55 protein-coding genes (2 of these 55 running past the window's edge) are annotated in these 56,590 nt (G+C 66.2%); 23 read left to right on the forward strand and 32 right to left on the reverse strand.

Translation table 11 applies throughout. From position 1 onward, the window contains the following. The 3 genes in view from IC40_RS0123360 to kstR are tightly spaced (at most 48 nt apart) and all read right to left on the reverse strand, a layout consistent with a single transcriptional unit that may run on beyond the window. Positions 1-580 carry the 5' portion of a class I SAM-dependent methyltransferase gene (locus tag IC40_RS0123360; protein ID WP_030137085.1) on the reverse strand. 77 nt of this gene lie to the left of the window's left edge, so only the first 580 of its 657 coding nucleotides appear in the window; its start codon is at positions 578-580; its stop codon lies off the left edge, out of view. 48 nt (positions 581-628) lie between these two features. Further along, complete coding sequence (gene otsB, locus IC40_RS0123365; protein ID WP_030137086.1) at positions 629-1,381, reverse strand: trehalose-phosphatase; 753 nt, start codon at positions 1,379-1,381, stop codon at positions 629-631. 3 nt (positions 1,382-1,384) lie between these two features. Next, a complete protein-coding gene (gene kstR, locus IC40_RS0123370) occupies positions 1,385-2,047 on the reverse strand; it encodes a cholesterol catabolism transcriptional regulator KstR (RefSeq protein ID WP_030137087.1) in 663 nt (220 codons plus the stop codon). Between the two features lie 194 nt (positions 2,048-2,241). On the opposite strand from kstR, the gene IC40_RS0123375 reads away from it, so the two are divergent. Continuing rightward, positions 2,242-4,371 carry an acyl-CoA dehydrogenase family protein gene (locus tag IC40_RS0123375; RefSeq protein ID WP_030137088.1) on the forward strand — a complete coding sequence of 710 codons (2,130 nt, stop codon included), beginning with the start codon at positions 2,242-2,244 and terminating at the stop codon, positions 4,369-4,371. Here the strand turns inward: IC40_RS0123375 and IC40_RS0123380 are convergent. Further along, on the reverse strand, positions 4,331-4,972 hold the full coding sequence (locus IC40_RS0123380) for a TetR/AcrR family transcriptional regulator (RefSeq protein ID WP_030137089.1): 642 nt from the start codon (positions 4,970-4,972) through the stop codon (positions 4,331-4,333). The two genes, IC40_RS0123375 and IC40_RS0123380, sit on opposite strands and share 41 nt — an antisense overlap. 61 nt (positions 4,973-5,033) lie before the next feature. Here IC40_RS0123380 and IC40_RS0123385 point away from each other — a divergent pair, with 61 nt between their 5' ends. Beyond that, positions 5,034-5,483, forward strand: a complete 450-nt coding sequence (locus tag IC40_RS0123385; protein ID WP_030137090.1) for an Rv1443c family protein — start codon at positions 5,034-5,036, stop codon at positions 5,481-5,483. Between the two features lie 21 nt (positions 5,484-5,504). On the opposite strand, the gene IC40_RS0123390 is transcribed toward IC40_RS0123385, so the two are convergent. Together IC40_RS0123390 and IC40_RS0123395 are read right to left on the reverse strand one after the other, a co-directional pair. After that, positions 5,505-6,086, reverse strand: a complete 582-nt coding sequence (locus IC40_RS0123390; protein WP_030137091.1) for a hypothetical protein — start codon at positions 6,084-6,086, stop codon at positions 5,505-5,507. Positions 6,087-6,123: 37 nt separating this feature from the next. Continuing rightward, positions 6,124-7,179, reverse strand: a complete 1,056-nt coding sequence (locus IC40_RS0123395; protein WP_030137092.1) for a ferredoxin--NADP reductase — start codon at positions 7,177-7,179, stop codon at positions 6,124-6,126. A gap of 149 nt (positions 7,180-7,328) precedes the next feature. Here IC40_RS0123395 and hsaA point away from each other — a divergent pair, with 149 nt between their 5' ends. From hsaA to hsaB, 4 genes are read left to right on the forward strand one after another with little or no spacing between them, the layout of a single operon-like run. After that, positions 7,329-8,513, forward strand: coding sequence for a 3-hydroxy-9,10-secoandrosta-1,3,5(10)-triene-9,17-dione monooxygenase oxygenase subunit (gene hsaA / locus IC40_RS0123400; RefSeq protein WP_030137093.1), 1,185 nt, complete (start codon positions 7,329-7,331; stop codon positions 8,511-8,513). Beyond that, positions 8,513-9,385, forward strand: a complete 873-nt coding sequence (gene hsaD, locus IC40_RS0123405; RefSeq protein ID WP_030137094.1) for a 4,5:9,10-diseco-3-hydroxy-5,9,17-trioxoandrosta-1(10),2-diene-4-oate hydrolase — start codon at positions 8,513-8,515, stop codon at positions 9,383-9,385. The genes hsaA and hsaD overlap by 1 nt, the downstream gene beginning before the upstream one ends. A 12-nt stretch (positions 9,386-9,397) precedes the next feature. After that, complete coding sequence (gene hsaC / locus IC40_RS0123410) at positions 9,398-10,297, forward strand: iron-dependent extradiol dioxygenase HsaC (protein ID WP_030137095.1); 900 nt, start codon at positions 9,398-9,400, stop codon at positions 10,295-10,297. Between the two features lie 7 nt (positions 10,298-10,304). Further along, positions 10,305-10,871, forward strand: coding sequence for a 3-hydroxy-9,10-secoandrosta-1,3,5(10)-triene-9,17-dione monooxygenase reductase subunit (hsaB, locus tag IC40_RS0123415; RefSeq protein ID WP_030137096.1), 567 nt, complete (start codon positions 10,305-10,307; stop codon positions 10,869-10,871). Positions 10,872-10,927: 56 nt separating this feature from the next. Here hsaB and IC40_RS0123420 read toward each other — a convergent pair whose 3' ends face one another. Further along, positions 10,928-11,917 (reverse strand): hypothetical protein, encoded by a 990-nt coding sequence (locus IC40_RS0123420; protein ID WP_030137097.1) that lies wholly within the window; start codon positions 11,915-11,917, stop codon positions 10,928-10,930. Positions 11,918-11,984: 67 nt separating this feature from the next. Beyond that, the gene (locus tag IC40_RS0123425; RefSeq protein WP_042510102.1) at positions 11,985-12,923 is read right to left on the reverse strand and encodes a LysR family transcriptional regulator; all 939 of its coding nucleotides are present in this window, start codon (positions 12,921-12,923) and stop codon (positions 11,985-11,987) included. Between the two features lie 35 nt (positions 12,924-12,958). Here IC40_RS0123425 and IC40_RS0123430 point away from each other — a divergent pair, with 35 nt between their 5' ends. Genes IC40_RS0123430 through IC40_RS0123440 form a run of 3 tightly spaced genes read left to right on the forward strand, consistent with a single transcriptional unit; the run spans position 12,959 to position 16,997 of the window. Continuing rightward, the gene (locus IC40_RS0123430; protein ID WP_030137099.1) at positions 12,959-14,314 is read left to right on the forward strand and encodes an MFS transporter; all 1,356 of its coding nucleotides are present in this window, start codon (positions 12,959-12,961) and stop codon (positions 14,312-14,314) included. Beyond that, positions 14,311-15,084 carry a 3-hydroxybutyrate dehydrogenase gene (locus tag IC40_RS0123435; protein ID WP_042510087.1) on the forward strand — a complete coding sequence of 258 codons (774 nt, stop codon included), beginning with the start codon at positions 14,311-14,313 and terminating at the stop codon, positions 15,082-15,084. The genes IC40_RS0123430 and IC40_RS0123435 overlap by 4 nt, the downstream gene beginning before the upstream one ends. Then, positions 15,081-16,997: an acetoacetate--CoA ligase gene (locus IC40_RS0123440; RefSeq protein ID WP_036470695.1), complete on the forward strand. Its 1,917-nt coding sequence runs from the start codon at positions 15,081-15,083 to the stop codon at positions 16,995-16,997. The genes IC40_RS0123435 and IC40_RS0123440 overlap by 4 nt, the downstream gene beginning before the upstream one ends. Here IC40_RS0123440 and xylB read toward each other — a convergent pair. Beyond that, positions 16,994-18,403, reverse strand: coding sequence for a xylulokinase (xylB, locus tag IC40_RS0123445; protein WP_030137102.1), 1,410 nt, complete (start codon positions 18,401-18,403; stop codon positions 16,994-16,996). The genes IC40_RS0123440 and xylB overlap by 4 nt on opposite strands. A 1-nt stretch (position 18,404) precedes the next feature. After that, positions 18,405-19,592: an ROK family transcriptional regulator gene (locus IC40_RS0123450; protein WP_042510086.1), complete on the reverse strand. Its 1,188-nt coding sequence runs from the start codon at positions 19,590-19,592 to the stop codon at positions 18,405-18,407. A gap of 99 nt (positions 19,593-19,691) precedes the next feature. On the opposite strand from IC40_RS0123450, the gene xylA reads away from it, so the two are divergent. From xylA to IC40_RS0123480, 6 genes are all read left to right on the forward strand, one after another. Next, a complete protein-coding gene (gene xylA, locus IC40_RS0123455) occupies positions 19,692-20,909 on the forward strand; it encodes a xylose isomerase (RefSeq protein WP_030137104.1) in 1,218 nt (405 codons plus the stop codon). A gap of 77 nt (positions 20,910-20,986) precedes the next feature. After that, positions 20,987-22,057 carry a sugar ABC transporter substrate-binding protein gene (locus IC40_RS0123460; protein WP_030137105.1) on the forward strand — a complete coding sequence of 357 codons (1,071 nt, stop codon included), beginning with the start codon at positions 20,987-20,989 and terminating at the stop codon, positions 22,055-22,057. Between the two features lie 7 nt (positions 22,058-22,064). Beyond that, positions 22,065-22,850, forward strand: a complete 786-nt coding sequence (locus tag IC40_RS0123465) for an ATP-binding cassette domain-containing protein (protein WP_030137106.1) — start codon at positions 22,065-22,067, stop codon at positions 22,848-22,850. 16 nt (positions 22,851-22,866) lie between these two features. Beyond that, positions 22,867-24,144 carry a sugar ABC transporter permease gene (locus IC40_RS0123470; protein WP_030137107.1) on the forward strand — a complete coding sequence of 426 codons (1,278 nt, stop codon included), beginning with the start codon at positions 22,867-22,869 and terminating at the stop codon, positions 24,142-24,144. An 85-nt stretch (positions 24,145-24,229) separates the two neighbouring features. Next, positions 24,230-25,054: an alpha/beta fold hydrolase gene (locus IC40_RS0123475; RefSeq protein WP_030137108.1), complete on the forward strand. Its 825-nt coding sequence runs from the start codon at positions 24,230-24,232 to the stop codon at positions 25,052-25,054. A 159-nt stretch (positions 25,055-25,213) separates the two neighbouring features. After that, the gene (locus IC40_RS0123480) at positions 25,214-26,824 is read left to right on the forward strand and encodes an HNH endonuclease signature motif containing protein (RefSeq protein WP_051644425.1); all 1,611 of its coding nucleotides are present in this window, start codon (positions 25,214-25,216) and stop codon (positions 26,822-26,824) included. Here the strand turns inward: IC40_RS0123480 and IC40_RS0123485 are convergent, their stop codons facing one another. After that, complete coding sequence (locus tag IC40_RS0123485) at positions 26,825-27,997, reverse strand: pyridoxal phosphate-dependent aminotransferase (protein ID WP_030137110.1); 1,173 nt, start codon at positions 27,995-27,997, stop codon at positions 26,825-26,827. A gap of 26 nt (positions 27,998-28,023) precedes the next feature. Between IC40_RS0123485 and IC40_RS0123490 the strand changes: the two genes are divergently transcribed. Then, positions 28,024-28,575 (forward strand): isochorismatase family protein, encoded by a 552-nt coding sequence (locus IC40_RS0123490; protein WP_030137111.1) that lies wholly within the window; start codon positions 28,024-28,026, stop codon positions 28,573-28,575. Between the two features lie 14 nt (positions 28,576-28,589). On the opposite strand, the gene ipdE2 is transcribed toward IC40_RS0123490, so the two are convergent. The 4 genes from ipdE2 to fadD3 are packed head-to-tail and all read right to left on the reverse strand — an operon-like array spanning position 28,590 to position 33,199. Then, a complete protein-coding gene (gene ipdE2, locus IC40_RS0123495; RefSeq protein WP_030137112.1) occupies positions 28,590-29,525 on the reverse strand; it encodes an acyl-CoA dehydrogenase IpdE2 in 936 nt (311 codons plus the stop codon). After that, complete coding sequence (locus IC40_RS0123500) at positions 29,522-30,478, reverse strand: acyl-CoA dehydrogenase family protein (RefSeq protein ID WP_030137113.1); 957 nt, start codon at positions 30,476-30,478, stop codon at positions 29,522-29,524. The genes ipdE2 and IC40_RS0123500 overlap by 4 nt, the downstream gene beginning before the upstream one ends. Then, positions 30,475-31,623: an acyl-CoA dehydrogenase family protein gene (locus IC40_RS0123505; RefSeq protein WP_030137114.1), complete on the reverse strand. Its 1,149-nt coding sequence runs from the start codon at positions 31,621-31,623 to the stop codon at positions 30,475-30,477. The genes IC40_RS0123500 and IC40_RS0123505 overlap by 4 nt, the downstream gene beginning before the upstream one ends. Before the next feature lies 1 nt (position 31,624). Beyond that, positions 31,625-33,199, reverse strand: coding sequence for a 3-((3aS,4S,7aS)-7a-methyl-1,5-dioxo-octahydro-1H-inden-4-yl)propanoate--CoA ligase FadD3 (fadD3, locus tag IC40_RS0123510; protein ID WP_042510084.1), 1,575 nt, complete (start codon positions 33,197-33,199; stop codon positions 31,625-31,627). Positions 33,200-33,246: 47 nt separating this feature from the next. On the opposite strand from fadD3, the gene ipdE1 reads away from it, so the two are divergent. Together ipdE1 and ipdF are read left to right on the forward strand one after the other, a co-directional pair. Then, a complete protein-coding gene (gene ipdE1, locus IC40_RS0123515; RefSeq protein ID WP_030137116.1) occupies positions 33,247-34,395 on the forward strand; it encodes an acyl-CoA dehydrogenase IpdE1 in 1,149 nt (382 codons plus the stop codon). Then, positions 34,395-35,183 (forward strand): (5R,7aS)-5-hydroxy-7a-methyl-1-oxo-2,3,5,6,7,7a-hexahydro-1H-indene-carboxyl-CoA reductase, encoded by a 789-nt coding sequence (gene ipdF, locus IC40_RS0123520; RefSeq protein WP_030137117.1) that lies wholly within the window; start codon positions 34,395-34,397, stop codon positions 35,181-35,183. Before ipdE1 ends, ipdF begins: the two co-directional genes overlap by 1 nt. Positions 35,184-35,265: 82 nt before the next feature. Here the strand turns inward: ipdF and IC40_RS0123525 are convergent, their stop codons facing one another. Continuing rightward, positions 35,266-37,131, reverse strand: coding sequence for a hypothetical protein (locus IC40_RS0123525; RefSeq protein ID WP_042510083.1), 1,866 nt, complete (start codon positions 37,129-37,131; stop codon positions 35,266-35,268). 448 nt (positions 37,132-37,579) lie between these two features. Here IC40_RS0123525 and IC40_RS0123530 point away from each other — a divergent pair, with 448 nt between their 5' ends. Together IC40_RS0123530 and fadA6 are read left to right on the forward strand one after the other, a co-directional pair. Continuing rightward, positions 37,580-38,173, forward strand: a complete 594-nt coding sequence (locus IC40_RS0123530; protein ID WP_030137119.1) for a TetR/AcrR family transcriptional regulator — start codon at positions 37,580-37,582, stop codon at positions 38,171-38,173. After that, complete coding sequence (fadA6, locus tag IC40_RS0123535; protein WP_030137120.1) at positions 38,173-39,357, forward strand: steroid 3-ketoacyl-CoA thiolase FadA6; 1,185 nt, start codon at positions 38,173-38,175, stop codon at positions 39,355-39,357. Before IC40_RS0123530 ends, fadA6 begins: the two co-directional genes overlap by 1 nt. Here the strand turns inward: fadA6 and IC40_RS0123540 are convergent. Next, positions 39,354-42,056 (reverse strand): molybdopterin-dependent oxidoreductase, encoded by a 2,703-nt coding sequence (locus IC40_RS0123540; protein ID WP_030137121.1) that lies wholly within the window; start codon positions 42,054-42,056, stop codon positions 39,354-39,356. The genes fadA6 and IC40_RS0123540 overlap by 4 nt on opposite strands. Then, a complete protein-coding gene (locus IC40_RS0123545; protein WP_030137122.1) occupies positions 42,053-42,877 on the reverse strand; it encodes an FAD binding domain-containing protein in 825 nt (274 codons plus the stop codon). Before IC40_RS0123545 ends, IC40_RS0123540 begins: the two co-directional genes overlap by 4 nt. Before the next feature lie 85 nt (positions 42,878-42,962). On the opposite strand from IC40_RS0123545, the gene IC40_RS0123550 reads away from it, so the two are divergent. After that, on the forward strand, positions 42,963-44,309 hold the full coding sequence (locus IC40_RS0123550) for a guanine deaminase (RefSeq protein ID WP_030137123.1): 1,347 nt from the start codon (positions 42,963-42,965) through the stop codon (positions 44,307-44,309). Here IC40_RS0123550 and hpxO read toward each other — a convergent pair whose 3' ends face one another. The 9 genes from hpxO to echA20 all read right to left on the reverse strand — a co-directional run bounded on the left by hpxO (position 44,310) and on the right by echA20 (position 52,897). Beyond that, complete coding sequence (hpxO, locus tag IC40_RS0123555) at positions 44,310-45,479, reverse strand: FAD-dependent urate hydroxylase HpxO (protein ID WP_030137124.1); 1,170 nt, start codon at positions 45,477-45,479, stop codon at positions 44,310-44,312. Between the two features lie 4 nt (positions 45,480-45,483). Beyond that, positions 45,484-45,801 (reverse strand): hydroxyisourate hydrolase, encoded by a 318-nt coding sequence (gene uraH / locus IC40_RS0123560; RefSeq protein WP_030137125.1) that lies wholly within the window; start codon positions 45,799-45,801, stop codon positions 45,484-45,486. Positions 45,802-45,809: 8 nt separating this feature from the next. Next, positions 45,810-46,307 (reverse strand): 2-oxo-4-hydroxy-4-carboxy-5-ureidoimidazoline decarboxylase, encoded by a 498-nt coding sequence (uraD, locus tag IC40_RS0123565; RefSeq protein WP_030137126.1) that lies wholly within the window; start codon positions 46,305-46,307, stop codon positions 45,810-45,812. Next, positions 46,304-48,205, reverse strand: a complete 1,902-nt coding sequence (locus IC40_RS0123570; RefSeq protein WP_030137127.1) for a PbuX/PucJ/PucK family nucleobase permease — start codon at positions 48,203-48,205, stop codon at positions 46,304-46,306. The genes uraD and IC40_RS0123570 overlap by 4 nt, the downstream gene beginning before the upstream one ends. 82 nt (positions 48,206-48,287) lie before the next feature. Further along, positions 48,288-49,400 (reverse strand): NDMA-dependent alcohol dehydrogenase, encoded by a 1,113-nt coding sequence (locus tag IC40_RS0123575; RefSeq protein WP_030137128.1) that lies wholly within the window; start codon positions 49,398-49,400, stop codon positions 48,288-48,290. A gap of 56 nt (positions 49,401-49,456) precedes the next feature. Beyond that, complete coding sequence (gene ipdC / locus IC40_RS0123580; RefSeq protein WP_030137129.1) at positions 49,457-50,530, reverse strand: (3aS,4S,5R,7aS)-5-hydroxy-7a-methyl-1-oxo-octahydro-1H-indene-4-carboxyl-CoA dehydrogenase; 1,074 nt, start codon at positions 50,528-50,530, stop codon at positions 49,457-49,459. A 2-nt stretch (positions 50,531-50,532) separates the two neighbouring features. Further along, a complete protein-coding gene (gene ipdB, locus IC40_RS0123585) occupies positions 50,533-51,282 on the reverse strand; it encodes a cholesterol ring-cleaving hydrolase subunit IpdB (protein ID WP_030137130.1) in 750 nt (249 codons plus the stop codon). Then, a complete protein-coding gene (gene ipdA, locus IC40_RS0123590) occupies positions 51,279-52,148 on the reverse strand; it encodes a cholesterol ring-cleaving hydrolase subunit IpdA (protein WP_030137131.1) in 870 nt (289 codons plus the stop codon). Before ipdA ends, ipdB begins: the two co-directional genes overlap by 4 nt. Beyond that, complete coding sequence (gene echA20, locus IC40_RS0123595; protein ID WP_372494015.1) at positions 52,145-52,897, reverse strand: (7aS)-7a-methyl-1,5-dioxo-2,3,5,6,7,7a-hexahydro-1H-indene-carboxyl-CoA hydrolase; 753 nt, start codon at positions 52,895-52,897, stop codon at positions 52,145-52,147. Before echA20 ends, ipdA begins: the two co-directional genes overlap by 4 nt. Positions 52,898-52,955: 58 nt before the next feature. Here echA20 and IC40_RS0123600 point away from each other — a divergent pair, with 58 nt between their 5' ends. Further along, positions 52,956-53,732: an SDR family oxidoreductase gene (locus tag IC40_RS0123600; RefSeq protein WP_030137133.1), complete on the forward strand. Its 777-nt coding sequence runs from the start codon at positions 52,956-52,958 to the stop codon at positions 53,730-53,732. 14 nt (positions 53,733-53,746) lie between these two features. Beyond that, positions 53,747-54,652, forward strand: a complete 906-nt coding sequence (locus IC40_RS0123605) for an SDR family oxidoreductase (RefSeq protein ID WP_030137134.1) — start codon at positions 53,747-53,749, stop codon at positions 54,650-54,652. A 65-nt stretch (positions 54,653-54,717) separates the two neighbouring features. Here IC40_RS0123605 and IC40_RS0123610 read toward each other — a convergent pair whose 3' ends face one another. The 5 genes in view from IC40_RS0123610 to IC40_RS0123630 are tightly spaced (at most 40 nt apart) and all read right to left on the reverse strand, a layout consistent with a single transcriptional unit that may run on beyond the window. Continuing rightward, positions 54,718-55,161 (reverse strand): nitroreductase family deazaflavin-dependent oxidoreductase, encoded by a 444-nt coding sequence (locus tag IC40_RS0123610; protein WP_036463858.1) that lies wholly within the window; start codon positions 55,159-55,161, stop codon positions 54,718-54,720. A 40-nt stretch (positions 55,162-55,201) separates the two neighbouring features. After that, the gene (locus tag IC40_RS0123615; protein ID WP_030137136.1) at positions 55,202-55,498 is read right to left on the reverse strand and encodes a hypothetical protein; all 297 of its coding nucleotides are present in this window, start codon (positions 55,496-55,498) and stop codon (positions 55,202-55,204) included. After that, entirely contained in the window at positions 55,495-55,980 is a 486-nt protein-coding gene (locus IC40_RS0123620; protein WP_030137137.1) for a nitroreductase family deazaflavin-dependent oxidoreductase, read from the reverse strand. The genes IC40_RS0123615 and IC40_RS0123620 overlap by 4 nt, the downstream gene beginning before the upstream one ends. A gap of 9 nt (positions 55,981-55,989) precedes the next feature. Continuing rightward, the gene (locus tag IC40_RS0123625) at positions 55,990-56,364 is read right to left on the reverse strand and encodes a DUF8021 domain-containing protein (protein ID WP_030137138.1); all 375 of its coding nucleotides are present in this window, start codon (positions 56,362-56,364) and stop codon (positions 55,990-55,992) included. Between the two features lies 1 nt (position 56,365). Beyond that, positions 56,366-56,590 carry the end of a steroid 3-ketoacyl-CoA thiolase gene (locus tag IC40_RS0123630; RefSeq protein WP_030137139.1) on the reverse strand. Its footprint extends 939 nt past the window's final position, so 225 of the gene's 1,164 nt are visible here — the last part of the coding sequence; its start codon lies off the right edge, out of view; its stop codon occupies positions 56,366-56,368.

The raw sequence follows: 56,590 nt of genomic DNA on the forward strand, positions 1-56,590 counted from the left end.
CCGCGCCGGCCGGCACGTCACGACGTCGGCCACGCTCGACCCGCACCTCCCACCGGTCGTCGAGCAATGCGCGGACATCGTCGTGAAGCAGATACATCGCCGGATCGAACCCATGCGATTTGGCCAACTCGACGTCGATATCGGCGTGGTGGACCACTAGCAGCGTTCCTCCTGGGGCCACGGCCGAGAGTAAAGCCGTTCCGGCCGCGCCGTCCGGTGTGCGCAACAGCGCCGGATAGTGCGCTGTCACCAGATCGAAACCTTCGGCGGGTATCTCCATGTCTTCCAGTCGGTTTCGTAACCACTGAACATGTACCCCGGCGGCCGCGGCAGCCGCGGCCGCCTGCTCTAGTGCCACCTGGGAGACGTCCAGTGCGGTCACCTGCCAGCCGCGGCCGGCCAGCCACACCGCATCGGCGCCGAGTCCGCAGCCGATGTCCAAGGCCGTGCCTGCCGGGAGCCCGGCGGCCTCGTCGATGACGACGGGGTTGGGGCGACGTGCGGGCAGCCTGTCCAGGAAGGCTGTGTAGCGCTCGTCCCATTCGTCGAAAACCTGCGCAGAATGTGGTGTTTCGGTCATTCCACCAGGCTGTCCGCCGAACACCGGTTGCGCAAACAGTATTGCCGATCAGGCAAGTCGACGAGTGCGCTCCGCGGCGAGTAGGCCCAGTACCGCGGCGACGTCGGCGGGGGATTCGACCCGATATTCGGCCTGGCTCTCGCCGGGGCCGACCTTGACCCCGATATCACCCCTGAGCATCCGCCGGAACGCCTTCTCGTCGGTGACATCATCACCGAGGAACACCACAGTCGTTGCGGCACAACGATCACGCAGCACGTCGAGCGCCTCACCCTTATCTGTGACGATCACCGCGAACTCGAGGACGGCCTTACCTTCGGTCAGATGCGCATCCCATGACGCGGCCGCTTCGTGGGCCGCGGCCAGTGCCGCCTCGCCGTCGGCGGCCGACGCGTTGCGGACGTGCAGCGCGACGCTGGCCGGTTTGGTCTCCACCGCTGTCCCCGGCCGGTTCTCGGCGATGGAGCGCAGCGTCGTGATGATCTCGTCCAGCAGCGCGGTGTCGATATCGTGGACGAATCCGGTGTCGAACTCGGCACCATGACTACCGACCGCGTGCACGGCGGGCGACGCGGAGGACAGCTCGCGCAACACCGCGAGTTCGCGTCCGGAGATCAGGGCCGCGTCGGTATCGGGAAGTGCCGCAAGCGTCTCGAGCGCGGCGGCCGCCTCGGGGAGTGGTCGGGCATCGGCGGGATCGGCAACGATCGGCGCGAGTGTGCCGTCGAAGTCGGAGGTGACGAGTAAACGGGAGGTGCCGGCGGCCTCGATGAGGGCGCGTCGCAGACCGGTGTCGAACACCTCTCACACCTTAGGTTGTTCGCCGTCCCCGATCAGGAGCCGGACCGCGAGATCCAGGCGTTTGGCGACATCGGTGGCCGAGGCGCGCCGGGTCAACCAGGCCAGCAGATTGGACAGCCAGACATCGGAGATGACCCTGGCGATGTGGTACTGGTCCTCGGTGGGTTCGCCATCGCTCATCGCGCGGGCGAACATCGAGTCCATGAGTTTCCCGACGTGGTCGACCTCACCGGCGGCCGAGGCATCGGCGAACACGAAGGCGCGGGTCATGGCCTCGGTGAGCAGCGGGTTGCGCTGCATGGAGCGGTTCAGCCTGCCCACCATCACGTTGAGCCGCTCGTAGGGCGTTCCGCCGGTGAGTGTGGCCCGGTCGGATTTGGCGTCAATGCGCTCGAACTCCCGGCCGAGCGCGGAGACCAGCAGGTGCACCTTCGACGGGAAGTATCGGTACAGGGTGCCGACCGCGACATCGGCGCGTTCGGCCACCGCGCGCATCTGCACCGCCTCGTAACCGCCCTTGGAGGCGATGGCCAGGGTGGCATCCAGGATGCGCTTGCGTCGTTCCCGCTGGGCCTCGGACCCGAGTTCGGATTCGGACAGCACGGCCACGGCCATCACCTGTCGAGGTGAATCAGAACCCGATCCGGGTTGTGCTGGCGATGACATCTGCCGGGCTCCTTCGTGATGCGTGTGCCGGGAAAACGATACGCAAGCGGCATGCGGATCCACCACCTCCCCGGCCTAGATCACAGCGGCGTGTCCTGCTGCGACGGCAGTCGACTTGACGCTGGGACGCTGGCACTATTAGAACACGTTCTAGTGGGAAGCGCGGCCTTCTCACCCTATGCGAGGAGTAGCCGGTGTCTGTGCTGTCCGTCCCGACCGATACATCGGATGAGGCCGCGGCCCGTGAGCTGGTCAGAGACTGGGTTCCGAGCTCCGGTTCGATCACCGCGGTCCGCAATGTCGAACTCGGTGATCCGCAGGCCTGGCGTGCGCCGTATGCGGGCTTCGCCGAACTAGGGGTATTCGGTGTCGCGGTGCCCGAGGAGTATGGCGGGGCAGGCAGCACTGTGGCGGATCTGCTCGCGATGATCGACGAGGCGGCTGCCGGCTTGATCCCCGGACCGGTCGCCGGTACCGCGCTGGCCACCCTGGTCGCCGACGATCCGGCCGTCCTGGAGGCGTTGGCCACCGGGGAACGCAGCGCAGGTATCGCCATGACGTCCGACATCACGGTCGATTCCGGTACCGCCACCGGGACCGCGCCCTACGTGCTGGGTGCCGATCCGGGCGGGGTGCTGATCCTGCCGGCCGCGAACCACTGGATCCTGGTGGACGCGGGTTCCGACGGTGTCACCATCGACCCGCTGGAGGCCACCGACTTCTCCCGGCCGCTGGCCCGGGTGACCCTGACGTCGGCACCGGCGCAGCAGCTGAGCGCGTCGGCACAGCGGGTCACCGATCTCATGGCCACCGTGCTGGCCGCCGAGACGGCCGGTTTGGCCCGTTGGCTGCTCAACACCGCCAACGAGTACGCCAAGGTGCGCGAGCAGTTCGGCAAGCCGATCGGCAGCTTTCAGGCCGTCAAGCACATGTGCGCGGAGATGCTGCTGCGCAGCCAGCAGGTCACCGTCGCGGCGGCCGACGCGATCGCGGCCGCGGCCGGTGACGATGCCGACCAGCTGTCCGTCGCCGCTGCGGTGGCGGCGGCCATCGGTATCGATGCCGCGAAGCTGAACGCGCGCGATTGCATCCAGGTGCTGGGCGGGATCGGCATCACCTGGGAGCACGATGCGCACCTGTACCTGCGCCGGGCATATGCCAACGCACAGTTCCTCGGCGGCCGGTCGCGATGGTTGCGGCGCGTCGTGGAGCTGACCCGCGCCGGGGTGCGCCGCGAACTGCACGTCGACACCGCCGATGCCGATGCCATCCGTCCCGAGATCGCCGCGGCCGCCGCACGGATCGCCGCACTGCCCGAGGACCAACGGGGGCGGGCGCTCGCCGAATCCGGGCTGCTGGCTCCGCATTGGCCGGCACCCTATGGCCGGGACGCGACCCCGGCCGAACAGTTGGTGATCGATGAGGAACTGGCGGCCGCCGAGGTGGCGCGCCCGGACATCTCGATCGGTTGGTGGGCCGCTCCGACGATCCTTGCCGCCGGTACGCCCGAACAGATCGATCGGTTCATCCCCGGCACCCTCAACGGAGACATCTTCTGGTGCCAGCTGTTCTCCGAGCCCGGGGCGGGATCGGATCTGGCGGCCCTGCGGACGAAGGCAGTGCGGGCCGAGAAGGACGGGGTGACCGGTTGGTCGCTGACCGGACAGAAGGTGTGGACCTCCAACGCGCACCGCGCCAATTGGGGTATCTGCTTGGCCCGGACCAACCCGGACGCTCCGAAACACAAGGGCATCACCTATTTCCTGGTCGAGATGAGCTCACCGGGTATCGATATCCGGCCGCTGCGCGAGATCACCGGTGAGGCCCTGTTCAACGAGGTGTTCTTCGACGACCTGTTCGTTCCCGACGACTGCGTGGTCGGCGAGGTCGACGGTGGCTGGCCGTTGGCCCGCACGACGCTGGCCAACGAACGCGTCGCCATCGCCACCGGCGGGGCACTGGACAAGGGTATGGAGCATCTGCTCGCCGTGATCGGTGACCGAGAGCTCGACGGTGCCGAGGCCGATCGGCTCGGTGCCCTCATCACCCTGGCCCAGGTCGGTTCGTTGCTGGATCAGCTCATCGCGCGGATGGCGTTGGGCGGCAACGATCCCGGTGCTCCGTCGAGCGTGCGCAAGCTGATCGGGGTGCGCTACCGGCAGGGGTTGGCGGAGGCGGCGATGGAGTTCCAGGATGGAGGCGGCATCGTCGACTCGCCCGATGTCCGGTACTTCCTCAACACCCGCTGCCTGAGCATCGCCGGGGGCACCGAGCAGATCCTGCTCACCCTCGCCGGTGAGCGGCTGCTGGGGTTGCCGCGCTAGTCAGGTACCCGAGCAGCAGCCGGACCACCTCGTCCTCCAGCTGGGAGGTGTCCACCGGTTGCACGATGAGTCGGTGCACGAGCGACTCGATGGTGGTGACGGTCAGCCGGGCAGCGAAGTGCGGGTCGGCGACCTCGACCTCCGGGTGGTGACGCAGCAGCTCGGTCACCCCGGCCACCGCGCGTGATTCGATCTCGTGCAGTCGCTCCAGCAGCGCCGCCGAACGCGGGGCCTGCTCGAACAACACGCGGTGCAACGCGGGATCGTCGCGATGATTGTCGATGGTCGCCCTGACGAACAGGCGCAGCGTGCTCTCCAGTGAGCTCGGCAGTCCGTCGCGCGATCGCTGCGCCAGCAACTGGCCACCCGCCTCGATGTGTTCGTCGATCAGCGCGGCCAGGATCGCATCCTTGTTCGGGAAGTATTGGTAGAGGGAGCCGATCGACATCTCGGCGGCCTCGGCGATGCGGTTGGTCGTGCCCGCCGTGTAACCGTGCGCGCTGAAAATGTGAGCAGCCGCGTCGAGCGCGCGGCGCCTGGTCTGTGTCGAGCGGGCCTGGCGCGGCTGTTTACGGGGCTTGAAGCGATCGGTCGGCGCCATGTCATCTCCGCGGAAAATGCGAGTAGTCAACCCATGCGGCGCCGCCGGAGAATCATCGCCCATGCAGCGCGTACATGTCGAAACCATACTTGCCACCGACGCCGACCGGGTGTGGGCCGCCATGCAGTACCCGGTCACGTTCCTCTACGTGTGCAGGGGGCTGCTGAGTCTGCCCGCACTCGTCGGACGCAGCGCGCCACTGCAGGTCGGGGAACGCGGGAGCGGCTGGCTGTTCGCCTTTCACGTCCTACCGGTCTACCGACACACCCTCGAGGTGCTCAGCGCCGATCCCGGCACCCGCACGATCCGCACCCATGAGTATGGCGGCGTGCTCACGGCGTGGGATCACACGCTGCACGTGGAACCGGTCGACGAGAACAGTTGCCGCTACAGCGATTCGGTCGACATCGACGCGGGAATGCTGACTCCCGTCGTGGTCCGGTTGGCCCGCGGGATCTATCGATACCGGCACCGCCGGTGGCACCGACTGGTGGCCAGACACCTCAGCTGAGCGTGCCCGAGTGATGCCGGCTCAGCCGAATGTCGTCTGGGCGCACGCCTTCGGAGTGGCCACGTTGACACCGCCGAACACCACCTGGATATCGGAGCAGACGACGAAACTCCCGTCGGTGGTGGGCCGCCCGGAGCGCCAGTCGGTCTGCACCGAATCTCCGTCGGTGGCAAAGCGTTGCAACGGGCCGCCGCCGAAATAGGTCACCGAGACCGTGTAGTCGCTGTTGGCCTTGTAGGCCTTGGACAGCACATTGTCGTGGTTGGCGCCCTTGAGTTCCCTGGGCATCCCGGCCGGTGCGCTGTACCAGGCTTCCTGCCAGGTGCTGCGATTCATGTTGCGGATGACGATCGTCTGCCGGGCCCAGGTGTCCTGCGGCAGACCGATCGGCCCGGTCGGGGTCAGCAGGCTGGCCTGGGTCCGGAAGAAACACTTGCCGTCGGTGCCTGGGCAGTCGGCGGTCACCTGCATCTCGACGATGCCCTGCGGTGTCGGTATCGACGAGGTCCCGGTGTTCGAGGCGGCCGATGCCGTCGGGACGGACAGGGCGGAGAGCACGGCCGCAGCACACGCCGCCGTGGTTGCACCAAGAATCTTCTTCACAGCAATCCCTCCGCTCGTCTGCACGTTAGCCCGAGCACTATTCGTCGTAGGTGACTTCCACCGAATCCGATGTGGGCAAGGCCTGGCAGGCCAGGATGAGGCCCTCGTCGAGATCGGACGGCTCGAGGACATCGTTGATCTCCATCTCGACATCGCCCTTGCGCATCAGCACCGCGCATGCCCCGCAATGGCCCTCCCGGCAGGAGAACGGTGCGTCCAGACCCTTGTTCAGCAACACATCGAGCAACTTGGCCTTGCGTGGCCACTCGATCTCATGGGTGGTCCCGTCCAGTTCGACGATCGCCTGCGCGGGGCCGCGGTCATCGTCCTCCTCGACATCGATGACGACCTGTGCGAACGGGTCCGAATCCAGGGACTTGAACACCTCGATGTGGATATGCCTGGCGTCGACGGTCTTCAACGCAGCCTCCGCGGCGGACATGAAGGGGCCGGGACCGCAGATGAATGCCTCATGTGCGGCGAACGGTCCCACCAGCGTCGCCAGCGCATCGGTGTTGGGCAACCCCTGCACGGTCTCCAGCCAGTGGATCACCGTCAGCCGGTCCGGGTGTGCGGCGGTCAACTCTCGCAGCGTCTCGGCGAAGATGACCGAGTTCTCGTCACGGTTGGCGTAGACCAGGACGATCTTTCCGGTGCCCTCGGCCAGTGCGGACTTGCAGATTGCCATCATCGGGGTGATCCCGCTTCCCGCGGCCAACAGCAGGAAATCGGTGTCCAGCGTCTTGGGGACGAAGGTGCCCGATGGCGCCAGCACGTGCATGCGCATACCGGGATGGGCGTTGTCGCACAGCCAATTCGACGCGTACCCGTCGGCGGTCCGCTTGACTGTCACGGTCAGCTTCTCGTCACGTGCCGGCGAACTCGACAGCGAATAGCAGCGGGCCACCGACCCGGTCCGCTCGCTGGGCACCCGCAGCGTCAGGAACTGACCGGGCGAGTACCGCAACTTCTCGGCGGGCACATCGCTGCCGCCGGGGACGTCGAACACGAGCGACCTGGCATCGGCCGTCTCCTCGATGACGGCGGCGATCTCCAGTTCGAGCACATGGCTGCCGAGCGGTTCCTCCGTCACAGGCCTGGCCTCTTTTCCCTCATAACTAGAACATGTTACAAAACTGCAGTTGTGCAGGTCCAGCCGTTGATTGAGCGCGCTACTCGACACAAATCGTAACGTGTTCTAATCTTTTGCTAGTGACGGATCTCGATCCAGGAGGCAATTCAGTGACGTCCATTGAACAGCGTGACGTGCAGGCAGTTCTGAGCGGTATCGACGATCTGTTGCCGAACCTGCGGGAACGCGCCCAGATCGCCGAAGACCAGCGCCAGGTCCCTTACGAGACCATCAACGAACTCGACGAGGTCGGCTTCTTCAAACTGCTCCAGCCCGAGCAGTGGGGCGGGCTGCAGGCCGATCCGACGGCTTTCTACGAGGCCGTCCGTCGGTTGGCCAGTGCATGCGGGTCGACCGGTTGGATCAGCTCCATCATCGGTGTGCACAACTGGCACCTGGCGCTGTTCGACCAGCGCGCCCAGGACGAGGTGTGGGGCGACGACCCGACGGTGCGTGTCTCGTCCTCCTACGCCCCGATGGGCGCGGGAACCGTGGTCGACGGTGGCTACCTGGTCAGCGGCGCCTGGCAGTGGTCCTCGGGCAGTGAACACGCCACCTGGGCGTTCCTCGGTGGCCCGGTCATCAAGGACGGCCGCCCGGTGGACTTCGGCAGCTTCCTGATCCCGCGCACCGAATACACGATCGACGATGTCTGGCATGTCGTCGGACTCAAGGGCACCGGCAGCAACACCGTCGTGGTCAAGGACGTGTTCGTGCCCTCGCACCGGTTCCTGTCCTACAAGGCCATGAACGACGGCACCGCGGGCGGCTACCAGAACAACACCGCACCGGTCTACAAGATGCCGTGGGGCACCATGCATCCCACCACCATCTCGGCGCCGATCGTCGGTATGGCCTATGGCGCGTACGCCGCTCACGTCGAGCATCAGGGCAAGCGTGTCCGGGCCGCCTTCGCCGGTGAGAAGTCCAAGGACGATCCGTTCGCCAAGGTGCGCATCGCCGAGGCCGCCAGCGATATCGATGCGGCGTGGCGTCAGCTGATCGGCAATGTCGGCGACGAGTACGCCCTGTTGCAGGCGGGCAAGGAGATCCCCTACGAACTGCGTGCCCGTGCGCGCCGTGACCAGGTGCGGGCGACTGCGCGCGCGATCGCCTCGATCGACCTGCTGTTCGAGTCGGCCGGTGCCACCGCGCTGGTCACCGGCGCTCCGCTGCAGCGGTTCTGGCGAGACGCCCACGCAGGCCGGGTGCATGCCGCCAACGAGCCCGAGCGTGCCTACCTGATCTTCGGTAACAACGAGTTCGGTCTGCCGCCCGCGGACACGATGGTCTGATGACTGCGGTTTCCGAGATCACTTTCGAGTCCACTTCCCGGTACGCCGATGTGCAGGCCGGGGAATTGGCCATGCGGTTGCATTACCACGAGGCGGGCGACCCGACGTCGCAGACCATCGTGCTGTTGCACGGCGGCGGCCCCGGTGCGTCGAGTTGGTCGAACTTCGGCCGCAACATCGCCGTACTCGCTGAGCACTACCACGTGTTGGCCATCGACCAACCCGGTTACGGTTTGTCGGACAAGCACACCGAGCACGAGCAGTACAACCGTTACAGCGCCAAGGCAGTGCTCGGGCTGCTCGACAAGCTTGAGATCACGGGACGTGTTCCGCTGCTGGGTAATTCACTCGGTGGCGGCACGGCGGTGCGGTTCGCGCTGGACTATCCGGATCGCGCGGGCAAGCTCATCCTTATGGGCCCCGGGGGGTTGTCGGTGAACCTGTTCGCCCCCGATCCCACCGAGGGTGTGAAGGCACTGGCGAAGTTCAACTTCGAGCCGACCCGCGAGAACCTCGAGGCGTTCATCAGGATCATGGTCTTCGACCAGAAGCTGGTCACCCCGGAACTGGTCGAGGAACGCTTCGCGATCGCCAGTACCCCGGAGTCGCTCGCGGCCACCCGGGCGATGGGAAAGTCGTTCGCGGGGCCCGATTTCGAGCTGGGCATGATGTGGCGCGAGGTGTACAAGCTGCGTCAGCCGGTGCTGCTGATCTGGGGCCGCGAGGATCGGGTGAACCCGCTCGACGGCGCACTGGTCGCGGTCAAGCAGATCCCGCGCGTGCAGCTGCACGTCTTCGGGCAGTGCGGGCACTGGGCACAGGTCGAGAAGTTCGACGAATTCAACAAGCTCACCATTGATTTCCTGGGCTAGGAGGGCCCTACCATGAGCATCAAGTCGCTGGGGTACATGCGCATCGAGGCAACCGACGTGGCGGCGTGGCGCGAGTTCGCCCTGAAGGTGCTCGGCATGGTCGAGGGTCAGGGGTCCACCCCGGGCGCCCTCTATCTGCGGATGGACGAGGTCGCCGCGCGCCTGGTGATCGTGCCCGGCGAGCACGACCGGTTGTTGATCTCCGGATGGGAAGTGGCCGACGCTCCAGCGCTGCAGGCGCTGCGCGAAACACTGTCCAAGGCCGGCGTCGAGTATGTCGAGGGCACCCGCGAGGAGCGTGCCGAGCGGCGCGTCGAGGGATTGATCCGCTTCAACGATCCGGCAGGCAACGTCCTGGAGGCCTTCCACGGCGCCCAGTACCTCGGCCGCCGGTTCGTCAGCCCGTACGGCCACAAATTCGTCACCGGTGAGCAGGGGCTCGGGCATGTCGTGCTCACCTGTGACGACGACGCCGCGGCACAGGCGTTCTATCAGGACGTGCTGGGCTTCCGGTTGCGTGACTCGATGAGCCTGCCACCCCAGCTCGCCGGCCGGCCCGCCGACGGTGACCCGGTATGGCTGCGCTTCTACGGGTGCAACCCGCGTCACCATGCGCTGGCGTTCATGCCGATGCCCAACCCCACCGGCATCGTGCACCTGATGGTCGAGGTCGAGGAGTCCGATGATGTCGGTCTGTGCCTGGACCGCGCGCTGCGCCGCAATGTAAAGATGTCGGCGACCCTCGGCAGGCATATCAACGACAAGATGCTGTCCTTCTACATCAAGACTCCCGGCGGGTTCGACATCGAATTCGGTTGCGAAGGACTGGAAGTCGAGGACCAGAACTGGGTGGCGCGGGAGAGCACCGCGGTCAGCCTGTGGGGGCACGACTTCAGCGTCGGCTTCAAGTAGTCGCCTTATGACCGCCGAAGCCATCGACCCGCGTACCTTCCGCAACGTGCTCGGGCAGTTCTGCACCGGTGTCACCGTCATCACCACCACGGCCGATGATGTGCCGATCGGTTTCGCCTGCCAGTCGTTCGCGGCTTTGTCGCTGGATCCGCCGTTGGTGCTGTTCTGTCCGACCAAACAGTCCAGGGCCTGGCAGGCCATCGAGGCCAGCGGTAGGTTCTGTGTCAACATGCTGCACGAGAATCAGCAGCACGTCTCCGCGCAGTTCGGATCCAAGGCGCCGGATAAATTCGCCGGGATCGACTGGACCGCATCGCCGTTGGGCTCACCGATCATCGACGGCAGCCTTGCCCATATCGACTGCACCGTCGCCTCGGTGCACGACGGCGGCGATCACTTCGTGGTGTTCGGCGCGGTGCACTCGTTGTCGGAGCCACCTGCGCTCAAACCGCGTCCGCTGTTGTTCTACCGCGGCCAGTACACCGGGATCGAGCCGGACAAGAACACCCCGGCCCAGTGGCGTGACGACCTGGAGGCGTTCCTGACCACGACGACGTCGGACACGTGGCTCTGATCCCGTCGCTTCGCTCGCCTGGTTGTGATCCCGTCGCTTCGCTCGCCTGGGACGCTCTAATCGCCCACCCGCTGTAACTTCACGTCGAGTTCGACCTTCGCCGGGCAGTCACCGATGTACTCCTGAAACGAGGTGCCCGTCAGCGCGACGATGGGGTCCTGTGGACCCTGCGGCAACGGCAGGTCGTCGCGCGAGGTCTGCCGAACCTTGCCGACGCCGTCGGTGCATTCGGCGTCGCCCTCCGGGAAGCTGGCGCTGAAACGTCCGTCACCGTAGAGCATCACAAAGAGATTGTTGGTGTCGATCGTGGACATCAGGCTCACGCACCGGTCGCCCGTGCGAAGACAGTAGGTCGTCGCCTTGTAATCGTGCGGCGGGAAGGTCTGTCCGGTCTCCCGGTAGGTCTGCGAATAGGTGTAGACCCCGCGCAGAGCCGCCCCGGGGGCCGGCCGCAACGGCGGTTCCAGGGCCGGGTCGGGTGCGGTGACGCTGACCCCGGAGCCGGTGGTCGGGGTCAGATGGATGGCGCGCTTGTTCGCACACAGGGCGGGCGCGGTGGCCCAGGTGTACTCGCCGTTCATCGAACCGTCCAACTGCGGTGTCAGCGAAATGACGGTCCACCCTTGGACATCGGTGTCGACGTCACCGACCTTGCATTTGTCGGGGGCCTCGCGGACCTGCAGCCAATCTCCGTCGAGATAGTCGAAAACCATGGTGTACAACGGAGCTCCGGCGGCGTCCTGCGGATTCACCACGGCCACCGTGGCAACGCAGTCGGTGCCCTTGCATACCGAGCGTGCGACCCAGGTTTCGGTACGGGCCGTGCCGGCGACCGGCTTGCCGTCCGGTGTTGCGGTCGGGCCGACGTCGACTTTGAACGTGCCCTCCAGCGCCGGACCGGTCTTGCTCGCTGCCTGCTCGCCACCGCTGTCCCGCACGGTGTACAGGCAGGCCGCGAAGCCACCCAGCAGGACAGCGACCAGCGCAGCCGCAGCCAGGAGTTTGACCAGCGTGCTCTTGGTATCTTTGCTCAGCCCAATTGCCATCGCCGTAAGAATGCCATCCCAGAGTGGTTGGCAGGAACGCAATCCCACACAACGGCGGCCGCGACGGTCACATCGTGCCCAGCAGCACGTCTGCGTGCTCGCGCATGCGGTCGCCGATCGCCTCGACGATGGCTTCGACTTCGGGCCTGCGCAGCGTCTCGGCGCGGGTCACCAGCCAGTAGGTCAGCCGCACCGACACCTCGGCGGGCAGCACCCGGACCAGGTCGTCGTGCCGATCGGCCATGAAGCACGGCAGCAGACCGAGGCCGGCGTCGGCCCGGGTCGCCTCGACGTGCACGAACACATTGGTCGAGGACACCGATTGCCGCATCGCCGGGGCGAAACTGGCGGCCAGATCCAGTTCGTCGACTTGCAGCATGGAGTCGATGAAGTAGACCAACGGGTGTCCGGTCAGCTCGCCGACCTCGCGCGGTGTGCCGTGTTCGGACAGATAACGCCGCGAGCCGTACAACCCGAGGCAGTAGTCACCGAGCCGGATGGCTTGTGCCCGGTGCACGGTGGGCTCGCCCACCACGATCTCGATATCGACGCTGGCCCGTTGCTGACTGGCGCGGCGGGTGGCCGCCACGATCTCGACCGACACACCGGGGTGTTCGCGCTGCACCTCCGCCGCGGCCGGTGCGGCGATATAGGCGCTGAAACCGTCGGTGGCCGAGATGCGGACGACTCCTTCCAGGGCGCGCGGTCCACCGTCGGCGTCGGCCAGTGACCGCACCGCGGCCTCGATCGCCTCGGCGGCGGCGAGCACCTCCCGACCGCGGTCGGTCAGCTCCCAGCCGGCCCCGACCCGAGTGAGCACGCGCGCACCGATGGCCTGCTCGAGGGCGGCGATACGCCGGGAAATGGTGGTGTGATTGACCCCGAGCTGATCGGCGGCACTGACATAGCGTCCGGTACGTCCGACGGCGAGCAGAATCAGCAGATCGTCGGCGCTCGGTACAGGCACATCTGCAGTTTTGCAGATTGGTGGTGCGTTTCTGGTCATTGTGCGCGGTGTTACCTGCATGAATACTCAGGCCTATGTGTGCCGCCGATCACAGTTCACATCAGCCGACGACCGGTCTCAAACGGGTCGTCACCGCATCGATGGCCGGCACGGTCGTCGAGTGGTACGAGTTCTTCCTCTACGGCACCGCCGCGACGCTGGTGTTCAGCAAGGTGTTCTTCGCCCAGACCGGCAGTGAACTAGACGCCATCCTCGCCGCATTCGTCACGTATGCCGTCGGGTTCATCGCCCGCCCGTTGGGCGGCATCGTCTTCGGCCACTTCGGCGACAAGTACGGCCGCAAGAAGCTGCTGCAGTTCAGCCTGCTGCTGGTCGGCGCTGCCACCTTCGCGATGGGCTGCCTGCCGACCTTCAACCAGATCGGCTACTGGGCGCCGGCGCTGCTGGTGACACTGCGGTTCATCCAGGGCTTCGCCGTCGGCGGCGAATGGGGTGGCGCGGTGCTGTTGGTCGCCGAGCACAGCCCCGACCGGCAGCGCGGATTCTGGGCCAGTTGGCCGCAGGCCGGTGTGCCCGCCGGGAATCTGCTCGCCACCATCGTGCTGCTGGTACTGACCACCACGCTGTCCGACGCCGCTTTCCTGTCTTGGGGCTGGCGGGTGGCGTTCTGGTTGTCGGCGGTGGTGGTGCTGGTCGGTTACTACATCCGCACCAAGGTCACCGATGCGCCGATCTTCGTCGAAGCGCAGCAGGAGGCCGAGCGGATCAAGGCGAGCTCGCTGTCCGTCGTCGAGGTGCTCAAGCGTTACCCCCGAGGCGTTTTCACGGCCATGGGCCTGCGGTTCGGCGAGAACATCATGTACTACCTGGTGGTCACCTTCTCCATCACCTATCTCAAGACCCAGGTGGGCGCGGACACCAGCACCATCCTCTGGTACCTGCTGTTCGCACACGCCGTGCACTTCGCCGTCATCCCGCTGGTCGGCCGGTTGTCTGACCGGTACGGTCGCAGGCCGGTGTACATCATGGGTGCACTGCTGGGCGCGACCTGGGGCTTCTTCGCCTTCCCGATGATGAACAGCGGCAACTACGCGGTGGTGACGGCCTCGGTGACCATCGGGCTGGTGATCCATGCGCTGATGTATGCGCCGCAACCGGCGATCATGTCCGAGATGTTCCCCACCAGGATGCGCTATTCCGGTGTCTCGCTGGGCTATCAGGTCACCTCGATCGTCGCCGGATCGCTGGCACCGATCATCGCGGTGAAACTGCTCGACATCTACGACTCGTCGGTGCCGATCGCGGTGTACCTCGGCCTGGCATGCGGTGTCTCGTTCCTGGCCGCACTGGTCACCCGGGAGACCAAGGGCATCGACCTCAAGACGCTCGACGATGCCGATGCGCGTGACATAGCCGGGGCGCGGGCATGAGCGAGCCTGCGAGCGAATCGACGGCACTGAGCCTTGTCGGAAAGACCGCACTGGTCACCGGAGCTGCGGCCGGTATCGGTGCGGCGTGTGCCCGTGAACTGGCCGCCCGCGGTGCAAAGGTGACCGTGGCCGACCGGGACGCCGAGGGGGCGCAGGCGCTGGCCGACGAGATCGGCGGCACCGCATGGCCGGTCGACCTGCTCGACGTATCGGCCCTCGAAGATCTGCGCCTCGACGTCGACATCCTGGTCAACAACGCCGGCGTGCAGCGGGTGGCGCCGTTAGCCGAGTTCCCGCCCGACGCCTTCCGCACCCTGCTGACGCTGATGACCGAGGTGCCCTTTCTGCTGATCCGGGCGGCGCTACCGCACATGTACGACGCGGGTTTCGGTCGGGTCATCAATCTGTCGTCGGTGCACGGACTGCGGGCCTCCGAATATAAGGTCGCGTATGTGACGGCCAAGCACGCGCTGGAGGGGCTCTCGAAGGTGACCGCGCTGGAGGGCGGCCCGCACGGGGTGACCAGCAACTGCGTCAACCCCGGATATGTGCGGACGGCCCTGGTGGACAAGCAGATCACCGATCAGGCCCGCACCCATGGCATCGACGAGCAGCAGGTCGTCGAACAGATCCTGCTCAAGGAGAGCGTCATCAAACGACTCGTGGAACCGCAGGAGGTGGCCTCGTTGGTGGGTTGGCTGGCCTCCGAACAAGCCGGCATGGTCACCGGCGCGTCCTACACCATGGACGGCGGGTGGAGCGCCCGGTGAATCCTGAGCCCCAGTGGGAACCGACCGCAACCGATATCGCCGACGCACAGGTGACCGCGTTCGCCCGGTTCGCCGGTCACGAGGGTGACTACCACGACCTGTGGCAGTGGTCGGTCGACGATCCGGGGGCTTTCTGGGGCGCGCTGTGGCGCTATTTCGACCTCGGTGACATTCCCGGCGAGGTCCTGGCCGAGGACTCCATGCCGGGCGCGGTCTGGTTCCCCGGCGTGCGCCTGAACTATGTCGACCAGATCGCCCGGCACTCCCGCACCGACCGGCCCGCCATCCTGAGTCTTGGCGAGGGATCCGCTGTCACCGAACTCTCCTGGGCCGAATTGCTCAGTCGCACCGCAGCGTTCGCCAACACACTCGTCGAACTCGGGGTACGCCCCGGTGACCGGGTGGTGGGATACCTGCCCAATATCGCCGAGGCCGTCATCGCGTTCCTCGGTACCGCCGCGATCGGTGCGGTATGGAGCGCCTGCGGCCAGGACTATTCGGCCAAGGCCGCGCTGGACCGGCTCGGTCAACTGGAGCCGGTGGTGCTGGTGACCGCCGACGGATACCGGTTCGGCGGTAAGACCCACGACAAGAGTGCCGATGTGGCCGAGTTGCGAGCCGGGCTACCCTCGTTGACCGCGACGATCTCGGTGTCCCGGTTGTTGCCGACGCCCGAGGGGCAACTCGACTTCGCGACCGTCACCGCCGGTGATGCCAAGTTGCATACGGCCGCAGTCGAATTCGACCATCCGCTGTGGATCCTATTCTCCTCGGGAACCACGGGTCTGCCGAAGGGTATCGTGCACGGCCACGGCGGCGTGTTGGTCGAACACCTCAAAGCAGTTGCCCTACAGAGCGATATCGGGCCCACGGACAGCTTCTTCTGGTACACCAGCCCATCCTGGATGATGTGGAACTTCCAGGTCGCCGGTCTGCTGGTCGGGGCCACCATCGTCTGCTACGACGGTAGCCCGTCCTATCCGAGCCCGGATGCGCTGTGGGAGATGACCGCTCGACTCGGTGTCACCGTGTTGGGTACCAGCCCGGGTTATGTGCTCGGTTGCGCCAAGGCCGGAGCGGTGCCCCGCACCGATCATGATCTTTCCGTCTTGCGCACCGTCGGCATCACCGGATCGTCGCTGCCGCCCTCGACAGCGCTGTGGATGCGCGACAACCTCGGCGCGCACGTGCAGGTCGCCTCGATCAGCGGCGGCACCGACGTGGTCTCGGCATTCATCGGTGGGGTACGCACGGTGCCGGTGTGGCCGGGGGAGCTGTCCGTGCCGTTCCTGGGTGCGGCGCTGGATGCGTGGGACGAGTCGGGACAACCGGTCCGCGGTGAGGTCGGAGAGTTGGTGATCACCAAACCCCTTCCCTCGATGCCGGTTTCATTCTGGAATGATCCCGACGGTTCGCGATATCGGGACGCATATTTCGACATGTTCCCCGGTGTCTGGCGGCATGGCGACTGGATCACCATCACCGACCGCGGCAGCGTCATCGTGCACGGCCGGTCCGACTCCACCCTGAACCGGCACGGAATCCGGATGGGCAGTGCGGATATCTACCAGTCCGTCGAGCGGTTGCCCGAGATCGCCGAGGCCCTGGTGATCGGTGCCGAGCAGCCCGACGGCGGCTATTGGATGCCGCTGTTTGTGGTGCCCGCCGACGGGGTGTCGTTGACCGACGAACTGGTCGACAAGATCAAGCAGACCATCCGCACCGAGGTCTCCCCGCGGCACGTACCCGATGAGGTCATCCTCGCGCCCGGCATCCCGCACACGCGCACCGGCAAGAAGCTCGAGGTGCCGATCAAGAAGCTGTTCCAGGGTGCCGATGCATCAAAGGTGGTCGAGCGCAGCGCCGTCGACAATCCGGACCTGCTCGACTGGTATGCCGCCCAGCGCCGCTAGCGCACCGTGAGATCCTGCAGGTGCAGATAGCGGTCCAGGACCCCCGGTGTGGGGTCCGCCCGGTAGGTCCGGGTCGCCCCGCTGTCCCACTCCGGCTGTTCTGCTCGGCCGGACAGGACCCAGGCCGCCTGGCGTGCTGCGCCCAGCGCCACGTACTCGCCGGTCTCGGGCACGTCGACTGTCGTGCCGAACATCGCGGGGGCGATCTGTCGTACGGCCTGCGAGCGGGCCCCGCCACCGATCAGGATGATGCGTTCGGTCGGAATGCCCTGGCCCTCGATCTTCTGCATGCAGTAGGCCATCGAGCCGAGTAGACCCTCGACGGCCGCCCGAGCGATATTGGCAGGAGACAGGTTTCGCGTGGTGACACCGTGCAGTGCACCGGCCGCGTCGGGCAGGTTGGGGGAGCGTTCGCCATCGAAGTACGGAATCAGCACCAACCCGTCGGCGCCGGTGGGTGCCGACAATGCGAGTCGGTCGAACTCGTCGAAATCGACATCGAGCATCCGTGCCACCGCCGCGAGCACAGGTGCCCCATTGAGGGTGCACACCAGCGGCAGGTGCCTGCCGGTGGCGTCGGCGAACCCGGCGACGATGCCCTCGCCGTCGTGGGCGGGTGTCGTACCGACGGCGCTGACGACTCCGGATGTACCCAGCGACACCACGCAGTCACCGACCGTGGCGCTCAATCCCAGTGCTGCCGCCGCGTTGTCGCCGGCACCAGGGCCCAACACCGCGCCACCGGGCGTGGTGCCCGCGCTGTCACGTGGACCGAGCACTGCCGGAATCGCAGGTCGTCGGCCGCGGAGGGCGCATTCGAGCAGGTCGTGCTGGTAGCTGCCGGTGGCGGCCGAGAAGTACCCGGTCCCGCTGGCGTCGCTGCGGTCGGTGCGCAGGTCGGCGATGTCCTGCGATCCGCTCAACCGCCAGGTGAGCCAGTCGTGCGGCAGGCATACCGCCGCTGTCGCGTCGGCATTGCCGGACTCGTGGTCGGCAAGCCAGCGCAGTTTGGCCGCGGTGAACGCTGCGACCGGGACCACACCGACGCGTTGCGCCCACGCAGAAGCGCCGCCGAGTTCGGCGACGAGCTGGTCGGCGGCTTCGGCTGACCGAGTGTCGTTCCACAACAATGCATCCCGCACGACACGACCGGAGTCATCGAGACAGACCATGCCGTGTTGCTGTGCGCCCACCGAGATGGCCTCGACATCGTCGATACCCCCCGCGGCCTGGATGGCCGACTGCAGCGCGTGCCACCAGTGCTGGGGGTCGATCTCGGTGCCGGTGGGGTGCGGCGCGCTGCCCGTGCGCTGCACCCCACCGGTCGCCGCATCGCAGACCACCACCTTGGTCGATTGTGTGGACGAATCGATTCCGGCGACCAATGTCGGGTGTGAACCTGCCATGTCAGAACCTTCCGGGGTCGGCGAGCAGGGGAGCGAAGGCCAGTTCCGCCGCACCGATGATGAGGGTTTCCGGGCCCAGCGTCGCGGGCACGACCCGCACCAATCGGCGCGGGGCACCCATGGTCCGGCGCTCCAGCTCGTCGTGCAGTACCGAGGCGGCGAAGGCGGGGAACACCCGCAGGAAGCCGCCCAACACGATCAGGCGCGGATTGAGCATGTTGATCGCGTTGCCGAGCGCGATCGCCAGGCACCGCGCCTGGCGGTGCAACACGTCGCGCTCGGCGTGGCCGGGCGCCGAAAGGGTCTGGCGGGCTGGGTCATCCAGCTGGGCGAGTAGCTTGCTGAGGGGTTGCTGGCTGACCTCGGTTTCCAAACAGCCGATGCTGCCGCAGTGGCACCGTTCGGCGCCCCCCACGTAGGTGTGCCCGAGTTCGCCCGCATAGCCGGCCACACCGGCCAGGATGTCACCGGCGACCACGAAGCCGGCACCGATACCGCTGGGCCCTCCGTTGACGTAGATGAGGTGGTCGGGCTCGTGGTGGTCGCCGAACAGATGCTCGGCGATCGCCCCGGCATTCGCGTCGTTGACCGCGCAGACGGGCAAACCCGTTGCCTCGGTAAGCATCTGGCCGATCGTGACATCGTGCCAGTCCAGATTCGGTGCGAGCTGAACGGTGGATTCCGGACTGTGCACAAGTCCGGGTACGGCGACACCGACGGCGATGATCCGCTGCTCGTCGTCCAGCGACGCGCGGATCCGGTTGATCTCCTCGGCCGCGATCGCCACGGCATCGTCGGCGGTGGGTACCTTGTCGGTAGCGCGGCGGATGACGGTGCTGACCGTCCCGCCCATCGACACCAGGCCCACGGTGACGGCATCGACCTCCGGGGTCACCGCCACGGCCAGCGCCCGAGGGTCGGGGCGCACGATCGGACTGGGCCTGCCTACCTGGGTGGCGGTAGCGGCCGGTGCCTCGGCGACGAGTCCGCGCGCGACCAGCTCTTCGACCAGGTCCTTTGTGGTGGAACGGGACAGCCCGGTCAGCCGGGTCAGTTCGGCGCGACTCAGTGCGCGGCGACGGTGGACCAGGGTCAGGACACTGGACAGATTGCGGCGTCGGATGTCGTCACTGCTGGTGCCGACCCGAGGGCGGCGCTGATCGGGATGGGTCGGGGCCGGTCCATGCACGAGCAACCACCCTCTCATATCCGACCTTGACAGTGTCCTGTGCCACATTTTATGTTCGCACAGAGAACAAAAGCGTAGAGCATCGATGCGAGGAGCACCATGACCGTCTTGGAATCCCGGGCCGACGAGCAGCTGACACCGCGGACATCGGACAAGTTCTCGTTCGGCCTGTGGACGGTGGGCTGGCCGGGCACCGATCCCTTCGGCGTGGCGACCCGCCCCCCGCTCGACCCGGTGGAGGCCGTGCATCGGCTGGCCGAACTGGGCGCCTATGGTGTGACGTTCCACGATGACGATGTGTTCGCATTCGGCAGCTCGGATGCCGAGCGGCGACATGCCGTCGACCGCCTGACCGCCGCCCTGGACGCCTCCGGTCTGGTCGTGCCGATGGTGACCACCAACCTGTTCAGCCAACCCGTTTTCAAGGACGGCGGTTTCACCAGCAACGACCGTGCCGTGCGGCGTTTCGCGCTGCGTAAGGTGTTGCGGAACCTGGATCTCGCCGCCGAGTTGGGAGCCCAGACGTTCGTGATGTGGGGCGGGCGCGAGGGAAGCGAGTACGACTCGGCCAAGGACGTCCAGGCCGCGCTGGCGCGTTACCGCGAGGCGGTCGATCTGTTGTGCCAGTACGTGATCGACCAGGGGATCGACATCCGGTTCGCCATCGAGCCCAAGCCCAACGAGCCGCGCGGCGACATCCTGTTGCCGACGGTGGGGCATGCGTTGGCTTTCATCGAGACCCTCGCCAGGCCCGAGATGGTCGGGGTGAACCCCGAAACCGGGCATGAGCAGATGGCCGGCTTGAACTTCACCCACGGCATCGCGCAGGCGCTGTACAGCGGCAAGCTGTTCCACATCGATCTCAACGGCCAGCGCGGGATAAAGTTCGACCAGGATCTGGTGTTCGGACACGGCGATCTCGCCAACGCCTTCGCCCTGGTGGACCTTCTCGAGCACGGCGCGCCCGGCGGCGGGCCGGCCTACTCGGGACCGCGGCATTTCGATTACAAGCCCAGCCGCACCGAGGACGCCGACGGCGTATGGGCGTCGGCGGCCGCGAACATGCGGATGTATCTGCTCCTGCGTCAGCGCGCCGCCGCATTCCGCGCCGACCCCGCCGTGCGGGAGGCGATGGCCGCGGCCAAGGTCGACGAACTGCGGGAACCAACCCTGGCCACCGGTGAGACCTACCGTGACCTGCTGGCCGACCCGACCGCCTACGAGACCTTCGACGCCGACGCGTATTTCGGCGGGCACGGCTGCGGATTCGTCGCTCTCAACCAACTTGCGATCGAGCACCTCCTCGGTGCCCGCTGACAAAGTGATCCAGAACACATATTTTGTGATGCAACGGAACAAATCAATCGGGCAGTGATGACCATTCGGAGGACCATATGAATCGCACCAGCAGCCTTCTCGCCGCAGCAGTCCTCGGTATCGGACTCACGCTCACGGCGTGTGGGTCGAACTCGACGAGCCAGCAAGCCGCCGATGGCGCCGGAAAGGTGGGCGTCATCCTGCCGGACACCAAGTCCTCGGTGCGTTGGGAGACCAAGGACCGGCCCGCGCTCGAAGAGGCCTTCAAGGCGGCCGGGGTCGATTACACGATCCAGAATGCAGAGGGTTCTGCCGACACGATGGCCACCATCGCCGACGGCATGATCGCCGACGGAGTGACGGTCCTGGCGATCGTCAACCTCGATTCCGACAGCGGCGCCTCCATTCAGGAGAAGGCAGCGGCTCAGGGCGTCAAGACCATCGACTACGACCGCCTCACCCTCGGCGGCTCTGCCGATGTGTATGTGTCCTTCGACAACACCAAGGTCGGTGAACTCCAGGGGCAGGGGTTGGCCGACTGTCTGGGTGGCCGGCCGGCGAATGTGGTGTTCCTCAACGGTTCTCCGACCGATAACAACGCGACGTTGTTCAGCAGTGGCGCCCATTCGGTGCTCGACGCCATCCCGAGCATCACCAATGTCGGTGAGCAGGCGGTCCCGGACTGGGACAACGACAAGGCCGTCACCATCTTCGAACAGCTCTACACCGCCGCCGACGGCAAAGTCGACGGTGTCTACGCGGCCAATGACGGATTGGCGGGTTCGGTCATCTCGATCCTTGAGAAGAACCGCCGCGCCGGTCAGGTGCCCGTCACCGGTCAGGACGCCACCGTCGAAGGGCTGCAGAACATCCTTGCCGGATCGCAGTGCATGTCGGTCTACAAGTCGGCGACCGAGGAGGCCGGCGCTTTGGCCAAGGTCGCCATTGCACTGGCCAAGGGTGAAACCCCGCAGACGTCGGCGACCTCGCGGGATGACACCGGCAACCGTGATGTGCCATCGGTGCTGTTGACACCGGTCTCGATAACCAAGGACAACGTCAACGTCGTGTTCGACGACGGTGGACAGTCCCGTGATGAGGTCTGCACGGGGCAGTTCGCCGCGATGTGCAGCGCCGCCGGAGTCTGACGCTGCGATGGCCACAGATATCGAGCCGATCCTCGAACTGCAAGGTGTGAACAAGAGTTTCGGCGTGGTGCACGTGCTGCACGATGTCGACTTCCGGGTTTACCCGGGCCAGGTGACCGCGTTGGTGGGTGATAACGGCGCCGGGAAATCGACCCTGGTCAAGGCAATTGCCGGAATCCACCCCATCGACACCGGTACCTACCTGTTCGAGGGAAAGCCTGTCACCGTCCGTAATCCCAACGACGTCTCGGCGCTTGGCGTCGAGGTCGTCTACCAGGATCTCGCGCTGTGCGACAACCTCGACATCGTCGAGAACATGTTCCTGGGTAGGGAATTGAAGGGGCGCGGCCTACTCGACGAGGCCCGCATGGAGACCATGGCCAGAGAGGCACTCACCTCGCTCTCGGTGCGCACCGTCAAATCGGTGCGGCAACCCGTCTCCAGCCTGTCCGGTGGTCAACGCCAGACGGTGGCGATCGCGAAATCGGTGTTGTGGAACTCCAAGGTGGTCCTGCTCGACGAACCGACCGCCGCGCTGGGTGTCGCGCAGACACAGCAGGTGATCGAGTTGGTGCGTCGGCTGGCCGATCAGGGACTGGGCGTGGTGTTGATCTCACACAACATGAACGATGTCTTCGAGGTGGCCGACCGGATCTGTGCGCTCTACCTCGGGCGCGTTGCCGCCGATATCCGGGCATCCGAGGTGACCCACGGTCAGGTGGTGGAGCTCATCACGGCCGGCCGGTCCGGAGCGCTGGGTTTGACACCCGCACACGCCGTCGAGTCGATGTGAGAGCGAAGGAATCCAGATGACCACGATGAGTTCCAAATCGTCTGTTTCGCTCGCGGATTCAGATTTCTCCGGTGATACCGCAACGGATACGACCTTCGGTGGGGCGGTCCGCGGATACCTGCAACGGGTACGTGGCGGGGATATGGGTTCGCTACCCGCGGTGCTCGGATTGATCGTGCTCTTCGTGGTGTTCGGCCTGGCAAACGATCGCTTCCTGTCGGCGCTGAACCTGGCCAACCTGATCACCCAGGCGGGTTCGATATGTGTGCTCGCGATGGGCCTGGTCTTCGTCCTGCTGCTGGGCGATATCGACCTGTCGGCGGGCGTCGCCGGTGGCGTGTCCGCCTGCGCCATGGGATTGATCATCGTCAATCTGAGCTGGCCGTGGTGGGCGGCGATCCTCACCGGGATCGCCTGTGGGGCACTGATCGGCTTGGCCATCGGCTTGTTGCGGGCCAAACTGGGCATCCCGTCCTTCGTCGTCACGCTGGCGTTCTTCCTCGGCCTGCAGGGGGTGACGCTGAAGCTCATCGGCGAGGGCGGCTCGGTCCGCGTCGACGATCCGGTGATCCGTGGTCTGACCATCAGCAACCTGCCGGTCGCTGTCGGGTGGGGTCTGGCGGCAGTGGTGGTGCTGGCCTTCGCCGGTCTCGAGCTCTACCAGTACCGTCGGAAAGCCGCACTGCGGCTGGCGAACTCACCGCTGAGCGTGGTCATCGCCCGTGTCGCGGTGCTGGCCGCGGTGGTCCTGGGCGTCACCTACGTCCTCTCGGTCAACCGAAGTGTCAGCGCGGTCAACGAGATTCGGGGCGTTCCCTATGTGCTCCCGCTGATCCTGGTATTGCTGGTCGCGATGACGTTGGTGCTCAAGAGGACGTCCTATGGCCGGCACATCTATGCCGTCGGCGGTAATGCCGAGGCCGCCCGGCGGGCGGGCATCTCGGTCGACCGCATCCGAGTGTCTGTTTTCGTGGTGTGTTCGTCGCTGGCGGCGTTGAGCGGCATCATCGCGGCGTCCTATGCCGGCAAGGTGTCGGCTGCGTCCGGTGCGGGGAACACCCTGCTTTATGCCGTGGGTGCCGCGGTGATCGGCGGTACCAGTCTGTTCGGTGGCAAGGGCCGCGCGGTCGACGCCGTCATCGGCGGTGTCGTGGTCGCCACCATCGCCAACGGACTCGGTCTGTTGAACCAATCGTCCTATATCAACTTCCTGGTTACCGGCGGGGTGCTGCTGTTGGCCGCCAGCGTGGACGCGGTGTCCCGACGTCGACGCTCCTCGACGGGGTTGAGTTGATCATCGGGACGGGATGCCGGCAGGCGGGCACAATGGCGGCTAGCGGTAACGACTTCCGGCGAGCGAAGGTGCAGGCTGATCTGTCATGAGCATTCTCAGCACAGGTGACGGGACGCAGATCTTCTATAAGGACTGGGGATCCGGGCAACCGATCGTCTTCAGCCACGGCTGGCCGTTGTCCTCCGACGACTGGGACAACCAGATGCTGTTCTTCCTGTCCCACGGTTACCGGGTCATCGCCCATGACCGGCGCGGGCATGGGCGGTCGACGCAGACGCCGGACGGGCACGACCTCGACCACTATGCCGATGACCTTGCCGCGCTCACCGACCATCTCGACCTGCGTGATGCGATCCACGTCGGGCATTCCACCGGTGGTGGTGAGGTGGTGCGTTACCTGGCCCGCCATGGTGAGAGCCGAGTGTCGAAGGCCGCACTGATCAGCGCGGTGCCGCCGCTCATGGTGCAGACCGAGGCGAATCCCGAGGGGTTGCCCAAGAGCGTGTTCGACGACCTGCAGGCGCAGCTGGCGGCCAATCGCTCGGTGTTCTACCGAGCGCTGCCGTCGGGCCCGTTCTACGGTTTCAATCGTCCTGGGGTGCAGTCGGATCCGGCGATCATCGACAATTGGTGGCGACAGGGCATGATGGGCGACGCACTTTCCCATTACGACGGGATCGTCGCATTCTCTCAGACCGACTTCACCGAGGACCTCAAGAAGATCACGGTGCCCACGCTGGTGATGCACAGTCGCGACGACCAGATCGTGCCCTACGTTGCGGCCGGTCCGAAGTCGGCCGAGTTGCTGCAGAACGGCACGCTGATCACCTACGAGGATTTCCCGCACGGGATGCCGACGACGCATGCGGATGTCATCAACGCAGACCTGCTGTCTTTCCTGCAGTCCTGAGTCGGCCGCGCATTTTCAGTGCGGCAACGACCCTTTGCGCAGACGGCAGATCCCATGCTGATCACCGCCCTTTCGGCACCTTGATCAGCCCATACGCAGTTATCCACAGGGGGCGCGATCGGTCTTGTCACGTCGGTGGGCGCGGGTAGCATAGAACACATGTTCGAACGGTCGGGGTTGTTGGAGCTGAGCGATGAGGAGCTCATCGCCGCGGTCACCGATGCCACCCGCGCCGAGGCGGCCGCGGCGGCCCGCCGGCTGGCGTTGGTGGCCGAGGTCACCGCCCGGCACTGCGAGGACGAAGACGAATCGTCGGCATTGAAGTTGATCGACGGATGGGCACTGGCCAAAGCCGAAATCAGCGCCGCCTGCACCCTCGGACCCAGCGCCGCCAGCGCCCAGATGCGCATCGCGATGGCCCTGCGCGATCGGCTGCCGAGGACCGCGGAGGTGTTCGCCCGCGGGTTGGTGTCGGCCAAGGTGATCAATGCGATCACCTGGCGCACCCAACTCGTCACGGACGAGGACGCGTTGAGGTTGATCGACGCCGGGATCGCCGGCACCGCCCACCAATACGGCGCATTATCGGAGAACGCGCTGATCCGGGCGGTCGACTTCTGGGTGCATACGTTCGATCCGGTCGCGGTCATCCGATCCAAGGCCGCGGCCAAAGACCGCTGTATCGACTTCGGTGACACCGATGACCCTGATGGTGTGGTGTCGTTCTGGGGACGGATGCGCGCCACCGACGCCGCGCTCAGCGACGCCCGGCTCAACGATCTCGCCCACGGTGTGTGTGACGGTGATCCGCGGACTGTGGCCGAACGCCGCGCCGACGCCCTGGCCGCGGTCCTGGCCGGCGCCGAAACCTTGACGTGCCTGTGCGGTAACCCCGACTGCACCGGGTCGGGCAAGGATCCCCGGGCCGGTGCGGTCACCATCTACGTGCTCACCGGACAAGAACCCGATAGCGGGCACGGGGCGAAGCCCGATGCCGGGCCTACGCCCGATTCGGGTCCGGCGCCCGGCACACCCGATACCGATCGGGTTGAGGAACAGCCGGTGGCCGCGCCGCCGGCCAAGGAGCCCGCCGCGAAAGAAGGCGGTGGCGCCGAACCCAAGCCCACCGCCCCCGCTGCCCCGGCCGCCAGCACTCGACCCGGCGTGGGTGCCGGCATCACCCTGGACGGGGCGATCATCGCCGCCCACCTGCTCGCCGAACTCATCGCCGGCGGCGCGAAAGTCCGGCCCCTGAACAACACAACAGACCTGGGCTCCGAACCCCGCTACCGACCCTCGGCAAAGCTGGCCGCCTATGCCCGGATGACCGCCATGACCTGCTGCTTCCCCGGCTGCGGACAACCCGCCCAACGCTGCGACCTGGACCATGTCACCCCCTGGCCGGCCGGGGCAACCCATCCGGGCAACCTGCGCCCACTGTGCCGTGAACACCACCTCCTCAAAACACTGAAAACCGGCTGGACCCCAAAAGCCCACCCCGACGGCACCACCGAATGGACCGCCCCGAACGGACACACCTACACGACAAAGCCGCTGGGGCCAGTCCTGTTCCCGCACAACACCATCGACATCCCGATACCGAGAACACGACACATCACCCTGATCGGGGAGCGCGGCAATCTCGGCGACCGCGAACCCGACATCCCACGACGCCAACGCACCAGACAACACGACCGCCAATACCGCATCAACGCCGAACGCACCCGCAACGCCACCGCTATCGCTCTCGACGGCGACCCGCCGTTCTGACTACCGGCCGCTCTGGCCTGCCAACCACGGCCCCATCCGCTCCAGCGCGGTGGTGATATCCGATGCTGCACCGGCGAAGGACAACCGCACGAACGATCCACCGTGCACGGTGTCGAAATCCACGCCCGGTGCGATGGCCACCCCGGTATCGGCGAGCAGGCGGGCGCAGAAGTCGAGCGAATCTGTGGAGTATTCGGAGATGTCGGCGTACACGTAGAACGCCCCGTCTGCCGGGGCGAGGCGATCAAGACCGATCTGGGCCAATCCGGTCAGCAGTACCTCGCGATTGGCGGTGTAGTCCCGAACCAATGCCTCCGCCGCGGCCAGCGACGCCGGATCGAACGCGGCGACTGCGGCCAGCTGTGGCAGCGTCGGCGGACAGATCGAGAAATTCCCGGTCAGGCGGTCGACTGCGCGACGCAGCGGTGCGGGTACCAGCAGCCAGCCCAGTCGCCAACCCGTCATGGCGAAGTACTTCGAGAAGCTGTTGACGACAATGGGATTGCGGGAGGTCTCCCATGCGGAACTGGTGGCGGGCGCACCCTGATACTCCAGACCGTGGTAGATCTCATCGCTGACCAACTGCACGCCCCGTTCGTCGCACCACGACACGATGGCGGCAAGGTCGGCGGCCGGGATGATCGTGCCGGTCGGGTTGGCCGGGCTGGCAATGATCAACCCCTTCACCGGCGGATCGAGCGCATCGAGCATCGCCACCGTCGGCTGGAAGCGGGTGTCGGGGCCGCACGGCACCTCGACGACCTCGCATCCCAGTGCCGACAGGATGTTGCGGTAGCACGGGTATCCGGGGCTGGTCACCGCGACGCGGTCGCCGACGTCGAAGCAGGATAGGAAGGCGAGCAGGAATCCGCCGGTCGACCCGGTGGTGATGACCACGGCGTCCATGTCGACGTCTATCCCGTGCTTGGTGCGGTACGACGCGGCGATGGCTGTCCGCAGTTCCGGGATGCCCAGTGCCACGGTGTATCCCAGGTTATGGTCGGCCAACGCCGCTGCGGCGGCAGCGCGGATCGGCTCCGGGGCCTGTGCGCTGGGCTGGCCTGCGGACAGGTTCACCAGGTCGCCGTGGGTGCGCTGGCGTTCGGCCGCGGCCAGCCAGACGTCCATCACGTAGAACGGCGGGATTCCGGCGCGCAGAGCTTCAGTAGACATCGAATCCAGGCTAGTCTGCGGTCACCATGACCACGCTGCACGACCGGCCGCACAGCGCACTCCTCGTCGTCGACGTCCAGGACCAGGTCGTTGCCGACGCGGTACGTCGTGACGAGGTCGTCGCCGCCATCGGCAGACTGGTCGACCGGGCACGGGCCGAGAAGGTGCCGGTGGTCTGGGTCCGGCATTCCGACGACGAACTGGTGCTCGGCAGCGCCGGCTGGCGCATCGTCGACGAACTGGTCCCCGACCGGACGGAACCGGTCATCGAGAAGAAACACGGTGACTCGTTCGAGGCGACGGACCTCGAGGATGTGCTGCATGGCCTGCGCGTCGGCAGGTTGGTGGTCGCCGGTGCGTGTAGCGACCAGTGCGTCCGGTCGACCATCCATGGTGCCTTCGTCCGCGGCTATGACGTCACGTTGGTCGGGGACGCGCACACCACCGTCGATCTCACGCAGTGGGGTGCACCGCCGCCGGAAATGGTTGTCGCACATACCAACCTGTACTGGGCACACCAGAGCGCGCCGGGACGCACGGCAGCCGTCGCCGATGCCGATGACGTGGAACTGGCCTAGCGGACAACGGCCCCCTAGAAAACTTCGGCTTCCAGACGACGCAGGTGCTCACGGGGCGGCCCGAGCAGCTGGGCGCTGGCATGCGCCCGCTTGAAGTACAGCTGGATGTCGTGCTCCCAGGTGATGGCAATGCCGCCGTGGAGCTGCACCGCTTCGGCGGCCACGTCGGTCAGGGCTTCGCTGGCGAACACCCGTGCCAGCGAGGCCGACGCTGGGGACGGATCGGCGATGGCGTCGTAGATGACCGCCCGCGCCGATTGCACCGTGACGTAGAGATCGGCCATCCGGTGCTTGAGTGCCTGGAAGCTGCCGATCGGCCTGCCGAACTGCACCCGGTCCTTTGTGTAGGCCACCGTGAGGTCGAGCGCTCGGGCGGCGGCACCGATCTGTTCGGCGGCCAGCAACAGGGCAGCGGTGTCGGAAAGGCCGGGATCGGTTCCCAGCGCGGCGGTCTCGCCCGCGGTCACCGACGACAGTCGTCGGGTCAGGTCCATCGTCGCGTGCGGCTGCGCGGTGACATTCGTCCACCTGGTCAGCTCGGTCCCGTCGGCGGCGATCACGATATCGGCGATGTCACCGTTGACGACATACTCGGGATCGAAGACCACCGTGCCGATCGAGGCGCCCTCGGCCAACCCTTCCAACGACTCGTGGTCCCCGGCATGCAGTAGCGCCAGCTCGGCCAGTGTGGTGCCGAGCAGCGGCGTGGGTACCAGCGCCTTACCGAGCTCCTCCAAGACGACGGCGGCGTCGGCGAGCTCACCACCGGCCCCACCGAGGTCATCGGGGATGACCAGCGCCGCGGCACCGACCTGCTCGCACAACAGCTTCCACAGCGACTCGTCGTAGCCGCGGTCGGACTCCATCGCGGTACGGACCGCCTCGGGGGTGGCGTGCTTGTCGACCAGTGCCGCAACAGTGGAGCGCAGCAGTTCGCGTTCTTCACTCACGAAAGGACCTCCAACAGGCGGCGACGGTGCAGGGTCGGGTCACCCCAGGCCGAGCGCAATGCCTGCACTCGAAGGAGCAACAGCGACAGGTCGTGTTCCTGGGTGAATCCGATGGCGCCGTGGGTCTGCAGTGACGAACGCGCTGCCAACAGCGCGGCATCGGCGGCGGCCACCTTGGCCGCGCTCACATCGCGGGCAGTGTCCGGTGAGCCGTCGGCAAGCGCCAACGCCGCCCCGTGGACCAGCGGGCGCGCCATCTCGACCGCGATGTGCACATCGGCGAGCTTGTGCTTGATCGCCTGATAGGAGCCGATCACCCGGCCGAATTGGGTGCGCTGCTTGGCATAGGCCACCGACAGGTCCAGCATCGCCTGTCCCGCCCCGACCAGCTGGGCGGCCGTGGCCAACACCCCGAACTCGTAGGCGCGTGCGGTATCGGCGGACTGTCCGTCCCCGGATGCGTCGACCTCGAAGAGGCGTCGCGTGGGATCGACCGAATCGTGCGCGGAACCCGGTGTCGCCTCGGCCACCCGGCCATCTCCGGCCAACAGCGTCAACCCCGCGAAGTCGGCGTTGACGGCATAGGGCACCTGTGGCGGAAGTGCCACGGTGGCGATCAGCTCCCCGGCAGCCAGTGCCGCGGACCGCTCGTCATCGGCGAGCAGGATGGGTGCCACGGCAACAGATTCGGTGACCGGACCCGGGACGGCCCAGTAACCCAGCCGTTCCAATGCCACCACCAGATCGATCGGTTGAGCCTCGATCCCGTCGAACTTCTCGGCCACCGAGAGGGCGGTCACGCCGAGGTCGGTGAGCTGTGCCCATACCTTGCGGGCGGGGGCAGAGTCACCGTCGGCCCAGGCCCGGATGGCGGACGGGACATCGGCCGCGCCGAGTGCGGCATCGATGCTCGACGCGAAATCACGCTGCTGGTCGTCTATCTCGAAGTTCATGACTTGGGTTTCCCCCCAGAAATCTCACGTGGCAGCCCCAGCAGCCGCTCGGCGATTATGTTGCGCTGGATCTCGTTGGTGCCGGCATAGATCGGGCCGCCGAGCGCGAACAGCAGACCCTCGGTCGTGTGGTCGACGATCTCGGCGTCGGCGCCCTGCAGATCCAGTGCGGTCTGGTGCAGTGCGACATCCAGATCCGACCAGAAGACCTTCGTGACCGAGGATTCCGCGCCGAGTTCACCACCACCGGCCAGCCGGGTGACGGTGCCGAAGGTGTGCAGTCGATAGGCCTGAGCCTTGATCCAGGCATCGGCAACGCGATCGGTGAAAACCGGATCGGGATTGTTCTTCCATTGCTGCACAAGTCGTTCCGCCGGTGCCAGGAATCGCGCGGGGCTGCGCAGGGACATGCCGCGTTCATTGCTCGACGTGCTCATCGCCGCGCGCCAGCCGTCATTCGCCTCGCCGATGACGTCCTCGTCGGGGACGAACACATCGTCGAGGAAGATCTCACCGAAACCGGTATCACCACCGAGCTGGGCGATCGGGCGGACCGTGACACCCTGGGCATGCAGGTCGAACATGAAGTACGTCAGGCCCTTGTGTCGCTGCGCCTGCGGGTCGGACCGGAAGAGGCCGAATGCCCGTTCGCCGAACACGGCGCGCGAACTCCATATCTTCTGACCGTTGAGCAGCCAGCCGCCGTCGGTGCGGGTGGCGGTGGAGCGCAGCGATGCCAGGTCACTACCCGACTCGGGCTCGGACCACGCCTGCGCCCAGATCTCCTCGCCGCTGGCCATTTTGGGCAGCACCCGGTCCAGCTGTTCTTCTGTACCGTGCGCGAAGAGCGTCGGCGCCAGCATCGAGGTGCCGTTGGCGCTGGCTCGGCCGGGGGCACCGGCGCGGAAGTACTCCTCCTCGAACACCACCCATTGCAGCAGGCTGGCATCCCGGCCGCCGTACTTCTGCGGCCAGGCGATCACCGACAACCCGGCGTCGAAGAGCACCTTGTCCCAGGTCCGATGCTGGTCGAATCCCTCACGGGTGTCATAGGACTTGGTGGGGAAGTGATCACGGTTGGCGTCGAGGAATTCGCGGACCTCGTGGCGGAAAGCCTCGCTGTCCTCGTCGAATGTCAGGTCCATCTCAGCTCCTCCCGTCGAGTTCACGCAGCATCGGTTTGACCACTTTGCCTCCAGGGTTGCGTGGCAGCACGTCGAGGAACACCACCGAACGGGGCACCTTGAAATTCGCCAGATGTGTACGGGTGTGGGCGATGACGGTCTCCTCGTCGAGACCGGCACCGGGCTTGGCCACCACGAAGGCCCTGCCGACCTCGCCGAGGCGTTCGTCGGGGACGCCGATCACCGCGGACTCGGCCACCCCCTCGAGACGCGCCAGTACCTGTTCGATCTCGGCGGGGTAGACATTGAACCCACCGCAGATGTACATGTCCTTGAGTCGGTCGGTGATGGTGAGATTGCCTGCGTCGTCGAGCTTCCCGATATCGCCGGTGTGCAACCAACCCTCGTCGTCGATGGCGGCCGCGGTGGCCTCCGGATCATCGAGGTAGCCGAGCATGACGTTCGGCCCGCGCAGTAGAACCTCGCCGGACTCGTCGATGCGAAGATCGAAGTCGGCGATGGGGCGCCCGCAGGTGGTGGCCACGGTGACGGCATCGTCATCGGCTCGGCACATGGTGCCGAAGCCGGCCGCCTCGGTCAATCCGTAGGCGGTCAACACGATCTCGATGTCGAGCTCGGATTGCATCCGTTCGATCAGCACCACGGGCACGACGGCGGCCCCGGTCACCGCGAACCGCAGCGACGACAGGTCATAGTCCGCACGGCGTGGGTGGTCCAGCAGGGTCTGGTAGATCGTGGGCGGACCCGGCAGCACGGTGATCCGGTGCTCGGCGACGGCCTTCATGGCCTGCTCGGGATCGAAGGTGAGCAGGGGATAGAGCGTGGCTCCGGTTTGCAAGCACGCGAGAATGCCTGCCTTGTAACCGAAGTTGTGAAAGAACGGGTTGATGCACAGATAGCGGTCGGTGCTGCTGACCTGGCCGCACGCCGCCCAGGCGGCCGAGGCGTCCAGCGACTGCCGGTGCGCGCACCGCACGCCCTTGCTGCGGCCGGTGGTGCCGGAGGTGAACAGGATGTCGGACACGTCGTCGGGGGAGACCGCGGCGACGCGGACGTCGACCGCCGCCAGCGCATCGGCCTTGTCGCCGCGGGCCATGAACTCGTCCCAGGTGCCGTCCTGCGCGTCGATGGGGATCCGCACGATATCGCGCAGCGCGGGCAGCGCGGCACGGTCGAGCTGTCCGGTGCGGTCTGCGCCGAGGAACTCCCCGGCGGCGATCAACAGTGGAGTGCCTGTGCGGGCAAGGATGTCGGCCGCCTCGGAGGCGGTGTAACGGGTGTTCAGTGGGACCACGATGGCGCCCGCATAGTGGGTGGCCAGCGCGGCGACCACCCAATGCCAGGTGTTCGGCGACCAGATGGCCACGCGGTCGCCGGCGGCCACTCCGAGATCGATCATTGCCGCGGCCGCCCGCCGGACCTCGTCGCGGAGCTGCCGGTAGGTGAGACGTCGGTCGGCCGTCACCACCGCGTCGTGGTCGGAAAACTGCACGGCAATCCGGTCCAGGACCGCCGGAACGGTTCTGATTCCCCGGTCGCCGTGCTCCTGCCCACCGGCCTGCGGGTCGCTCGTCATTGACGCTCCTCTAACAAAGCAAGTGCTTGGTAGGTTAGCCTACAAGGGTGATTGAGGTCGAGGAGTTCCGGGCCGAGGTCCGGCAGTGGCTCGCCGACAACCTCGTCGGCGAATATGCAGCGCTCAAGGGCCTCGGCGGCCCGGGTCGTGAGCATGAGGCCTTCGAGGAACGCCGGGCGTGGAATCAGCATCTGGCCGCGGCAGGCCTGACCTGCCTGGGCTGGCCCGAGGAGCACGGTGGCCGCGGTCTGACCGTCGCGCATCGGGTGGCCTTCTATGAGGAGTACGCCAAGGCCGACGCACCGGACAAGGTGAATCACCTCGGTGAGGAACTGCTCGGCCCGACGCTGATCGCCTATGGCACTCCCGAACAGCAGCAGCGTTTCCTGCCGGGCATCCGGGATGTCACCGAGCTGTGGAGCCAGGGGTACTCCGAGCCCAATGCCGGTAGCGACCTGGCCAATGTGTCGACCACTGCTGTGCTCGACGTTGACCACTGGGTGCTCAACGGACAGAAAGTCTGGACATCGCTGGCGCACTGGGCGCAGTGGTGCTTCGTGGTCGCGCGATCCGAGAAGGGGTCCAAGCGACATGCCGGGCTGTCTTTCCTGCTGGTGCCGCTGGATCAGCCGGGCGTGCAAATCCGCCCGATCATCCAGCTGACCGGCGACTCCGAGTTCAACGAGGTGTTCTTCGACGACGCCCGCACCGAGGCCGCCCTGGTCGTCGGGGAACCCGGCGACGGCTGGCGGGTCGCGATGGGCCTGCTGACCTTCGAGCGTGGTGTGTCCACGCTGGGCCAGCAGATCCGTTATGCCCGTGAGCATTCCAACTTGGTAGACCTCGCCAAGCGCACCGGCGCCGCCGATGACCCACTGATCCGCGAGCGACTGACCCGATCCTGGACCGGCCTGAAGGCGATGCGTTCCTATTCGCTTGCGACGATGGACGCCGAACAACCTGGTCAAGACAATGTGTCGAAGTTGTTGTGGGCCAACTGGCATCGCGAGCTCGGCGAGATTGCGATGGACGTGCAGGGGACCGCTGGACTCACCCTCGACAATGGCGAATTCGACGAATGGCAGCGGCTGTACCTGTTCTCCCGCTCCGACACCATCTACGGCGGATCCAACGAGATCCAGCGCAACATCATCGCCGAGCGGGTGCTCGGCCTACCACGAGAGGCCAAAGGCTGATGAGCCTGTCAGAAGTACCCGAAGAGATTGCCGGACACGGACTTCTGCAGGGAAAGGTCGTCCTGGTCACCGCGGCGGCCGGTACCGGGATCGGGTCGACCACCGCCCGGCGGGCCCTGTTGGAGGGCGCCGACGTCGTGGTCTCCGATTTCCACGAGCGTCGGCTCGGTGAAACCCGAGAGGAGCTGGCGGCGCTGGGACTGGGCAAGGTCGACGCGGTGGTTTGCGATGTCACCTCCACCGCTGCCGTGGACAACCTGATCACCGAATCGGTGCAGAAGGCGGGCCGCCTGGACGTTCTGGTCAACAATGCCGGGCTCGGTGGGCAGACCCCCGTCATCGACATGACCGACGACGAATGGGACCGCGTCGTCAACGTGACGCTGACCTCGGTCATGCGGGCGACCCGGGCCGCGTTGCGCTACTTCCGGGACGCCCCGCACGGCGGGGTCATCGTCAACAACGCCAGCGTGCTCGGCTGGCGTGCCCAGCACTCGCAGTCGCATTACGCCGCGGCCAAGGCCGGCGTCATGGCGCTGACCCGCTGCAGCGCAATCGAAGCCGTCGAGTACGGGGTCCGGATCAATGCGGTGTCCCCGAGCATCGCGCGGCACAAGTTCCTGGAAAAGACGTCGTCTGCAGAGCTGCTGGACCGTCTCGCCGGCGACGAGGCCTTCGGCCGCGCGGCGGAGCCCTGGGAGATCGCGTCCACCATCGCCTTTTTGGCCAGCGATTACTCCAGTTATCTGACCGGAGAGGTCATCTCGGTCTCCAGTCAGCGCGCCTGACCGACCGGCAGCCGACCGAAAACACCACGCCGCAGCGGCCCGGACCGGGCGCTGCGGCGTGGTGCTCTGATATCGGTTCCGGTCAGTCGGTGCTGTCGCTTCCGGCGGACGCACTCCGGTCGGGCCCTTCGGAACGGTCGGTCGACTCGTTGGCCGCGGCGGTTTCGGTGGACACCGATTCGGTGACGGTGGCCGCAGCGGTGCCCGACCCGTTCGTCCGCGCATCGGTCTTGGCGGTGTCCTCGGTTCCGTCGGTGGTGCCTTCGGATTCGGCACTCTCGGATGCGGAGGAGATGAACGCCGCCCGGTCGGACTCGGTGGTCTCCGAGTCGTCGGAATCCAGTTCAGTGGTGGAGGTTTCGGTGACCTTGGTCAGCTCCTCGCTCGACTCCTCCGTCACCGCTGCCGTCTCCTCGGATGCGGTCTCCTCGGATGCGGTCTCGTTGGTGGTGTTGTCGTTGGTGGTGTTGTCGGCGACCAACGACGCGGAGGCCTCGCCGCCCTCCGGACCGGCACCGAGGGTGTCGGCAGTCGCGCCGGCCGGAGCCACCGGGTGATAGTTGAGCAGGTTGTCGATGATGGTCCTGGCGTTCTCGTTGACGCCGTTCAGGCCGGTGCTGATGTTGGTGATGACACCGTTGATCCCACCGATCACGTTGTTGGCGACGATATCGCGGACCGAATTGACCGCCGTGTTCACCGCGGCGCCCAGGTTGACCACCAGTTCAGCGGCCTGGCCGAGGCCGATCTGGGTGAGTGCCGCGGCGACGGTCGCGGCGAGATTGGTGGTCAACTCGGTGACGAGACCGGCGGTGGTCCGGGTGACCCCGGCCAGCAGGCTGCCGGGAGTGGTGAGCAGCGAGGTGCCGATCGTGATACCCGCACCCGTGACGTCGAATCCGCCGTTGAACAGTCCACCCAGCGCGGTGGTGTAGCTGGCCAGATCGAGGGGGTTGGATCCGATGGCGTCCAGTGCGACGTTGAGGCCGGTCTGCACGCCGATCACGGCTTTGGCCGTGGCATCCGTGATCGGTGACAACGCACCGAGCAACGGGAATCCGATCTCGACCAGCCCGTTCAGGACGCCGGCGTTGTTGATGATCTTGATCGGGTTGATGGCGAGACCCTGGATGACACCGACCACTCCGGTGAGCAGCTGACTGCCGCTCTGCTGGGCGAGCGTGTTCAGCGCGGCGTTCAGCGAGTCCACGGCGAGATTGACCTGGCCGGTGATCCCACTGAAGCCAAGGCCGACGACGCCGATGACCCCACCGAGGGTCGCATTCAGCGCGGTCGACAAGAGGCTGTTGGTGCCGGCAGGTCCGGACAACAGGCCGGTGTCATGGTTGGGGTCCTGTCCCACCAGGCTGTCGCCGATGATGTTCACCACGCCGGCCAGCAGACCGGTGTAGCTGGACAGCTTGAACGGGTTGTTGATCACATCGGTGATGGCGTAGAGCGCGGTGTTCAGCGAGCCGATGAGCGTGCTGCCGATGATGTTGGTGATATCACCCGGCAGCGTGACGGTCGCACCGGCGATCCCGTTGATGCTCTCTGCAGTCATCGCCAGGCTGGCCTGGGAGTAGTTGCTGACCGCGGTCACCAGCGAGCCGAGGACTCCAGTTCCAGCGGCAGCGACGATGGGGTCCCAAAAGCCGGTGTTGAGGCGCTGGGCCTCGGCGAGGGCACCGGCGAGGGTGTCGGTGGTGAAGGTCTCGACCGATCCGATGCCGTTGGTGATATCGGCGAGACCGGTGCGCAGCGCGGCGATCAACCGGTCGACGTCGGCAGGGTTGATGACCGCAGCCAACTGCACCTCGGCGGTGCTGACCTTGGGGATCGCAATGGTGTGGCCCTCGGTCGGGACCATCAGCGGGGTGAGCGCGATGGCGCTGGCCGCTGTCAGGGCGACTCCCGCCGTGAAGTAGGGACGGGCTGAAATCTCCATATGCGGGTACCCCTTGAAACTGGTCAGTTGTATCGAATAGATCACGGTGAGCTTATGGAGCGCGGACCCGGCGCAGTCGTATTTTGCGAGAACGTCAGTTCTGGCTAGTTCGCACACGAATTAGCTGAACCGGCGGTACCGAGGTCTTTCGATCCGGTGATGGACCGCGGTCTGGGCGCCGCCGTCGCGATGCGGAGATTGCTGCGAAGGGCGGCCTTCCAGCGTTCATGCAGATGCTGCACAGGAAGCCGTGTTACGGGAGCATTGCCGGAATCTCACCGATCGAGCCGTCGCGGTGAACAAGTGTGCACGCAGTGCGGGCGGACGGGGATGCGCTGGACGCGATCCGGTGTGACCAAGGTCACACATTGCGCGCTGTGGATGACCGGTGCGCTGCGCAGCATGGGCCATCTCGACCTAGCAAGTGCTTGGTTGGTACGCTATGTGAATGACACAGCCGGCAAGCCGTCGCGATGAGCTGCTACAGCTCGCCGCGACGATGTTCGCCGAGCGCGGCCTCAAAGCCACCACCGTGCGAGATATCGCCGATTCGGCGGGCATCCTGTCGGGCAGTCTCTATCACCATTTCAAATCCAAGGAACAGATGGTCGAGGAGGTCCTGCGGGACTTCCTCGACTGGCTCTTCGAGCGTTATCAGCAGGTCCTTGCGACCGAATCGACGCCGCTGGACCGACTCAAGGGACTGTTCATGGCGTCCTTCGAGGCGATCGAACACCGTCACGCACAGGTGGTGATCTATCAGGACGAGGCCAAACGGCTGTCAGCGTTGGATCAGTTCGGCTTCGTCGACGAGCGCAACCGCGAGCAGCGAAAGATGTGGGTGGACCTTTTACACGACGGGGTCGCCGACGGGTCGTTCCGCCCCGATCTCGACGTCGACCTGATCTATCGCTTCATCCGCGACACCACGTGGGTCTCGGTGCGTTGGTATCAACCCGGTGGACCGCTCACGGCCGAAGAAGTCGGCCGCCAGTACCTCGCCATCGTTCTCGGCGGCATCACCACAGAAGGAGTCTCGTAATGGCCTCGACCTCAAAAGCAGTGGCGTCAGAAGCATTCGTCATCGACGCCGTACGCACGGCGATCGGAAAGCGCAACGGGTCGCTGGCCGGCGTGCATCCGGTCGACCTGGGCGCCACCGCCTGGCGCGGACTCTTCGATCGCAATGACGTCGACCCCGGTGCCGTTGACGACGTGATCGCCGGTTGTGTCGACGCGGTGGGCGGGCAGGCCGGCAATATCGCCAGGCTGTCCTGGCTGGCCGCCGGCTTCCCCGAGGAAGTTCCCGGCGTGACCGTCGACCGCCAGTGCGGTTCCAGCCAGCAAGCCATTTCCTTTGGTGCACAGGCGATCATGTCCGGTACGGCCGATCTCATCGTGGCCGGCGGCATGCAGAACATGAGTCAGATCCCGATCAGCTCCGCCATGATCGTCGGCAAGGAGTTCGGGCACACCTCGCCCACCAACGAGTCCAAGGGCTGGCTGCACCGCTATGGCGATCAGGAGATCTCGCAGTTCCGCGGATCCGAACTGATCGCCGAGAAATGGAACCTGTCCCGCGAGGACATGGAGCGCTACGCCCTGGCCAGCCACCAACGGGCCCAGGAGGCGATCCGGGCAGGTTACTTCGAGAACGAGATCATCCCGGTCCAGGTCGACGGGACCTCCTTCGTCACCGATGAGGGTCCCCGCGACACGACCCTGGAGAAGATGGCCGGACTCAAGACCCTTGTCGACGGTGGCAAACTGACCGCCGCCATGGCCAGCCAGATCTCCGACGGTGCCAGCGCGGTGCTGCTGGCCTCCGCGGACGCGGTCAAGCAGCACGGCCTCACCCCGCGCGCCCGGATCCACCACATCAGCGCCCGCGGCGCCGATCCGGTGTACATGCTCACCGGGCCGATCCCGGCCACTCACTACGCGCTGCAGAAGACCGGACTGTCCATCGACGATATCGACACCGTCGAGATCAACGAGGCGTTCGCTCCCGTCGTCCAGGCATGGATCAAGGAGACCGGAGCGGACCCGGCCAAGGTCAATCCCAATGGCGGAGCCATCGCGCTCGGCCACCCGCTCGGGGCCACCGGCGCCAAGTTGTTCGCCACGATGCTCAACACTTTGGAGCGCACCGGCGGACGTTACGGTCTACAGACGATGTGTGAGGGCGGCGGCACCGCCAACGTCACCATCATCGAACGGCTCTAGGGCTGCGCGGAGCGCAGCTCCCGCCACACCCTGGCCGGTGTCATCGGTAGCCGACGCATGCGCGCACCGCATGCGTCGGCTATTGCGTTGGCCAGCGCAGGGGCGACCGGGTTGTACGGGGATTCGCTCATCGACTTGGCGCCGAGCGGTCCCAGCTCGTCATAGGTGTCGGCGAAATACACCTCGGTGAACGGAACATCGGCGAACTGGGGGATGTGGTAGTTGCGCAGCGTCGCGGTGGTCACCACTCCGTCGGGGTCGATCTGGATCTCCTCGAACAGTGCCGAACCGATCGCCTGTGCCACACCGCCTTCCACCTGACCACGGCACTGCTGGGGATTCATCACCACTCCGGCATCGGCAGCATGGACCGACTGCAGGATCCGGATCTCGCCGGTCGCGGTGTTCACCGCGACCCGGAATGCCTGCACGTTGAACGCGACCGACCGCGGCGTGCCGTCGTGCATCGCCGTAGAACTCATCGGTGTCGGCAGCGCCGAGAAGTCCACCAGGCGATCACCGCACTGAACACCGTTGCGTCCCAGCGTGCATGCCGCGGGGTCGACTCCGCTCAGTGTGCTGGCGGCTGCGGTCAACCGGGTGCTCAACCGCCGACACGCCAACAGGGTCGCCCGGCCGGCGACCACGGTTCCCGCCGAGCCGAATGCCCCGGTGTCGTAACCGGCGGTGGCGGTATCGGATTGGCGAACCATGATCCGTTCGGGCACCGTGCCCAGTTCGGTCGCCGCGATCTGCGTGTGCACCGTCGTGGTGCCGTTGCCGAACTCGGTGGTCCCCACATCGAGGGTGTACACACCATCGGCATCGACGGTCACCGTCGCCTCGCCGTAATGCCCGCGCGGCGGGATCGTGGCGATCATCGCCACCGCCATTCCCTCGCCGACCGCCCACCCGGCCGGTGGGACAGCACCGTTGCCGGCCCGCAGCGCATCCTGGGCGAGGTCCAGGCATTGATCGAGGCCGTAACTACCGAAGGTCAGGTCATCGTCGAGGATGTGGGAGTCCACGAACCGGTCACCGGGAACGACGACATTGCGCCGCCGGAAGTCGAATGGGTCGATTCCCAGTCGATGCGCCAACTCGTCGATCGCGGATTCGACGGCGAACATCACCTGCCCGAGCCCGTAACCGCGAAACGCGCCGGATGGGAGATTGTTCGTGTAGACGGCATGAGCGTCCACCCGCTTGTTCGGACTGCGGTATACCGCAACCGATTCCCCGCACCCGTGGAACATCACCCCGGGACTGTGGTTACCGTAGGCGCCCGCGTCGACCAGTGCATCCACGGCCAGGGCGGTGAGAACACCCTCGGCATCGGCGGCGACGGTGACGTCCACCCGGAACGGGTGCCGGCATGGCGCGACGGTGAACTGATCGGTGCGGCTGAACTCATAGCGCACCGGCCTGCCCAGCCGCAGCACGGCCATCGCCACCAGATCCTCGGTCAGCATCTCCTGCTTGCCACCGAATCCGCCACCGACGCGTCGGGTGAACACCCGCACCCCGTCCGGTTCCAGTCCGAAGATATGGCACAGTTCATCGCGTACCAGGAAGGGGACCTGCGAGCTGGTTCGGATCACCAAGCGCCCGTCGGGATCCCGCCATCCGGTGCAGCCATGGGTCTCCAGATGCACATGCTGTACCCGCTGGGTCTGCCAGCGGCCGCGCACGACGGCACCCCCGGCCGACTCGGCCGCCGCGATACCGTCCTGAACCGAACCCACCTCGCCGTGCAGTTCGGCGACCAGGTTGCGCGCCGGATCGCCGATGCGGGATTCGGGTCCCTTGTCGGCATGCAGCGCCGGCGCGCCCGGCGTCCGTGCGGCCTCCGGATCGAACACCGCGGGCAGGATCTCATAGTCGACAACGACCGCCCGGCAGGCTTTTTCGGCCGTGCCCGGATCATCGGCGATCACCGCGGCCACCCGCTGGCCGACGAAACGTACGGTGTCGTCGAGGATCACGGTGTCGTCAGGATCGTCATCTCGTGATTCGTGGCGGGCCGTCGAGAATCGGACCGGTGGGCTGTCATGGTGCGTCAGGATCAGTCGTACGCCCGGAATCGACTGGGCCACCTCGATGTCGATCGACCGGATGCGGGCGTGTGGCACCGGACTGTGCAGCACCGCCAGGTGCAGCAATCCTTCCGGTGTCTCGTCCATCGTGTACTGCTCGGTGCCGGTGACCACTGCGGCACCGGCGGGCGCACCGATCGATCGACCGACATCGCTGCCACCGGGTTTCTCGGTATTCGTGACGCCGGCTATCGCGTCCCCGATGGCGCGATAGCCGGTGCACCGGCACAGGTTTCCCTTGAGCTGCTGAGGTAGGTCGGTGGAACCGGCGGGGGGCAGTGCCGCCGCGGTGGTGACCATGCCCGCGGTGCAGAACCCGCACTGGAATCCCGCGGCTTCCAGGAAACGTCGCTGTACCGGATGCAGGTTCTCGGGTGTGCCCAGGCCCGCGACGGTGGTGACGTGGCGCCCGTCCGCCCGGAAGGCGGGAAACACACAGGAATGCACGGGATCACCGTCCACCAGCACCGAACAGGCACCGCAGTCGCCGGCATCACAGCCCTTCTTCACCTCGAAGTGGCCATGCTCGCGCAGGTAGGTACGCAGACACTGGCCGGGACGCGCGGTGTCGGTGCAGTCGCTGCCGTTGACCGTAACCTTCATGTCAGCTCGGTACGAATCTGTTCGGCCAGGGTCAGCGTCACCGCCCGCCGCCAGTCCGGGTCACCGTGCACATCGCGGGTGATGTCCTGCTCGGCGATTTCTCCCAGCGCGTCACGCAGATCGGCGGCGGTGGGCAGGGCGTCGAAGCGGAACACCAGCGGGCGCACCGTGGCTGCGGTGACGGAGACCACGAATTCCCCGTCGGCCTGGCGCCGTCCGATGACCACGGCGCTGGACCGGCCCAGCGGCGACGGGGCGAGCTTGCGATAGGCGGTGCGCGCTGTGAGCGCGCGGGCAGGTATCTGGACCGAGCGCAGGAGATCTCCGGGCTGCAGCGCATTGCGGGAGTCGCCGATGACGAAGTCGGTGATCGGTAGGACACGATCGGACCCATCGGGGCCCCATACGGTGACGGTGCCGTCGAGAGCGGAGACCAGGGAGATCATCGCCCCGGCGGGAAAGGACAGGCAGATGTTGCCCCCGACGGTGGCGGTGCGCCAGATCTTGGCCGAGGCCAACAAGGCGGTACAGCACTGCGCGAACAGCGGAGCCGCGATCCAGTGCGGTCGGGCGGACGGCAGCAGTGTCGAGAGCCTGCCGAGTTCGGCCACCGTGCAGGTCGCCGCGAGTTCCACGCCCTTCTCGCTCAGCGTGACCGGTGCCCATCCCAGTCCGGTGATGTCGACAAGGCGGGATACGGCGGGCTGTGGCTCGGAGAACAGCCAGGTGCCACCGGCCAGGATGGCGTCGGTCGACCTCAGTGGCCACACCTCGTCACGGCGGGCGGGCGTGCGCACCGCCTCGACGCTGTTGAGGTCCATCTGACGACCCTAAGGGCAACATGATGGCCCCGCAGCCCGAAACCGTCGAACTGCGCAGTCGTGCAGACACTGTGACAATCAGGGGATGCGCGTGTACCGCGGACACCTGATTCACATCGGCGGGTCACCAGAGTTGACGCAGGCACGGGACCACCTCGTGAGCATTCCCGACGGGGTGCTCGCGGTCGACGATACCGGCATTATCGGCTTCAGCGGCCGATACGACCGGTTGCCGGCCCGCTATGCCGAGGCCACGGTGGTGGACTGCCGTCCGGGCTTCCTGCTGCCGGGATTCATCGACACACACCTGCACTTCCCACAGACCCGCTGCACCGACTCCTACGGTGGCGGGCAGCTGTTGGACTGGTTGCAGCGCTGCATCTTTCCCGCCGAGGCGATGCTGGCCGACACCGAGTACGCACGTGCCGTGGCCGGCGACTTCTGCGCGCGCCGGATCGCGGTCGGCACCACCACCGCGATGGTGTTCGGCTCGGCGTTCCCCGAGGCCCAGGACGCGCTCTTCGAGGAATCCTGCCGCACCGGTCTGCGCACGGTGTCGGGGCGGGGCATCCAGACGGTGGGCCCGGAGGCGGCATCTCCGCTGATCACCACCGAGGATGCCGCGATCACGTTGACCGACAGCGAGATCCGGCGTTGGCACGGAGCAGGATCCGGACTGGTCGGTGTCGCGGTGATACCGCGTTTTGCACTGTCGGTCACCGCCGCCACCCTGCACGGACTGGGTGAGCTGTATGACTCGGTTCGGGTTGGTGGCGTCTACTTTCATACCCACCTGTCCGAAAACACGGACGAGATCGATTCGGTCCGTTCCAGTTTCGGTGTGCGGGATTATCTGGATACCTACGACGGACGGCTCACGGGTGGCGTTCGCTCGCTGTTGGGCAGGCGAAGTGTCTTCGCGCATGCCGTGCACTGCAGCCAGAACGAACTTGCTCGGTTGGCCGAGACCGGGAGCTCGGTGGCACATTGCCCGACCTCGCAATTGTTCCTCGGGTCGGGCACAATGCCGTGGCGTCGAACCGCCGATGCCGGCGTGAACATCGCCCTGGGTACCGATATCGCCGCGGGCGACGAGTGGTTGATCCCGCGTGTGCTCAACGACTGCTTCAAGGTTCATATCAGCGAGCCGGCCGGACAAGGGCTGTCGATAACGCCTGCCGAGCTGCTCTACACGGCGACGCTGGCGGGAGCGCGGGCGCTGGACATGCAGGACCGAATCGGCAACCTCGACGCAGGCAAGGAAGCAGACTTCGTGGTGATCGACCCTGATCGGCAGGTGATGTTGCCGGAGGTATTGGCGCGCATCGACTCCGAGGACACCGACCGGCTGCTGTTCACGCTGCTGATGGGTATGCGCGAGGATGCCGTCGATCAGGTCTACGTGCGCGGTCGCCTACTGACCGCCGGGTAGCTAGTCGGTGGCAGGGGTGAGCGGCCCACCGAGAATATTGCCCGCGATACCGCGGAGGATGTTGGTGCCGTCCTCGTTTCGCAGCTCCTCGTACCATTGCGCGGTCAGCTCGGGATCCTTGGCATGGGTGACGTCACAACGTTTACGGGCCCGCAGGACGAGCTCGCCCGCTCGTGCGACACGGGCCTCCTGATATGCGATCAATGCCGCGTGTACGTCGTCGGGATGGTCTTTGAAAGCCCATTGCAGTGCGATGGCGTCCTCCATGGCTGAACAACCACCCTGCCCGATATCGGGTGTGGTGTTGTGCGCCGCATCGCCCAGCACCGCCACCCGCCCCTTCACCCAGGTGTCGAAGGGGTCCAGATCAAGGATCTCGACCCGGTTGGTGGTCTGCGGATCCAGCGCGTCGATCAGGGTCTGCACCCCCGGAGCCCAGTCGGCGAAGTGTCCTCGCAGCACCTCGCGGGCACTGCCCCGGCGGTAGGGCAGGCCCTGCTCCTCGACGACATCGAAGAAGAAATAGAAGCGCCCGTCGGATACCGGCATCACCGAAACCCGCTTGCCGTCACCGACATAGGTGGTCCATTCGGTAGCCGGACCAATCGCGTCGTCGGTGGCGACCAAGCCGTTGTAGTTCACGTAGCCGGCGTAGCGTCGCGTCACCGGGGTGCCCAACACGTACTCGCGGGTGATCGAGCCGGCCCCGTCCGCGCCGATGATCGCATCGGCCTGGATCGTCGTACCGTCGGCGAAGAGGGCCCTGGCGGCGTCGGGACCGTCGCTGACCTCGACCATGGTCATACCGAACGTGATGTCATCCATCCCGTAGGCCTGCATCAACATCAGTTGGAGTTCGGCCCTGGCGATGGGGTAGGGGCGTTGACCGACCTCGTCGATCAAGGGTTGCATCGAGAATCGGCACATCGTCGCACCACTGTGCCCATCGACGTAACTCATCGTCTCGACCAGCCCGCCGAGCTGTTCGGTCTCCTCGCGCAGGCCCAGATAGTTCAGGCATTTCACCCCGTTGGACCACACCGAGATCGCCGCACCCACCGGCTTGTTCTCGGTGACGCGCTCGTAGACGGCGGTGTCGATACCGATCTGGCGCAGTGCGATGGCTGCGCTCAATCCGCCCATGCCTGCGCCGATGATGGCGACCTTCAATGGTTCAGCTCCCGCGGTAGGTGGAGTAGGCGTACGGGGACAACAGCAGCGGCACGTGGTAATGCCCCGAGAGTTCGGTGATCTCGAAGGCGATCACCACCTCCGGGTAGAAGCCCACGAGTCCTTCGGCGGCGAAGTAAGCCGCGGTGTCGAAGTGCAGCCGGTACACCCCTGCGGCGAGCTCTCCACCGAACTCCGGGATGCGCCCGTCGGAATCGGTCATGCCGTCGGCCACCACGGTGCCGGCGGCGGTCAGGGTGACCGCCATCCCGGCTGCGGGCCTTCCGGTGGTGGCATCCAGGACATGTGTCGACAGCGTCATGTGACCCATCATGTCGGCTCACTCAACAGTCGTTCCAGCCGTAACCGGTTGATCTTGGCGAGTTCGTTGCGCATCACCCGGCGCTCGGTGTCGGGGTCGTTGGCCAGGCGGTCGGTGAGGATGTCCAGCAGTTCCTCGGCCGAACGGCCGCTGGCGCACACCAGATACACGTAGCCGAAGCGCTGCTCGTACTCCCGGTTCTTCTGGGCGAGTGTCGCTTTCACCGAATCGTCAGCACCGGCCACCCGGGCCTGTTCGCGGGCCGACGACGGGTTGTCCGCCCTGGCCCCGATGCGCGGGTGCCCGTCGAGCGCGGCGTCGATCTCGGCATCGGGAAGCTCGGCAAGGATGCGATCCGCCCTGTCGTAGAGGGCGTGGGTGTCCCGGAACGGCGCGGCCGCCAGCACCCGCCGAGCCCAGATGGTCGAGGAGCACACCTCGAACAGCAGATGCATCTGCCCACGCTCGGACAGGGAGTTGAAGTTGGCCAGTCCGATTGCCTTCACGGGAGGTCGTTGAGCCTGCCGAACCGCGCTGCGGCAATGGGATTGGCGTCGGCGACCAGATCGGTGAATCGATAATTGACGATCTTGGCGACCTCGATCAGCGCGTATGCCCGCTCGGTCGACACCGAATTGTCCATCCGAGACCAGCCGTTGCGCAGCACCCGGTCGAAACGCTCGGTCTCCCTCGCGCAGATGATCAGCGGGAAACCGAAGTGCTCGCGGTAGGCCGCGGCCAGGTTGACCACATCCTGATGGTCGTCGGAGTCCAGATTGCTCAACGCGACATGGTCGACGGCGAGCACCTGCCCGGTCTCGTCCTCGGCGCCCAGATCGGGAAACGAATCGAGCATTTCCTGCTGTTGTTCGGTGTTGCCGGTCAGCACCGCATCCTGGAAGGCCTCCCGCAGGGCTGCGGTATCGGCGAACGGCCGCTGATCGAAGGCTCGGTCGGCGGCCCACCCGACGCCCTGCACCACGTGCCCGAACACCTCGGTGAACCGTTCGCGGGTCATCGTGTTCACCTCGTCGAGGGTGATGGAGCCGGATCCCGCCACCCGCGGGCCCTTCTTGCCCAGGTGGAAGAACACGATGTTCAGCGCGATCGCGGTGATGGCGCCGGTGCTGATACCGCTGCCGAACAGGATGTCCAGCCCGGCGGGCAGTGTCGAGGAGATCGCCGGGTAGGAGGTGACCAACAGTGCCAACGCCAGGCTCGTGGTGACGATGATGACGTTGCGGTGGTCGGTGAAATCGACCTTGCCGAGGGTCTGGATGCCGACGACGGCGACGGTGGCGAACAACGTGAGTGCCGCACCACCGAGCACGGGGTTCGGGATCGACGCGACGATGGCGGCGACCTTGGGTAGGAAGCCGAGCACGATCATGATGGCGCCGGCCGCCGCGACCACCCACCTGCTCTTGACCCCGGTGAGCCGCACCAGCCCGACATTCTCGGAGAACGCGGTGTAGGGAAAGGAATTGAAGATGCCGCCGATGGTGGTGGCGACACCGTCGGCGCGCAGCACGTTGCCGATATCGGACGGGCGGACCCGCTTGCCGACGATCTCTCCGGTCGCGATCGTGCTGCCGGTGGATTCGACGGCGATGATCATCATCACGATGATCATGGTGACGATCGCGATGATGTCGAACTTGGGCATTCCGAAGGCGAACGGCGGGGTGAACCCGAACATGGCGGCTTCGCCGACCCGGTCGAAGTTCATATCGCCGAGTGCATAGGCGACCGCACAGCCTGCCACCAGCCCGAGCAGGACGGCGATGGTCGACATGAATCCGCGGAACAGCCGCTGGATGGTGACGATGACCGCGATGGTGCCCAGGGCGTAGAGCACCCACCGCAGGTTGCCGGGATCGGGTTCGTGGGTCGCCGGATCGGTCACCGCGTCCAATGCCCCGATGGGCACCAGGCACAGACCGATGATGGTGATCAGGGTTCCGGTGACCACCGGCGGGAAAAAGGTGAGCAGCCGGACGAACACCGGCGCGATGAGGAAGGTGAAGACACCGGCGACGATCACGGCGCCGTAGACGTAGAGCAGACTCGCGGTGCCACCGCCGTGTGCCAGGCCGATCGCGATGATGGGCGCGACCCCGGCGAAGGTGACACCCTGCAGCAGCGGCAGGCGCACCCCGACATTCTTGAACCCGACGGCCTGGATGATGGATGCGATACCGCAGGTGAACAGGTCGGCGGTGATGAGCATGACGAGCTCTTCGCGCGACAGTCCGAGCGCGTTGGCGATCAGGATCGGCACCAACACCGCGCCGGCATAGAACGCCACCACGTGCTGGAAGCCATAGGTGGCGAGCTTGGGCAGCGGCAGCACCTCGTCGACGGGGTGCACGCGCTTGCGCTGGCTCTTGGTGGGTGCCGACATGCCGATCAGAATCCGGCAGCCGTGCTTACATTTCGTGTCGCGCGCGTTTCGCCCACGTTGCTGATGCGGCCGATGCGCCGGGTCAGTGGTCGTGCAGGATGACACCGCGGATGTTGTGACCGGCCAACATGTCGTCGAAGGCGACGTTGATGTCACCGAGCTTGTATTCGGTGGTCACCGACTCGTCGAGCAGCAGTTGACCGTCCCGATAGAGGCTGAGCAGTTTCGGGATGTCGGCACGCGGGTTGGCCTCGCCGTACAGGCTGCCCAGGAGTCGTTTCTGGAACAGGGTGAACATCGCCATGGGCAGCGTCGGGGTGACGTCGGTCATCGATGCGATGCCGGTGAGCACCACCGCCCCACCCTTGCGCACCATGTCCAGTGCGGCGCCGATCATCTGTCCCTCGACGAGGCCGACGGTCAGGATGGCAGAGTCGGCCATCACACCCTTGGTGAGCTCGGCGACCAGCGCGGTGGCTTCCTCGAAGGAGGTGACGAAGTGCGTGGCCCCCAGTTCGGTTGCCTTGGCGCTTTTCTCGGCCACCAGATCGACGGCGATGATGTGGGCGGCCCCGGCGATTCGGGCGCCCTGGATGGCACCGGCACCCACCCCGCCGACGCCGATCACCACCACGGTATCGCCGGGTCCGACCTCGGCGGTGTTCACCGCCGACCCCCAGCCGGTGGTGATACCGCACCCCAGCAGGCAGGCCCGGTTCAGTGGAAGGTCATCGTCGATCTTGACCAGCGAGGCGTCCGAGACGACGCCGTACTGGGCGAAGGTTCCCAGCAGCAGGGCCACGTAGATTCCCTGGTCGCCGATGTGTCGGCGGAACGTGCCATCCAGCTGCGTTCCGGCAAGCAGCATCGCGCCGAGGTCGCACAGATTCTGCTGCCCGCTGGCACACCACCGGCACTTGCCGCAGGCGGGCAGGAACGAGGCGACCACATGGTCACCGGGTTTGAGGTCGCGGACGCCCGGTCCGACCTCCTGGACGATGCCTGCACCCTCGTGGCCACCGATCACCGGAAACGGGACGGGGAAGTCACCGGTGCGCGGATGGTGGTCGGAGTGACACAACCCGGTCGCCTCGAAGGAGACCAACACCTCGCCCTCCTGGGGCGGGTCGAGGTCGACCTGCTCGATACTCCAGTCTCCGTTGATCTCCGAGAGAACCGCCGCATCCATCTTCATCGCCCCACGCTACGAGCTGGTCGGTACGTGGGTGCGGTGATTCGTCGAATTCCGCCTCAGGGACGGATGTAGGTAGTCGCCTTCTGTAGGTGTTCGACGGCCTCGGCGACGATGGACGGGACGAGTTCTGCGCAGGACGGCAGATCGTCGATGATGCCCGCGACCTGACCAGAGGCCAGCACACCGGCCTCGGTGTTGCCCTCGACCAGGCCGGCCTTGAGCAGCATCGGCGTGTTGGCCGCCATGATGACCTGTGACCAGGTGAGGTCCTTGCCGTGGCGCATCGCCAGACCGTCGGTGATCATGGAACGCCACGACATCTGCGACATCTTCTTGAACTTCTGCGCGTTGCCCACCGCGGCGGCCAGACCCCGCACCGGGGACCCGCTTTCGAGCTTGTCCACCAGTCCGGTGCGTAAGACCCGGTGCGGCATACCGTCGACGCGGGTGGAGACCACGGTGCCGTCCAACGCCGCCTGCAGGTAACGCTGCTTGACCGCCTCGGGGACCGTCGAATCGGAGGTCAGCAGGAAGCGGGTGCCCATCGCGACGCCCGCCGCACCATAGGACAGGGCCGCGGCCAGTCCACGACCGTCGAAGAACCCGCCGGCGGCGATGACGGGCATCCCCGTGTCGGCGACGGCGTCGAGCACCGAGGGCAGCAGCAGCGTGGTGGCGATCGGACCGGTGTGACCGCCGCCCTCACCGCCCTGCACGATCACCGCATCCGCGCCCCAGCCGGCCACCTTCTTGGCGTGCTTGGCCAACCCGACCGACGGGATGACCACCACGCCGGCATCCTTGAGCCGGGCGATCAGGTCGGGTTTGGGAGCCAGGGCGAAGGAGGCGACTTTGACCCCTTCGCGGATCAGGAGGTCGACGCGGTCGTTCGCGTCCCCGGCGTCGGCGCGGATGTTGATCCCGAACGGTTTGTCGGTCGCGGCCTTGACCTTGGTGACGGCGGTCTGCAGTTCGGCCAGTGTCATGGTTGCCGAGGCGAGGATGCCCAGGCCGCCCGCGTTGGACGTGGCGGCGACCAGTCGTGCTCCGGCCACCCAGCCCATGCCGGTCTGGACGACGGGGTGCTCGATGCCGACCAGTTCGGTCAGTGCCGTGCTCAGTGTTGCCATCGCTACACCCGGACCTCTTTGTCGCGCAGCGACTTCGGATCGATGACCTCGCGCAGCAGGCGCTGCTCCTCGGCGTTCGGCAGCCGGGTGGTCTCGGCCTCGGCCAGTCCGTGTACCTCGAAGGAGGTGTTCTCGGCGACCTGGTCGGCGTCGACACCGGGGTGCAGGGACACCGCACGCATCTGGCGGTCGGGGCCGTTGAAGTCGAACACGCCCAGATTGCTCACCACCCGATGGATGTCGGCGAACCGGAAGGCCGGATTGGCGGGATCGATCTTGTCCCAGCCGATCCCGGAGACGATATCGACCTTGTCGCAGAACACCCGCGCGGAGTGGTTGCCGACGAAGTAGCTGGTGGCGTGGTTGATGGAGTTGCCGGGTGCGCCGCGCACACCGAACATCTGACGGGTCGGGTGCTGGATCGGCCCGAACGCCGACAGGTTCTGGTTTCCGTACCGGTCGATCTGGTTGGCGCCCATCACCACGTGGCGCCGACCCCAGGACAGGGTCTCGAAGACGCGGTTGAACGGCATCCACCCCTCGATCGCCGCCGGCGCTCCGATGGCCGGGGTGTCGGCGATCATCCGCGCCTCACCGTCGGTCAGCACGATATCGGGGGCGAACGTCAGCCGCGCCAGGCGCGCACCGATCTGGACGAGGGTCGTCATGGGCGAGACCATGATCTCGCCGGCATCGCGGAACAGTTCGGCGCACGCGACGGCGCACACCTCGGCACGGGTCACGGACATCACTGGGCACCTTCCTCTGCGAATTTGCGCACGGCCGCCTGGTAGTCGGCCTCACTGCCGGACAGGTAGGTCTGCACGAACTCGGCCCACTTCTCATCGGATCCGGCGGACTCGGCGTAGTGGCGCTGGAACTTCTCGTCGCGGCGGTAATCGGGCTCGTTGGTGGTGAAGTGTGCGCCGTTGGGTGCTTCCACCACCACGTCGACCATCATCCGGTTGATCAGCTGTTGTTGCGGGACAGTAGATTTCACCAGTTCCTCGGTGGACACCACCTTCTCGACCGACAGGAACCGCCGGGTTGCCGACATGAGGAACAGATCGTCGAAGTAGGGGTCGATACCGGTGTAGGCGGCATTGCCGCGCTCGTCCCCGAGATTCATGTGCACGAATGCGGCATCCAGGTTCAGCGCAGGCATGGCGATCAATTCCTGATCGTCATAGGGCGATTTCACGGTCTTGAGCTCATCACCCCAGAAGGCGCGGACATCGCTGCCGAGCCCGGCGCGGATCGGCAGGAACGGCAGCCGTTGGGCGGCGGCCTGTAGGCCGCAGCGCAGCATGCCTTCGTCCATCTCGCGCGCCTCGATGGCACCACTGGTGCGGGCCTTGGCGAACCACGGGTCGTAGAACGGCGGGGAGTCCAGTGACACGAATCCGTAGTAGACGCGCTTGACCTTGTCGGCCGAGCACAGCAGCCCCAGATCGGGTCCGCCGTAGGTCACCACCGTCAGGTCCTTGACATCGGTGCGCAGCAGCGCGCGGATGAAGGCCATCGGCTTGCGCCGCGAGCCCCACCCGCCGATACCGATCGTCATGCCGCTCTCGATGGAAGCGACGGCCTCATCCAGTGTGGTTCTCTTGTCTGTCACTTGGACCCCTTATCGGTGCCGGCGAAGGCGTCGCGGTGCTCATCGGAGACGCCTGCGAGGTTGAGCTCGAACGTGAAGCCTTGCTCCATGCGGTATCGCGCGTTCACCGGTTGCACGTCGATGAAGTTCAGCGCTTCTTTGGCGGCACGGATCACCCGGGTGTCCTTGCTGGCGATATCGCGCGCGACACGCAACGCGGCCTCGTCCAGTTCGGCGCGCGGAACCACCTCGTGCACCGAACCGAAGTGATGCAGCGTCTCGGCGGGAACCGTTGCCGCCGTGAAGAACAGTCTGCGCATCAGATGCTGGGGAACGAGCCGGGACAGATGGGTCGCGGCACCGAGCGCGCCGCGTTCCACCTCGGGCAGACCGAATTTCGCATCATCGGAGGCGACGATGACATCGGCATTGCCGACCAGGCCGATACCGCCCCCGACGCAGAAGCCGTTGACGGCGGCCACCACGGGTACCTCGCACTCGTACACCGCTTTGAAGGCGTGATAGCACCCGCGGTTGGCATCGATGAGCGCGGTGAATCCGTCGGTGTTCTGCATCTCCTTGATGTCCACACCGGCGTTGAACCCACGACCCTCGGCGCGCAGGATCACCACGTGGGTGCTGCGGTCACGGCCGGCGGCGGTGATGGCATCGCCGAGCTCGAACCAGCCCTGCGAGGGGATGGCGTTGACGGGTGGGTAATTCACGGTCACCGAGACGATGCCCGGTTCGACTGTCGTGGTGGTGATCATCAGTCACTTCCTCGTGGGGTCGCTACCTAAGCAAGCACTTGCTTGGTACGCTAGCACAGTGACTGACGCGGCTGGAATCAATCTGCAACTGGGTGGCCGGGTGGTCTTGGTGACCGGCGGGGTCCGCGGGGTCGGCGCCGGCATCAGCGAGGTTTTCGCCGGTCAGGGTGCCACCGTCATCACCTGCGCACGCCGGCCGGTGGAGGGTTCACCCTACGAGTTCCACTCCTGCGATATCCGCGACGACGCGGCCGTGCAGGGCCTGATCGACACGATCGTGGCAACCCATGGCCGCCTGGACGTGGTGGTGAACAACGCCGGCGGATCGCCCTACGTGCCGGCCGCCGATGCCTCGGCCAAGTTCAGCACCAAGATCATCGAACTGAATCTGATCGGCGCGCTGTCGGTCTCCACCCACGCCAACGCCGTGATGCAGAAGCAGGAGACCGGCGGAACCATCGTCAACATCTCCAGCGTCAGCGGGCACCGGCCCACCCCGGGGACCGCGGCCTACGGTGCCGCCAAGGCCGGCATCGACAACCTCACCACCACGCTGGCGGTCGAATGGGCGCCCAAGGTCCGGGTGAACTCGGTCGTCGTGGGCATGGTCGAGACCGAGCAGGCCGACCTGTTCTACGGTGATGCCGAGTCGATCGCCGCGATATCGGCCAATGTGCCGTTGCGGCGGCTGGCCAAACCGGCCGATATCGGTTGGGCCACGGCGTTTCTGGCTTCCCCGGTGGCGTCCTACATCAGCGGCGCCGCACTGGCGGTGCATGGCGGGGGCGAGCCGCCGCACTATCTGTCGACCACCACAGCTGACATCAAAAAGTAAGAGGAGATATTGCAATGGGTTTGCTCGACGGCCGGGTAGTCATCGTGACGGGCGCAGGCGGGGGCATCGGCCGGGCGCACGCCCTGGCCTTCGCCGCGGAGGGTGCGCGGGTCGTGGTCAACGACATCGGTGTCGGACTGGACGGCTCACCGGCCGGCGGCGGTAGCGCAGCGCAGGGCGTCGTCGACGAGATCATCGCCGCCGGCGGCGAGGCCGTGACCAGCGGCGCCAACGTCGCCGATTGGGCGCAGGCCGAGGGATTGATCCAGACCGCGGTGGATTCGTTCGGCGGACTCGATGTCCTGGTCAACAATGCCGGCATCGTGCGCGACCGGATGTTCGTCAATGCCACCGAGGAGGAGTTCGACGCCGTCACCGCCGTGCATCTCAAGGGCCATTTCGCCACCATGAAACATGCCGGGGCGTACTGGCGCGCCCAGTCCAAGGCCGGCAAGACGGTGGATGCCCGCATCATCAACACCTCTTCGGGCGCGGGGTTGCAGGGCAGCGTCGGACAGGCGACCTACAGCGCGTCCAAGGCCGGTATCGCCGCGCTCACCCTCGTCGCGTCGGCGGAGATGGGACGGATCGGGGTGACCGCCAACGCCATTGCGCCGTCGGCGCGTACCCGGATGACCGAGACGGTGTTCGCCGACATGATGGCCACCCAGGATGCGGCGTTCGACGCGATGGCTCCGGAGAACATCTCACCGCTGGTGGTGTGGCTGGGCAGCGTCGAATCGCGAGAGGTCACCGGGCGGGTGTTCGAGGTCGAGGGCGGGATCATCCGGGTTGCCGAGGGCTGGGCACGCGGTGCCGAGGTCGACAAGGGCGCACGCTGGGATCCGGCCGAGCTCGGACCCGTGGTCAGCGACCTGCTGGCGAAGTCGCGCACCCCGTTGCCGGTCTTCGGGGCGTGATTCCTCGCGATTTGTGGAGTCGCAGCCGCACTCGTCGCGGGTGAGACTCCACAAACCGCACGGTTTCAGCGCGGTTCGCAGATCACCAGCGGGATGACCCGGTCGGCCGCCTCGCGGTAGCCGCGGTACGGCGGGTACATCCGGGTCAACTTGGGCCAGTACCGGTTTCGTTCCTCCGGGGTGGCATCCCGTGCCGTCATGTCCCGCTCGTCGGAACCGAATTGCACCCGCACGTCGGGGTCATCCTTGATGTTGAGGTACCACGCCGGGTCGTGATCGCGTCCGCCGAACGAAGCGGGCAGCACGATACGGTCACCATCGCGCAGACACAGCGTGGCCGTCGTCCGCTCACGCCCGGTGCGCCGTCCGGTGGTGGTGATCAGCGCAGCGGGCAACCACAACAGGCGGGCACCGAGCACCCCGCCGGTCCGCTGATACGCCCACACGTGCGCCCTGGCGAAGTACTTCATCGACGCGGCGAGCAGCCCGGAATTGCGAACATCGACCATGCGGGACTCTCTGCCCAGAACCATGGCCGGCCAAACGCGGCTATCGCAGGAGCACCGCCGCATACAGCACCGCGCTCACCGTGACGAAGAGAAGCAGACACCACCGCGTCGCACGGCGGCGACGATCCACGGGCAGAGCGCCAGGCAACGACACGGCCGACAGCAGCCCGGCGATCAGGCCCACGACGGTTCCGAACATCAGGCCATAGCCGTGTGGATCGATCCCGGGATCACTGGAAAGACCGGACCGGGCAACGAGATACAGGCACATCAACCACAGGAGCGCCGCGGTCGAGCCCAGCAGCCCGGCGACCGCCCGCCTGATGATCGGGCTCACGCAGTCGCGGGGTCGCAGATCAGGATCGGGATCTTGCGATCGGTGTAGGACCGGTAGTTCGCGAAGTCGGGATACATGGCGTCGAGCTTGGGCCAGTACTCGTCGCGCTCGGCATCGGTGGCCTCGCGGGCAACGAGGTCGAGCTTTTCCTTCTTCGTCTGGAACGTGATGTTGGGGTTGGCCTTGATGTTCAGGTACCACATCGGGTTGGTGGCCCGTCCGCCCTGAGAGGCCACCAAGACGATGCGGCTGCCCTCCTGCAGGAACAGCAGCGGGCTGTCCCGCGGCTCCCCAGACTTGCGACCCGTCGTGGTCAGGATGCCGACCTCGGCGCCGCGCAGGAACTTGTTGCCCAGCTTTCCGCCGGACTTCTTGAAGATCCAGGTGTTCGCGCGCGACATCCATTTGATGCCGGTGCCGACTGCCTTCGAATTGAGGCCTTCGACCTGTTTGGGGCTCAGGGGCTTGGGTGGTGTGGCCATGGCGAAACCCTATCGGCTGATGAACGGCTTCAGCGACGCCCGGATGTGGTGGATCCGAGGATCGTCGGCGGGGATCAGAAACGTCTCGTCGACGTGTGAGCACACGCGCCTGCCGAAGAGCCGCGGCCTGGTCAGCACGTCGAAACGGGCGCGGATGTGAGCGCCGTCGACGGTGAACTCCGGTGGTGTGGTCTTCTCGATGACCTTGAACTGCGGACCGTTGTTCAGGCTGCGCCGCAGATGATCTCCCGATCTTCCGGTCTTGAGCCCCATCTCGATCCGGATGCAGTCCGGATGGAATGGGACCGCATCCGCTCGATGGGTCGACAGCGCGTCGATATAAGCCTGGGCGGCCGCGATGCGCTCGGAATCGGATGCCGGCACGTTAGATCCGCTCGATGATGGTGCCCGTGCTCAGCGCGCCACCGGCGCACATCGTGATCAGCGCGGTGCTCTTACCGGTGCGCTCCAGCTCGTGCAGTGCGGTGGTGATCAACCGGGCACCGGTGGAGCCCACTGGGTGGCCCAGCGCGATGGCGCCACCGTTGACGTTGACCTTGTCCATATCGGCCTCGTGGACCTGCGCCCAGGACAGCACGACGGACGCGAA

Origin of the sequence: Mycolicibacterium neoaurum ATCC 25795 (assembly GCF_000691525.1) — a bacterium.
Taxonomy (GTDB): Bacteria; Actinomycetota; Actinomycetes; order Mycobacteriales; family Mycobacteriaceae; genus Mycobacterium; species Mycobacterium neoaurum.

Coding starts and splice junctions, on each gene's coding strand:
- kstR (WP_030137087.1), bottom strand. CDS start 2,047: ATGTCATCGCCAGCACAACCCGGATCGGGTTCTGATTCACCTCGACAG.
- IC40_RS0123380 (WP_030137089.1), bottom strand. CDS start 4,972: ATGGCGCCGACCGATCGCTTCAAGCCCCGTAAACAGCCGCGCCAGGCC.
- IC40_RS0123385 (WP_030137090.1), top strand. CDS start 5,034: ATGCAGCGCGTACATGTCGAAACCATACTTGCCACCGACGCCGACCGG.
- hsaD (WP_030137094.1), top strand. CDS start 8,513: ATGACTGCGGTTTCCGAGATCACTTTCGAGTCCACTTCCCGGTACGCC.
- hsaC (WP_030137095.1), top strand. CDS start 9,398: ATGAGCATCAAGTCGCTGGGGTACATGCGCATCGAGGCAACCGACGTG.
- hsaB (WP_030137096.1), top strand. CDS start 10,305: ATGACCGCCGAAGCCATCGACCCGCGTACCTTCCGCAACGTGCTCGGG.
- IC40_RS0123420 (WP_030137097.1), bottom strand. CDS start 11,917: ATGGCAATTGGGCTGAGCAAAGATACCAAGAGCACGCTGGTCAAACTC.
- IC40_RS0123425 (WP_042510102.1), bottom strand. CDS start 12,923: ATGACCAGAAACGCACCACCAATCTGCAAAACTGCAGATGTGCCTGTA.
- IC40_RS0123430 (WP_030137099.1), top strand. CDS start 12,959: ATGTGTGCCGCCGATCACAGTTCACATCAGCCGACGACCGGTCTCAAA.
- IC40_RS0123435 (WP_042510087.1), top strand. CDS start 14,311: ATGAGCGAGCCTGCGAGCGAATCGACGGCACTGAGCCTTGTCGGAAAG.
- xylB (WP_030137102.1), bottom strand. CDS start 18,403: ATGGCAGGTTCACACCCGACATTGGTCGCCGGAATCGATTCGTCCACA.
- xylA (WP_030137104.1), top strand. CDS start 19,692: ATGACCGTCTTGGAATCCCGGGCCGACGAGCAGCTGACACCGCGGACA.
- IC40_RS0123460 (WP_030137105.1), top strand. CDS start 20,987: ATGAATCGCACCAGCAGCCTTCTCGCCGCAGCAGTCCTCGGTATCGGA.
- IC40_RS0123465 (WP_030137106.1), top strand. CDS start 22,065: ATGGCCACAGATATCGAGCCGATCCTCGAACTGCAAGGTGTGAACAAG.
- IC40_RS0123470 (WP_030137107.1), top strand. CDS start 22,867: ATGACCACGATGAGTTCCAAATCGTCTGTTTCGCTCGCGGATTCAGAT.
- IC40_RS0123475 (WP_030137108.1), top strand. CDS start 24,230: ATGAGCATTCTCAGCACAGGTGACGGGACGCAGATCTTCTATAAGGAC.
- IC40_RS0123480 (WP_051644425.1), top strand. CDS start 25,214: ATGTTCGAACGGTCGGGGTTGTTGGAGCTGAGCGATGAGGAGCTCATC.
- IC40_RS0123485 (WP_030137110.1), bottom strand. CDS start 27,997: ATGTCTACTGAAGCTCTGCGCGCCGGAATCCCGCCGTTCTACGTGATG.
- IC40_RS0123490 (WP_030137111.1), top strand. CDS start 28,024: ATGACCACGCTGCACGACCGGCCGCACAGCGCACTCCTCGTCGTCGAC.
- IC40_RS0123500 (WP_030137113.1), bottom strand. CDS start 30,478: ATGAACTTCGAGATAGACGACCAGCAGCGTGATTTCGCGTCGAGCATC.
- IC40_RS0123505 (WP_030137114.1), bottom strand. CDS start 31,623: ATGGACCTGACATTCGACGAGGACAGCGAGGCTTTCCGCCACGAGGTC.
- fadD3 (WP_042510084.1), bottom strand. CDS start 33,199: ATGACGAGCGACCCGCAGGCCGGTGGGCAGGAGCACGGCGACCGGGGA.
- ipdF (WP_030137117.1), top strand. CDS start 34,395: ATGAGCCTGTCAGAAGTACCCGAAGAGATTGCCGGACACGGACTTCTG.
- IC40_RS0123525 (WP_042510083.1), bottom strand. CDS start 37,131: ATGGAGATTTCAGCCCGTCCCTACTTCACGGCGGGAGTCGCCCTGACA.
- IC40_RS0123530 (WP_030137119.1), top strand. CDS start 37,580: ATGACACAGCCGGCAAGCCGTCGCGATGAGCTGCTACAGCTCGCCGCG.
- fadA6 (WP_030137120.1), top strand. CDS start 38,173: ATGGCCTCGACCTCAAAAGCAGTGGCGTCAGAAGCATTCGTCATCGAC.
- IC40_RS0123540 (WP_030137121.1), bottom strand. CDS start 42,056: ATGAAGGTTACGGTCAACGGCAGCGACTGCACCGACACCGCGCGTCCC.
- IC40_RS0123545 (WP_030137122.1), bottom strand. CDS start 42,877: ATGGACCTCAACAGCGTCGAGGCGGTGCGCACGCCCGCCCGCCGTGAC.
- IC40_RS0123550 (WP_030137123.1), top strand. CDS start 42,963: ATGCGCGTGTACCGCGGACACCTGATTCACATCGGCGGGTCACCAGAG.
- uraH (WP_030137125.1), bottom strand. CDS start 45,801: ATGACGCTGTCGACACATGTCCTGGATGCCACCACCGGAAGGCCCGCA.
- IC40_RS0123570 (WP_030137127.1), bottom strand. CDS start 48,205: ATGTCGGCACCCACCAAGAGCCAGCGCAAGCGCGTGCACCCCGTCGAC.
- IC40_RS0123575 (WP_030137128.1), bottom strand. CDS start 49,400: ATGAAGATGGATGCGGCGGTTCTCTCGGAGATCAACGGAGACTGGAGT.
- ipdC (WP_030137129.1), bottom strand. CDS start 50,530: ATGGCAACACTGAGCACGGCACTGACCGAACTGGTCGGCATCGAGCAC.
- echA20 (WP_372494015.1), bottom strand. CDS start 52,897: ATGATCACCACCACGACAGTCGAACCGGGCATCGTCTCGGTGACCGTG.
- IC40_RS0123605 (WP_030137134.1), top strand. CDS start 53,747: ATGGGTTTGCTCGACGGCCGGGTAGTCATCGTGACGGGCGCAGGCGGG.
- IC40_RS0123610 (WP_036463858.1), bottom strand. CDS start 55,161: ATGGTCGATGTTCGCAATTCCGGGCTGCTCGCCGCGTCGATGAAGTAC.
- IC40_RS0123620 (WP_030137137.1), bottom strand. CDS start 55,980: ATGGCCACACCACCCAAGCCCCTGAGCCCCAAACAGGTCGAAGGCCTC.